The sequence below is a fragment of the Aphanothece microscopica RSMan92 genome (assembly GCF_046613545.2).
In the GTDB taxonomy this organism is placed as follows: Bacteria; Cyanobacteriota; Cyanobacteriia; order PCC-6307; family Cyanobiaceae; genus NIES-981.
In genome coordinates this window covers 1-56,131 of record NZ_JBKKKY020000001.1, presented here as the reverse complement: position 1 = coordinate 56,131, position 56,131 = coordinate 1, and the positions used below count along the sequence as shown (strand labels likewise).

Annotated in this window: 54 protein-coding genes, 1 pseudogene and 1 riboswitch; of the genes and pseudogenes, 37 read left to right on the top strand and 18 right to left on the bottom strand. The window is 69.7% G+C overall.

Annotation, left to right across the window (positions count from 1 at the left end):
• Positions 1-108 precede the first annotated feature (108 nt).
• Complete coding sequence (locus ACLD7X_RS00275; RefSeq protein WP_425625015.1) at positions 109-597, top strand: nitrate reductase associated protein; 489 nt, start codon at positions 109-111, stop codon at positions 595-597.
• A gap of 151 nt (positions 598-748) precedes the next feature.
• Here the strand turns inward: ACLD7X_RS00275 and ACLD7X_RS00270 are convergent, their stop codons facing one another.
• From ACLD7X_RS00270 to ACLD7X_RS00255, 4 genes are all read right to left on the bottom strand, one after another.
• Positions 749-3,025 (bottom strand): FdhF/YdeP family oxidoreductase, encoded by a 2,277-nt coding sequence (locus ACLD7X_RS00270; protein WP_411421436.1) that lies wholly within the window; start codon positions 3,023-3,025, stop codon positions 749-751.
• A 314-nt stretch (positions 3,026-3,339) separates the two neighbouring features.
• Positions 3,340-3,534, bottom strand: coding sequence for a hypothetical protein (locus tag ACLD7X_RS00265; protein WP_411421435.1), 195 nt, complete (start codon positions 3,532-3,534; stop codon positions 3,340-3,342).
• Positions 3,531-4,076, bottom strand: coding sequence for a hypothetical protein (locus ACLD7X_RS00260; RefSeq protein ID WP_411421434.1), 546 nt, complete (start codon positions 4,074-4,076; stop codon positions 3,531-3,533). The genes ACLD7X_RS00265 and ACLD7X_RS00260 overlap by 4 nt, the downstream gene beginning before the upstream one ends.
• A 549-nt stretch (positions 4,077-4,625) precedes the next feature.
• On the bottom strand, positions 4,626-6,026 hold the full coding sequence (locus tag ACLD7X_RS00255) for a PhoH family protein (protein ID WP_411421433.1): 1,401 nt from the start codon (positions 6,024-6,026) through the stop codon (positions 4,626-4,628).
• Between the two features lie 79 nt (positions 6,027-6,105).
• Between ACLD7X_RS00255 and ACLD7X_RS00250 the strand changes: the two genes are divergently transcribed.
• From ACLD7X_RS00250 to fba, 15 genes and pseudogenes are all read left to right on the top strand, one after another.
• Positions 6,106-7,290 carry a hypothetical protein gene (locus ACLD7X_RS00250; protein ID WP_412007001.1) on the top strand — a complete coding sequence of 395 codons (1,185 nt, stop codon included), beginning with the start codon at positions 6,106-6,108 and terminating at the stop codon, positions 7,288-7,290.
• 125 nt (positions 7,291-7,415) lie between these two features.
• Positions 7,416-8,525 (top strand): hypothetical protein, encoded by a 1,110-nt coding sequence (locus tag ACLD7X_RS00245; RefSeq protein WP_412007000.1) that lies wholly within the window; start codon positions 7,416-7,418, stop codon positions 8,523-8,525.
• Between the two features lie 22 nt (positions 8,526-8,547).
• Positions 8,548-9,042 (top strand): Holliday junction resolvase RuvX, encoded by a 495-nt coding sequence (gene ruvX, locus ACLD7X_RS00240; RefSeq protein ID WP_411421430.1) that lies wholly within the window; start codon positions 8,548-8,550, stop codon positions 9,040-9,042.
• A gap of 40 nt (positions 9,043-9,082) precedes the next feature.
• Entirely contained in the window at positions 9,083-9,622 is a 540-nt protein-coding gene (locus ACLD7X_RS00235; protein ID WP_411421429.1) for a DUF3727 domain-containing protein, read from the top strand.
• Complete coding sequence (locus tag ACLD7X_RS00230) at positions 9,619-10,134, top strand: YqeG family HAD IIIA-type phosphatase (protein WP_411421428.1); 516 nt, start codon at positions 9,619-9,621, stop codon at positions 10,132-10,134. The genes ACLD7X_RS00235 and ACLD7X_RS00230 overlap by 4 nt, the downstream gene beginning before the upstream one ends.
• A 16-nt stretch (positions 10,135-10,150) precedes the next feature.
• On the top strand, positions 10,151-11,266 hold the full coding sequence (gene proB / locus ACLD7X_RS00225) for a glutamate 5-kinase (protein WP_411421427.1): 1,116 nt from the start codon (positions 10,151-10,153) through the stop codon (positions 11,264-11,266).
• 48 nt (positions 11,267-11,314) lie between these two features.
• Positions 11,315-12,394: a UDP-3-O-(3-hydroxymyristoyl)glucosamine N-acyltransferase gene (gene lpxD / locus ACLD7X_RS00220; protein WP_411421492.1), complete on the top strand. Its 1,080-nt coding sequence runs from the start codon at positions 11,315-11,317 to the stop codon at positions 12,392-12,394.
• An 80-nt stretch (positions 12,395-12,474) separates the two neighbouring features.
• A complete protein-coding gene (gene leuB, locus ACLD7X_RS00215; protein ID WP_411421426.1) occupies positions 12,475-13,560 on the top strand; it encodes a 3-isopropylmalate dehydrogenase in 1,086 nt (361 codons plus the stop codon).
• Positions 13,561-13,633: 73 nt separating this feature from the next.
• Complete coding sequence (locus ACLD7X_RS00210) at positions 13,634-14,536, top strand: phosphoribulokinase (protein ID WP_411421425.1); 903 nt, start codon at positions 13,634-13,636, stop codon at positions 14,534-14,536.
• Between the two features lie 205 nt (positions 14,537-14,741).
• Positions 14,742-14,921, top strand: a complete 180-nt coding sequence (locus tag ACLD7X_RS00205; RefSeq protein WP_411421424.1) for a hypothetical protein — start codon at positions 14,742-14,744, stop codon at positions 14,919-14,921.
• A gap of 76 nt (positions 14,922-14,997) precedes the next feature.
• Positions 14,998-15,852 carry a prepilin peptidase gene (locus ACLD7X_RS00200; protein ID WP_411421423.1) on the top strand — a complete coding sequence of 285 codons (855 nt, stop codon included), beginning with the start codon at positions 14,998-15,000 and terminating at the stop codon, positions 15,850-15,852.
• Positions 15,853-15,949: 97 nt separating this feature from the next.
• A pseudogene (gene accD / locus ACLD7X_RS00195) lies at positions 15,950-16,798 on the top strand (acetyl-CoA carboxylase, carboxyltransferase subunit beta); the annotation flags it as partial.
• A 35-nt stretch (positions 16,799-16,833) separates the two neighbouring features.
• A complete protein-coding gene (locus ACLD7X_RS00190; protein WP_412006999.1) occupies positions 16,834-17,241 on the top strand; it encodes a hypothetical protein in 408 nt (135 codons plus the stop codon).
• A 17-nt stretch (positions 17,242-17,258) separates the two neighbouring features.
• A complete protein-coding gene (locus ACLD7X_RS00185) occupies positions 17,259-18,341 on the top strand; it encodes a Gfo/Idh/MocA family protein (protein ID WP_411421421.1) in 1,083 nt (360 codons plus the stop codon).
• A 118-nt stretch (positions 18,342-18,459) separates the two neighbouring features.
• Positions 18,460-18,540: riboswitch (Glutamine riboswitch) on the top strand.
• 290 nt (positions 18,541-18,830) lie between these two features.
• Positions 18,831-19,904: a class II fructose-bisphosphate aldolase gene (gene fba, locus ACLD7X_RS00180; protein ID WP_411421420.1), complete on the top strand. Its 1,074-nt coding sequence runs from the start codon at positions 18,831-18,833 to the stop codon at positions 19,902-19,904.
• A 115-nt stretch (positions 19,905-20,019) separates the two neighbouring features.
• On the opposite strand, the gene ACLD7X_RS00175 is transcribed toward fba, so the two are convergent.
• Positions 20,020-22,845 (bottom strand): UPF0182 family protein, encoded by a 2,826-nt coding sequence (locus ACLD7X_RS00175; RefSeq protein WP_411421419.1) that lies wholly within the window; start codon positions 22,843-22,845, stop codon positions 20,020-20,022.
• A gap of 155 nt (positions 22,846-23,000) precedes the next feature.
• On the opposite strand from ACLD7X_RS00175, the gene thrC reads away from it, so the two are divergent.
• The 3 genes from thrC (at position 23,001) to ACLD7X_RS00160 (ending at position 25,654) form a co-directional block, all read left to right on the top strand.
• Complete coding sequence (thrC, locus tag ACLD7X_RS00170; protein ID WP_411421418.1) at positions 23,001-24,266, top strand: threonine synthase; 1,266 nt, start codon at positions 23,001-23,003, stop codon at positions 24,264-24,266.
• A 70-nt stretch (positions 24,267-24,336) separates the two neighbouring features.
• Positions 24,337-24,612, top strand: coding sequence for a MoaD/ThiS family protein (locus ACLD7X_RS00165; protein WP_411421417.1), 276 nt, complete (start codon positions 24,337-24,339; stop codon positions 24,610-24,612).
• Positions 24,613-24,694: 82 nt separating this feature from the next.
• Entirely contained in the window at positions 24,695-25,654 is a 960-nt protein-coding gene (locus ACLD7X_RS00160; protein ID WP_411421416.1) for a cupin domain-containing protein, read from the top strand.
• Here ACLD7X_RS00160 and ftsH read toward each other — a convergent pair.
• On the bottom strand, positions 25,598-27,613 hold the full coding sequence (gene ftsH / locus ACLD7X_RS00155) for an ATP-dependent zinc metalloprotease FtsH (protein WP_411421415.1): 2,016 nt from the start codon (positions 27,611-27,613) through the stop codon (positions 25,598-25,600). The two genes, ACLD7X_RS00160 and ftsH, sit on opposite strands and share 57 nt — an antisense overlap.
• An 87-nt stretch (positions 27,614-27,700) precedes the next feature.
• Between ftsH and rpmF the strand changes: the two genes are divergently transcribed.
• Positions 27,701-27,880: a 50S ribosomal protein L32 gene (rpmF, locus tag ACLD7X_RS00150; RefSeq protein WP_411421414.1), complete on the top strand. Its 180-nt coding sequence runs from the start codon at positions 27,701-27,703 to the stop codon at positions 27,878-27,880.
• Here the strand turns inward: rpmF and ACLD7X_RS00145 are convergent.
• From ACLD7X_RS00145 to ACLD7X_RS00135, 3 genes are read right to left on the bottom strand one after another with little or no spacing between them, the layout of a single operon-like run.
• Positions 27,841-28,875: a hypothetical protein gene (locus tag ACLD7X_RS00145; RefSeq protein WP_411421413.1), complete on the bottom strand. Its 1,035-nt coding sequence runs from the start codon at positions 28,873-28,875 to the stop codon at positions 27,841-27,843. The genes rpmF and ACLD7X_RS00145 overlap by 40 nt on opposite strands.
• Positions 28,875-29,207, bottom strand: coding sequence for a DUF565 domain-containing protein (locus ACLD7X_RS00140; RefSeq protein WP_412007070.1), 333 nt, complete (start codon positions 29,205-29,207; stop codon positions 28,875-28,877). The genes ACLD7X_RS00145 and ACLD7X_RS00140 overlap by 1 nt, the downstream gene beginning before the upstream one ends.
• An 11-nt stretch (positions 29,208-29,218) precedes the next feature.
• Entirely contained in the window at positions 29,219-29,956 is a 738-nt protein-coding gene (locus tag ACLD7X_RS00135) for an HAD-IA family hydrolase (protein ID WP_411421411.1), read from the bottom strand.
• A 106-nt stretch (positions 29,957-30,062) separates the two neighbouring features.
• Between ACLD7X_RS00135 and recJ the strand changes: the two genes are divergently transcribed.
• Both recJ and ACLD7X_RS00125 read left to right on the top strand, forming a co-directional pair.
• Positions 30,063-31,967 (top strand): single-stranded-DNA-specific exonuclease RecJ, encoded by a 1,905-nt coding sequence (gene recJ / locus ACLD7X_RS00130; protein ID WP_412007071.1) that lies wholly within the window; start codon positions 30,063-30,065, stop codon positions 31,965-31,967.
• Positions 31,967-33,445: a chloride channel protein gene (locus ACLD7X_RS00125; RefSeq protein WP_411421409.1), complete on the top strand. Its 1,479-nt coding sequence runs from the start codon at positions 31,967-31,969 to the stop codon at positions 33,443-33,445. Before recJ ends, ACLD7X_RS00125 begins: the two co-directional genes overlap by 1 nt.
• A 60-nt stretch (positions 33,446-33,505) precedes the next feature.
• Here the strand turns inward: ACLD7X_RS00125 and psb30 are convergent, their stop codons facing one another.
• Entirely contained in the window at positions 33,506-33,649 is a 144-nt protein-coding gene (gene psb30, locus ACLD7X_RS00120) for a photosystem II reaction center protein Ycf12/Psb30 (RefSeq protein ID WP_412007072.1), read from the bottom strand.
• Between the two features lie 243 nt (positions 33,650-33,892).
• On the opposite strand from psb30, the gene ACLD7X_RS00115 reads away from it, so the two are divergent.
• From ACLD7X_RS00115 to ACLD7X_RS00060, 12 genes are all read left to right on the top strand, one after another.
• Entirely contained in the window at positions 33,893-34,315 is a 423-nt protein-coding gene (locus tag ACLD7X_RS00115) for a YkgJ family cysteine cluster protein (protein ID WP_411421407.1), read from the top strand.
• Positions 34,312-34,698 carry a TMEM165/GDT1 family protein gene (locus ACLD7X_RS00110; protein ID WP_411421406.1) on the top strand — a complete coding sequence of 129 codons (387 nt, stop codon included), beginning with the start codon at positions 34,312-34,314 and terminating at the stop codon, positions 34,696-34,698. Before ACLD7X_RS00115 ends, ACLD7X_RS00110 begins: the two co-directional genes overlap by 4 nt.
• 19 nt (positions 34,699-34,717) lie before the next feature.
• The gene (locus tag ACLD7X_RS00105) at positions 34,718-35,032 is read left to right on the top strand and encodes a TMEM165/GDT1 family protein (RefSeq protein WP_411421405.1); all 315 of its coding nucleotides are present in this window, start codon (positions 34,718-34,720) and stop codon (positions 35,030-35,032) included.
• Between the two features lie 152 nt (positions 35,033-35,184).
• Entirely contained in the window at positions 35,185-37,509 is a 2,325-nt protein-coding gene (locus ACLD7X_RS00100) for an RNB domain-containing ribonuclease (protein WP_411421403.1), read from the top strand.
• Between the two features lie 3 nt (positions 37,510-37,512).
• Positions 37,513-38,181 (top strand): flavin prenyltransferase UbiX, encoded by a 669-nt coding sequence (locus ACLD7X_RS00095; protein ID WP_411421402.1) that lies wholly within the window; start codon positions 37,513-37,515, stop codon positions 38,179-38,181.
• A gap of 3 nt (positions 38,182-38,184) precedes the next feature.
• The gene (locus ACLD7X_RS00090) at positions 38,185-38,709 is read left to right on the top strand and encodes a hypothetical protein (protein ID WP_411421401.1); all 525 of its coding nucleotides are present in this window, start codon (positions 38,185-38,187) and stop codon (positions 38,707-38,709) included.
• A 203-nt stretch (positions 38,710-38,912) separates the two neighbouring features.
• A complete protein-coding gene (locus ACLD7X_RS00085) occupies positions 38,913-39,350 on the top strand; it encodes a DUF2996 domain-containing protein (RefSeq protein ID WP_411421400.1) in 438 nt (145 codons plus the stop codon).
• An 80-nt stretch (positions 39,351-39,430) separates the two neighbouring features.
• A complete protein-coding gene (gene acsF / locus ACLD7X_RS00080) occupies positions 39,431-40,552 on the top strand; it encodes a magnesium-protoporphyrin IX monomethyl ester (oxidative) cyclase (RefSeq protein ID WP_411421399.1) in 1,122 nt (373 codons plus the stop codon).
• 186 nt (positions 40,553-40,738) lie between these two features.
• Complete coding sequence (locus tag ACLD7X_RS00075) at positions 40,739-42,178, top strand: TldD/PmbA family protein (RefSeq protein ID WP_411421491.1); 1,440 nt, start codon at positions 40,739-40,741, stop codon at positions 42,176-42,178.
• A gap of 2 nt (positions 42,179-42,180) precedes the next feature.
• The gene (locus ACLD7X_RS00070; RefSeq protein WP_411421398.1) at positions 42,181-43,578 is read left to right on the top strand and encodes a TldD/PmbA family protein; all 1,398 of its coding nucleotides are present in this window, start codon (positions 42,181-42,183) and stop codon (positions 43,576-43,578) included.
• Between the two features lie 19 nt (positions 43,579-43,597).
• A complete protein-coding gene (gene fmt / locus ACLD7X_RS00065; protein WP_411421397.1) occupies positions 43,598-44,647 on the top strand; it encodes a methionyl-tRNA formyltransferase in 1,050 nt (349 codons plus the stop codon).
• Between the two features lie 102 nt (positions 44,648-44,749).
• On the top strand, positions 44,750-45,058 hold the full coding sequence (locus tag ACLD7X_RS00060; protein ID WP_411421396.1) for a hypothetical protein: 309 nt from the start codon (positions 44,750-44,752) through the stop codon (positions 45,056-45,058).
• A gap of 12 nt (positions 45,059-45,070) precedes the next feature.
• On the opposite strand, the gene ACLD7X_RS00055 is transcribed toward ACLD7X_RS00060, so the two are convergent.
• The 4 genes from ACLD7X_RS00055 to ACLD7X_RS00040 form a co-directional block, all read right to left on the bottom strand.
• A complete protein-coding gene (locus ACLD7X_RS00055; RefSeq protein WP_411421395.1) occupies positions 45,071-45,250 on the bottom strand; it encodes a hypothetical protein in 180 nt (59 codons plus the stop codon).
• Between the two features lie 19 nt (positions 45,251-45,269).
• The gene (locus ACLD7X_RS00050; RefSeq protein WP_411421394.1) at positions 45,270-46,544 is read right to left on the bottom strand and encodes a DEAD/DEAH box helicase; all 1,275 of its coding nucleotides are present in this window, start codon (positions 46,542-46,544) and stop codon (positions 45,270-45,272) included.
• A gap of 336 nt (positions 46,545-46,880) precedes the next feature.
• Entirely contained in the window at positions 46,881-47,234 is a 354-nt protein-coding gene (locus tag ACLD7X_RS00045; protein ID WP_411421393.1) for a DUF6464 family protein, read from the bottom strand.
• 14 nt (positions 47,235-47,248) lie between these two features.
• Positions 47,249-48,049, bottom strand: coding sequence for a TerC family protein (locus ACLD7X_RS00040; RefSeq protein WP_425625006.1), 801 nt, complete (start codon positions 48,047-48,049; stop codon positions 47,249-47,251).
• A gap of 54 nt (positions 48,050-48,103) precedes the next feature.
• Between ACLD7X_RS00040 and ACLD7X_RS00035 the strand changes: the two genes are divergently transcribed.
• Complete coding sequence (locus ACLD7X_RS00035) at positions 48,104-48,922, top strand: hypothetical protein (protein ID WP_411421391.1); 819 nt, start codon at positions 48,104-48,106, stop codon at positions 48,920-48,922.
• A gap of 33 nt (positions 48,923-48,955) precedes the next feature.
• Here ACLD7X_RS00035 and ACLD7X_RS00030 read toward each other — a convergent pair whose 3' ends face one another.
• Complete coding sequence (locus tag ACLD7X_RS00030; protein ID WP_411421390.1) at positions 48,956-49,912, bottom strand: hypothetical protein; 957 nt, start codon at positions 49,910-49,912, stop codon at positions 48,956-48,958.
• On the opposite strand from ACLD7X_RS00030, the gene mfd reads away from it, so the two are divergent.
• Both mfd and ACLD7X_RS00020 read left to right on the top strand, forming a co-directional pair.
• Positions 49,911-53,501: a transcription-repair coupling factor gene (gene mfd / locus ACLD7X_RS00025; RefSeq protein ID WP_411421389.1), complete on the top strand. Its 3,591-nt coding sequence runs from the start codon at positions 49,911-49,913 to the stop codon at positions 53,499-53,501. The two genes, ACLD7X_RS00030 and mfd, sit on opposite strands and share 2 nt — an antisense overlap.
• Positions 53,502-53,570: 69 nt before the next feature.
• The gene (locus ACLD7X_RS00020; RefSeq protein ID WP_411421388.1) at positions 53,571-53,741 is read left to right on the top strand and encodes a hypothetical protein; all 171 of its coding nucleotides are present in this window, start codon (positions 53,571-53,573) and stop codon (positions 53,739-53,741) included.
• A gap of 56 nt (positions 53,742-53,797) precedes the next feature.
• On the opposite strand, the gene ACLD7X_RS00015 is transcribed toward ACLD7X_RS00020, so the two are convergent.
• The 3 genes from ACLD7X_RS00015 to ACLD7X_RS00005 form a co-directional block, all read right to left on the bottom strand.
• Positions 53,798-54,055 carry a DUF6737 family protein gene (locus ACLD7X_RS00015; protein WP_411421387.1) on the bottom strand — a complete coding sequence of 86 codons (258 nt, stop codon included), beginning with the start codon at positions 54,053-54,055 and terminating at the stop codon, positions 53,798-53,800.
• A 19-nt stretch (positions 54,056-54,074) separates the two neighbouring features.
• Positions 54,075-55,421, bottom strand: a complete 1,347-nt coding sequence (locus ACLD7X_RS00010; protein WP_411421386.1) for a S41 family peptidase — start codon at positions 55,419-55,421, stop codon at positions 54,075-54,077.
• A 92-nt stretch (positions 55,422-55,513) separates the two neighbouring features.
• A partial coding sequence (locus tag ACLD7X_RS00005; protein ID WP_411421385.1) for a flavodoxin-dependent (E)-4-hydroxy-3-methylbut-2-enyl-diphosphate synthase occupies positions 55,514-56,131 on the bottom strand: 618 nt, incomplete at its 5' end.

The following is a 56,131-nucleotide window of genomic DNA, read 5'->3' as shown; positions in this document are numbered from 1 at the left end:
CGCCCTGCGCTGCCTGGGATTCGCCAAGTCCGCCTGCCCTAAACCAGTGGTGATGACTCCCGATCTCAGGCCCGTCTATGGGGCCACCCGCCGCCAGACTGGGGGCAGATCCCTGCAGTCGCTCCTCTGAGCCCCTCACACGCCAGCACCTGCTTCGGCTTCGAGGCCGACTTCACGGCCGAGCTGCGCTGCATTCCCATGGCCGTACGGCGCAAGCTGGATCTGGCTGGCGTGAAGCTCAAGCTGCAGCACTGGAGCGAGCTCAACGCCACCGAACGGGCCGAGCTGCTGGCCTGGTCCGACGACCCCACAGCGATCGAAGCGCTGCGGCGGTACCTGCTCAGCCGCACGGAAACTCTGAGCGCAGGCCGGGCCCGAGAGCTGCCGCGCCCCACAGCCGAACCCTGGCAGCAGGGCGAGCGGCTGCCGGAACCCCTGGCCGCCTCCTGCACCCAGCTGGGCCTGGCCATGCGCCCCGGAAGCTGGGCTGGGCTCAACGAGCTGCAGCGCTTTGCGCTGATGAAGCTGAGCCATCCCGGCCACGAACACCGCAACCTGCCGCGGGCCCTGGCCGAGTTCGGTCTGCTGGAGCGGTGACTGCAAGGAAAGATGACGCCGGCCGCAGCTGGCCGGGCCGCCAGAACTGCCAGCGGCCCTGGGCCGCGACCACCAGATTGAGCAGCAGCGCCAACGGCTTGATCTGCGCCGCCGGCAGGGGCAGCAGCAGCCGGGGGTTGCCCCCAGAGCATCACCCCGCCCGCAGCAGCACCGGCACCCGCTTGAAGGCGGGCGTGCCACTGTCGGGATCCTTGAGCGGCCGCATCAGCACGTTGGCCTCGGGATAGAACATCAGCGCCGCGCCGCGGCGGATCGAGCCGGGGATCAGCTCGATGTCCGCCAGAGCTCCCGCCTCACCCTGCACCGTGACACACTCGTGGGCCCGCAGCCCGCTGGCGGTCAGATCCTCGGGATTGATCAGCAGGGTGCGGCGGTGCAGCATGCCGCGGACCTGATCGCCCTGCTTGTACACCACGGTGTTGTGCTGGCCGTAGCTGCGGGCGGTGATCAGGCTGAGCACCAGGCCCCGCTCGCCGGCCGCCAGGCCGCCGAAGTGCTCCGGGCCCGGCAGGGTGAGATCGGGCAGGGGCGTGACGGCGAGCCGGGCGCGGCCACTGGGGGTGGGGAAGCGCGGTTCGTGGAACACCCGGCCGGCCACCTCGAACTCGCGCCGGCTGGCATCGATGCCGGCGATGGCCCCATAGCCGGGCACGGTGCGGGCGATCAGTTCGCGCACATAGACGGGATCCTGCAGGCGGCGCCAGTCGATCGGATCGCTGCCATGCAGGCGGTGGGCCAGCTCCGCCAGAAACTCCACCTCGCTGATCAGCTGAGCGCTGCGCAGGTGGGTGGTGCCGGGTTCGTTGAGCCGCACCCAGTTGTTGCCCGATTCCACCGTGGTGCGGTGGGGTGTTTCGAAGCGGTTGAACACCGGCAGCAGCAGGGTCTGGCGAGCGGCGAGGCCATGGACGTGACCGGTGTTGGGCTTGGTGGCCAGGTAGGCGATCGTGTCGATGCGGCCGAGGGCACGGCGGGCCTGGGCGCTGTGGGGATTGGCGCCGAACAGGTTGCCGCCCAGGCAGAGCAGCGTGTCCACCTCACCGCCCTCGGCCGCTTCGATCAGGGCGCGGGTGTCGTAGCCGGGGGTGCGGCTGAGCGGCCGGCCGAGCAGCTGCTCGAGGGCCAGCCGCATCGGCTCGCGCAGGTGCACCGTCACCCCCATCGAGCCGAAGCCCTGCACGTTGGAGTGGCCCCTGATCGGCATCGTGCCCGCCCCCGGGCGGGCCACGTTGCCGCTGAGCACGGCGGTGTTGGCGATCGCCTGCACGTTGGTGGTGCCGTTGGCGTGGTGGGTGATGCCCATCGCCCAGGCGAACACCAAGGCGCGGCAGGCGGCAAGGCGGGCGGCGGTGTGCTCGAGCTCCTCGCGGCTGAGGCCGCAGCAGGCGGTGATCGCCTCCCAGGAGGTGGCTTCGATCTGGGCGATCAGCTCCTGCCAGCCCTCGCTGTGGGCCTTCACGAACTCCCAGGCGATGGCACCCCGCTCCAGCAGGGCCTTCTGGAGGCCCAGGAACACCGCAGTGTCGGAGCCGGGAACCGGCTGCAGGAACAGCGAGGCGATCGCGCTGCCGCCGCCGAGCATGGAGCGGATCGGGAAGGCGGGCGAACCGAACTTCAGCAGCCCACCTTCCAGCACCGGGTTGATCACGATCACCGTCCCGCCGCGCTCGCGCAGGCGGATCAGCTCGTTCATCAGGCGCGGGTGGTTGGCCGGCGCGTTGGAGCCCACCAGCACCACGCCATCGGCGTGCTGGAGGCTCTCGAGGTTCACCATCGAGGTGCCGCTGCCGAACACGCGGGTGAGGCCGAGGGTGGAGGGGGCGTGGCAGAGATCGGAGCAGTCGGCCAGGTTGTTGGAACCCAGGGCCCGCAGCAGCAGCTGCAGCAGGTAGGCGGCCTCGTTGGAGGAGCGGCCGGAGCTGTAGGAGGCCACCCGCTCGGGCGGCGGCCGGCGGAAGGCCTCGGCGGTGAGGGCCTGCACCTCCTCCCAGCCGATCGGCTCGTAGTGATCGCTGCCGGCACGATGGATCAGGGGCCGATCGAGCCGGCCCAGCCGATCGCATTCGGCGGAACTGAGCTGCTGCAGCTCGGCGAGCGTGCGGCCGGCGAACACCTCGCGGGGCACGGCCGGCTGCAGCTCGGCGCCGATCGCCTCCACACTCTTGAGGCAGCGCTGCAGGGGCTCCCCCAGCTCATCGCGGAAGCCGCCGTTCTGGCCGCCGGTGCCCCAGGCGCACGACAGGCAGGCGCTCCTGTGGGTGAGGGTCTGCCAGAGCCGGAGGCCGGTGGGGGAGAGGGTGGCGCGGGCCCAGCCGTCGATCAGGGGCCAGCCGCCACCGCTAGCGGTGTCCTCAGGGGCGGCGGGCTGGGCGGCGGTCGGCGACGGATCGGGATCGGCTGTCGCCATAGCAGGAGCTGCCGGGATGGCATCCAGTTAAGGAGGGCCAGCGCTACAGAGAGATGCCTGGGGTTGGCCCGGTTCCGGGGACAGCTCGCTCGAAATGCGTAAGCCCCTAGGGCCTACCGGAACGACGCACGCCTGAACTGGATCACGACCAGCGGCCATGAACAGTTTATGGCTCAGCCTTGAAGGAGAAAAGGCGAGGAGAACAACTGGCAACTACTGGCAGCTATCAGTCCTTCCATGAACACCAGGACGGGGGCGCTGCGAGGGAATGATGCGAGCTGGAGTCGGAGAGCGAAATGAAGTCACGAACCATGTTATTCCCTGTGTCCGCAGTGCACAAGCCGCCCTCCTAAAGAGAACAGCAGGAGGAAGCCGGTGAGCAAGCAGATTCCAAAATAGGCGACTGGGAAACCGTAGCCGAATGCCAGACTGGCATCGCTGCGCAAGCCAGCCAAACCAGCGGCGATCATGATCGATAGCGCCTGAAGAATCGGCAAATCAAGGCTCATCTCCTGTCAAATCTCTTGGCGAGCCAGCGAAAAACAAAGGCAAGGAGAACTCCTGGAGCACTCACCATCACCGTCAGAATCACGCTCAAGCCGAAACCTGTTTCGAGTATCGCCGAAGGCTTGAAAAATTCCACTGCAAAAACATAAGAGATGCATGTGGCCAAGAAGAGCGTTGCAAAAAAGCAATAGCGGAAGAACCGCGCCATTCCGGAATGCATTCTATACAGCAGCAAGAATCTGAAAAGATAGTTCTCGGACTTTTCAGCCGCCTGCTGCAGGGATTGCAGCCTGCAATCCAGCACTTTCTTGATGTCACGGAGCTCCTGAGCCGCCGCTTTCCTGATGCCCTCCAATTCATCCTGGCTGCTGACAACCTGGCATTGAGAACTTACATAGACATTGACAAACTCGATGCGCTGTCTCGCACTTTCGATCATACTGCTGCGCTTAGCCTGGTAGTTCCGATTGCCCAACCAGGCAAAGAATGTGGTGATCAGAAGCGGGATCAGGCTGGCAATCAAAGCCGAGGCTATGTCTTTCATCGCTCATGCATAGACGGCGAACATGAATGGCCACCACACTCTGCAGGCGGCGGCGGAGACACCACGTCCTGCCGTGCCCTGTGTCCCTGGCAACCCATGGCTCCCGTTCTCACAGGTTGATCTTCCAGTCACACAGCCTGCTCTTTTGGTCGCTTTGGACACACTTCTGACGATTGAAGAAAAACTGCATTCAAAACTGCATTCGATCGCCCTTGCGCAGCCTGTCTCGGCTGTGCTCAGCGGGGGAGGCAGACCATGACGGAGGATTCTGATCAGCCTCGCTCCCAATGCTCAATGGAGTTGGCACCAAGAATCCCTGAAGTGGGATCGTTCGGACAGGAACGATTGCCTGGCTTTCTCTGATGAAGATCACGCCGCTTTGATGCACGCTGAGGTCATCCACCCATGCCGCAAGGCCGGGGTCTGGTTGTCAGCCCCTGCCAGGTTTGCCAGAAAGCGTGGTCCTGATGATCACCAGCTCGGAGATGCCGGGAGGTCCGCCGGCGCAGGCGCCCAGCCGCTGCGATTCACCGGGCCCGCTGATCAGGGTCAGAGCAGGTTGGCGGCCAGCTCGGCCAGGGGCGAGCGCTCTCCACGCATCAAGGTCACATGGCCGGCCAGCGCCTGGCCCTTGAAGCGCTCCACCAGCCAGGTGAGGCCGTTGCTGTCGGCATCCACGTAGGGGTTATCGATCTGGTAAGGGTCCCCGGTAAGCACGATCTTGGTGCCCTCGCCCACCCGGGTCACGATCGTCTTCACCTCATGGGGGGTGAGGTTCTGGGCCTCGTCCACCACCATGTACTGGCGGGGGATCGAGCGGCCGCGGATGTAGCTGATCGCCTCCACTTCCAGCAGCCCCATGCCCTTGAGATCCGACCAGTTGCTGCGCTGGGTGCGGTGGGAGCCGGCACGACCGGCCGAACCGCTCGAGCCGCCGCTGCCCCGGGATGGTTCGTCCCCCCCACCCAGGAGGAAGTCGAGGTTGTCGATGATGGGCTGCATCCAGGGCCCCATCTTCTCCTCGATGTCCCCGGGCAGGAAGCCGAGCTCCTTGCCCAGGGAGATCACCGGGCGCGTCACCAGCAGCCGCTCGTAGAGCCGCTCATCGGCCACCTGATGCAGACCCGCCGCCAGGGCGAGCAGGGTCTTGCCCGTGCCGGCCTTGCCCACCAGGGTGACCAGCTGGATCTCGGGGTCCAGCAGCAGGTCGAGGGCGAAGGTCTGCTCACGGTTACGGGGGTGGATGCGACCCAGCTTGGCCTTCGGTGCCCGCTGCAGCGGCTGCAGGGTTCCGCTGGCTGCCGTGTAGCGCGTCAGCAGGGTGTGGGCCGGCTGGGTCCGATCCCGCAGCATGACCCCCTCATTGGCCTGCAACAGCTCGGGCAGGTCGAGCCCTTCCACCGCCAGCCCCGGGGCGGACTTCACCGCGTCCATCTCGGCGGCGTCAGCCCAGACTTCGCAGACCCCTGGGTAGAGATCACCGATCGCCACCTTGTCGGTGGTGTAGTCCTGGGCGATCAGACCCACCGCATCGGCCTTGATGCGCAGATTGGTGTCCTTGGTGACGAGCACCACGGGAGGCTGGCCACCCATCACCGCTTCGAGCCGCTGCTGCTCGAGGGCCACCGCCAGGATGTTGTTGTCGCCGTTGCCGGCCTTGAGCTCGGGGGGCAGCTCCCGCAGCGTCTCGGCACGGCAGAACACCACCTTGAGGGTGCCGCCTTCGTCGCCGTTCAGCACCCCGTCGGCCAGGTTTCCCTTGGCCCGCAGATCATCCAGCAGCCGGGAGACCTGGCGGGCGTTGCGCCCCTTCTCGGCCGGGTCCCGCTTGAAGCGATCGATCTCCTCGACCACCTCGATCGGGATCACGATGTGGTTGTCCTCGAACCGGGTGATGGCTGCCGGATCGTGCAGCAGCACGTTGGTGTCGAGCACAAAGGTCTTGCGCATGCTGCGGCGACTCAGCCAGCTGGGCGGACCCTAGGGCGCTGGGGCCACTTACGCTCCGGCGGTTCGCGCACCGTCGTCCTTGCTGCTGGTCGTTCTCCTGAAGGTCGTTGTGGCGGCCGCACTGCTGCTCGCGATCACCCTGGTGTGGCTGGAACTGCGCCATCGCCTGCGACCCGCCTCGCCCCTGCGCCTCTCGGCCGGTTCCTTCACGGTGGAGGGCCATCCGGACTGGATCCGGGTGAGCGGGGACGTCACGATCCGCAACCCCCACCGGCGCATGGAGGTGTTCGTCCCGGAACTCGATCTCCATCCCACCCTGCTCGGCCGCGGGGATCTCGGCGGCGTTCGACTGCGCACCCACGTGGAGGCGCTCCACCCGGACGAGGAGACCCGCCCGGACGGCTACTGGGCCGCCTACATCGTGAAGAGCCGCAAGTCGACCCGGGCACGGCTGAGCCTGGAGGCCAGCGCCGAGCCGGGCACCGACCTCCAGGCCCTGCTGGACACCCTCTGGCTCGAGGTGCGCTGGGTGAACTACGGGCCGTTCGGGCGGATCTGGCGCCGTGACGGCATCCTGATCCCCCTGCGGCGGCCGACTCCGCTGGAGGGGGCGAGCGCGCCCTGGCGGGCCGGCGATCGCTGCCAGGTACTGCCGGTGCGCACCCATCTCCTCGGCACCCTCGACGATCCCGAGACGGTGCTGCGCCACTACGCCGGTGGCCTGGTGCAACCGGGGGATGTGCTCACCATCGGCGAGACGCCCCTGGCGGTGATGCAGGGCCGGTACCACCATCCCGAAACGGTGACCCCCTCCGGCCTGGCCCGCCTCCTCTGCCGGGTCTTCCACCCCACCAGCTCCCTGGCGACCGCCTGTGGCATGCAGTCCCTGATCGACCTGGTGGGCCCGGCCCGGGTGCTCGGGGCCTGGCTGATCGGGACCGCCCTGAAGCTGATCGGCTTCAAGGGCTGGTTCTACCGCCTGGCCGGGGACCAGGCCCGGCTGATCGACGACGTGACCGGCACAACCCCGCCCTACGACCAGACCATCGTGCTCGGCCCGGATCAGCCGGAGGACTTCTGCGCACGGATGGCGGAGGCCCTCGGCATCGCTGTGGCCGTGGTGGATGTCAACGACCTCGGACGGGTCAAGGTGCTGGCGGCCAGCCGGGGCTGCGACGAGGCGCTGCTGCAGCGGGCGCTGCGGCCCAACCCCGCCGGGAATGCCAACGAGCGAACCCCGCTCGTGGTCGTGCGCCCGGCCTGAACAGGCGAGAGCCCGAGCAGCCGTGGTGACGCGCCGATAGAGTGGGTCAAGCAGCGGAGAAGGCTCGGGCCACCCTGCGCCAGCCGCCTGCGACCTTCCAGGCCAACCCTGAGGCAATTTGCGGGATGTCGGTGCAGCCCCCCTCCCCTTCCCTGAGCCTCCCCCCGACGGGGACAGGGGCCTCCCGGCGGGGTGAACAGCCACCGGGCTCGCCCTGCGACCCAAGCACCCCACCCTCCTGGCGGCTCGAGCCCCTCGCGGGCTGGCATCTGCCCCTGCTCGGCCATCCGGCCTTCGTGCCGCTGCAGCCCCTGCTGCAGCGGGCCGTCCTGCTCAACCTGCCCGAGCAGGTGCTGCAGTGGCTTCGCCAGGGCCGCTCCCTCGCCCCCCAGGTCCTGGTGGCCTTCGCGGGCCAGGAGCCCCAGGGACTGATCGTCACCCGCCGACTCAACCGCAGCAGCAGCTGCTGGCAGGTGCAGCACCTCCGCCTCTCGGCCGCGGACCACCGCCGCGACCTGGCCGGCACCCTGCTGCGCGAGGCGATCCAGCGCGGACGAGGGGCCAGCAGCTGGATCGCCACGGCCTCCAGCCTCGACGGCGATCGGCTGGCGGTGCTGCGCGAGCAGGGTTTCCAGCCCCTGCGGACCGACAGGCTGTGGCGCTGGCCTGCCGGGACCGGCAACGGCAGCGAACCCGCCGGACTGCAGCTGCGCAGTCTGAACCGGCGCACCGCCCCCGCCCTCTGGCACCTGGAGCAGGCGGCCTGTCCCGCCCAGCTCCGCCAGCTGCTGGATCGGCGCGTGGAGGATCTGCTCGACCAGAGCCATCGCCGCGGCTGGCTGCTGGTGGACCCGGCCCGGAACCAGGCGGTGGCCGCCGTGCGCTGGATCAGTGACCATGCCGGTGGGGGCCACGACATGGAGCTCACCATCCATCCCGGCTGGCAGCATCTGATCGGCGCTCCGACAGGCCTGCTGCTCCGCCACGCCCAGCAGGCCCTCGGCGGCAACGCCCCCCTGTGGCTCCGCTGTGATGTGAACCATGAGGCCTGTCAGCAGTGGCTGCGCCGCAGCGGAGCCGAGGAGTGCGGCGAGCGGGTGCTGATGGCGCGCAGCGTCTGGCGGCGGCACGAACTGCAGGCACCCGCCCAGGTGGCGGCCCGCCGGCTCGAGGCGATGCTGGAGCAGTGGCAACCCCGCCGCAGACCCATGCCCACGCCCGTCGTCCCCCGCTAGCCCCGGGCACCGGGCCCTCGCCATGGCCATCCGCAGCCCCAGGCCCCAGCCCCGGTCCGTTCTGGCCCTCGACGTCGGCCGGCGGCGGATCGGCCTGGCCGGCTGCGACCCCCTCGGCCTGACGGTGCGTCCCCTGCCGGCCCTGGCGCGCGGGCGGTTTCCGGCGGATCTGCCCGCACTGGAGCAGCTGATCCGCGAACGGCGGGTCGAGGCCCTCGTGGTGGGTCTTCCCCTGGACAGCCGCGGCCAGCCCACGGCCCAGGAACGCCACTGCCGCCGCTACGGCGAACGTCTGGCCCAGGCGACCGGCCTGCCCCTGGCCTGGGTGAACGAACATGCCAGCAGCTGGGCTGCCGGGGAACGGCATCGCCTCCATGGCGACCGCAGCGGTGCCCTGGACAGCGCCGCCGCGGCGCTGCTGCTCGAACAATGGCTGCTCGAGGGGCCGGAACCGAGCCTGCCGGTAGTGCCGGCGACCATCGATCGCGGCGCGACGCACTCCGTTGCTCCATCCTGAGGGGACAGCTCAACCGTTTTCGAGCTCCACAGGTTCTTGCATGACTGCCTCCGGCGAGACGCCCAACGATGTGCCGACCGTGCTCGTCCGTGATCAGCGGGGGCGCCAGCTGCTGTGTTTCCTCGAGCAGCTGATCCCCCTCGACGGCCACGACTACGTGCTGCTGACCCCGATCGACACCCCCGTGTGCCTGTTCCGGCTCGAGGACGACGGCGAGCCGGAGCTGATCGACACGGTCGATGCGACCGAACCGATCCTCTCCGTCGCCGATGTGGTGCTCCAGGAGCACGACCTCACCCTGGTGCGCTCGGCCGTCACCCTCACGGTGAGCGGAGAGCTCGACGAACCGGATCCCGACGAACTGGAGGGGGATGAGGCGGATGACGACTCCGAGACCTATGAATTGCTGGTGAGCTTCCTGGCCGACAACCAGGAGTACGGGCTCTACATTCCCCTCGATCCCTTCTTCGTCGTGGCCCGGATGGACGGCAAGGCCGCCGTGCTGGTCGAAGGGGAGGAGTTCGATCGGGTGCAGCCCCGGATCGAGGCCGAGCTGGAGGAGCGGGAGGGCCTGGCGTGAGCCTGCGTCAGCTGCTGCGTCCGAACTGGTTGCTGGATCGGACACTGGCGGAACTGCCGCTGCAGGACCTGCTCGATCAGGACATCCGGGCCCTCGTGCTCGATGTGGACCGCACCCTGCTGCCCCGCGGCGGGGGCTCGACCCTGCCCCAGAGCGCCGGACGATGGCTGCACGCGGCCCGCCAGCAGCTGCCGATCCACCTGCTCAGCAACAACCCCTCGAGGCAGCGGATCGGCGCCGTGGCCCAGGCGCTCGACCTGCCCTTCACCACGTCGGCCGGCAAGCCCCGGCGCAGCGCCCTGCGGCGGGTGCTGAGCCAGTTCGATCTGCCCCACCATCAGGTGGCGCTGATCGGCGATCGGCTGTTCACCGACGTGATCGCCGGCAACCGCCTCGGCCTGTTCACCGTGCTGGTGAAGCCGATCGACCCCGAGGGGCGCCCCTGCCAGCGCGACCGGCTCCAGAAGCTCGAGCTGCGCATGGCCCACTGGCTGGGGGCGGGCCTGGGCTGATGGACCTCCTGTCCCGATGACCAGGCTCGCCATGCGTCGCGTCGTGAAGGTGGGCACGAGCCTCTTGCGCGGCACCGCCGCGCGGCCCACCACGGCGGTGATCGCGGATCTGGCGGCCAGCCTCAACCGCGCGCACCGGCGGGGGGAGGCCATCGCCCTGGTGACCAGCGGAGCCGTGGGACTCGGCTGTGCCGCCCTTGAGATGGGCGGGCGCCCCACCGAGGTGGAAGCGCTGCAGGCCGCCGCTGCCGTGGGCCAGGGCCGGCTGATGGCGCTGTACCAGGACGCCTTTGCCGTGCGGGGCCTGAAGGTGGCCCAGGTGCTGGTCACCCGGGGCGACCTCGCCTCCAGGCGCCGCTATCAGAACGCCTGCCGCACCCTGGAGCAGCTGCTGGCCTGGGGCGTGGTGCCGGTCGTCAACGAGAACGACACCCTGGCCACCGACGAACTCCGCTTCGGCGACAACGACACCCTCTCGGCCCTGGTGGCCGTCGCCGTCGGCGCCGATGAGCTGATCCTGCTCACCGACGTGGATCGCCTCTACTCGGGAGATCCGAGACGCGACGCGGGCGCCGAACCGATCGAGGAGGTGCGCGATCTGCAGGAGCTGGAGCGCCTCAGCCACGTGGCCAGGGGCGGGGGCCAGTGGGGCACCGGTGGCATGACCACCAAGCTGGCGGCCGCACGGATCGCCACCTCCAGCGGCATCCGGGTGCGCCTCGCCGATGGGCGTGATCCCGCGGTGCTGGATGCCCTGCTCGCCGGGGAGCGGGTCGGCACGGTCTTCCAGCCCTCCACGACTCCCCTGCCCGACCGCAAGCGCTGGCTGGCCCACGCCCTGCTGCCCCGCGGCAGCGTGCGGCTCGATCCCGGCGCTGAACGCGCTCTGGTGCGGCATGGGGCCTCGCTGCTGGCGGTGGGGGTCCAGGCGGTGGATGGGGACTTCGGCCCCCGCGAAGCCGTGCGGCTGCTCGCCAGTGACGGCCGGGAACTCGGCCGCGGCCTGGCCACCCTCGGCAGCGCGGAGCTGCGGCAGTTGATGGGTCAGGCCGGAGTGGAGGTGGTGCACCGCGACCAGATGGCCCTCACCCTGACCCCTGAGGCCTCCGACGACTCCCTGGCGGGCCACTGAGCCCCGCAGCGACCGCCCTACGATCCCGGCCAGCCTGTTCCCGTGGCCATGCGCTTCAGCGACCTGCTCAGCCTGCTGAGCGAAGTCCGGGCCGCAGGTGGACCCGAGGGCGTGGCCCACGATCTGGGCGACGCCACCCCCCTGCGGGGTGCCGCAGCCCTCGATCAGGCGGGCCCCGGCGAGCTGAGTTTCCTGGAGTCCGGCCATGCCCTCGGGGCGGCCCTGGCCGCCAGCGGTGCCAGCGCCGTGCTGCTGCCCGCCCATGGCGAGGGGGCCGAGCAGCTGCAACACCAGGCCCGTGCCCGGGGCATGGCCTGGGTGGCCCTGAAGGATCCCCGCCTGGCCTTTGCCGAGGCCCTGGAATCCCTCTACCCCCCCCGGCCCCTGGCGGCGGGGGTGCATCCCAGCGCCGTGGTCGATCCCTCCGCCGTGGTGGGAATGGGCAGCCACATCGGCGCCCGCGTGGTGGTGGGAGCCGAGGTGACGATTGGACCGGGCTGCACCCTCCATCCGGGCGTGGTGCTCTACGAAGACGTGCATCTCGAGGAAGGCTGCACCCTGCATGCCGGAGCGGTGCTCCACCCCGGCACCCGTCTGGGCAAGGGCTGTGTGGTGCACTCCAACGCCGTGATCGGCAGTGAGGGGTTCGGCTTCGTGCCCACGGCCGGGGGCTGGCGGAAGATGCCCCAGACCGGCAGGGTGCGGCTGGAGGAGGCGGTGGAGGTCGGCTGCGGCAGCACCATCGACCGCCCGGCCGTCGGGGAGACCCGGATCGGCGCCGGCACCAAGATCGACAACCTGGTGCACATCGGCCATGGCGTGACCATCGGTCGGGGCTGCGCCCTGGCCGCCCAGGTGGGCATCGCCGGCGGCGCCCGGCTGGGGGATGGGGTGATCCTGGCGGGCCAGGTGGGCCTGGCCAACCGGGCCGTGATGGGCGATCGCTCGATCGCCTCCTCCAAGTCCGGCATCCACGGCGAAGTGGCCCCCGGCGAGGTGGTGAGCGGGTATCCCGCCATCCCCAACCGCCTCTGGCTGCGCTGCTCCGCGGCCTTCAGCAGGCTGCCGGAGATGGCCCGGCAGCTGCGCCAGCTCGACAGGCGTCCGGGCGATCAGCCGCCAGGCTGATCGGGGCCGGCGCAGGGCTGCGACCTAACCTCGCGCCACTCTCCTGAGGGGCTGCCTTCGGCAGCGCCACCCCCGCCACCATGACCTCCAGCCACCGGATCACCCTCCTCGCCGGCGACGGCATCGGTCCGGAGATCATGGCCGTGGCACGCCAGCTGCTGGATGCGGTGAGCCGGCGCCACGGCTTTGCGCTGGCTTACGACGAGCAGCCGATGGGCGGCGCCGCCATCGACGCCACCGGGATGCCCCTGCCGGACACCACCCTGGCCGCCTGCAGGGCCGCCGATGCGGTGCTGCTGGCGGCCATCGGCTCCCCCCGCTTCGACAGCCTTCCCCGGGAGCGGAGACCGGAGTCGGGGCTGCTTGCCCTGCGGGCCGGCCTGGGCCTCTTCGCCAACCTCCGTCCGGTGAAGATCATCCCCGCCCTGATCGGGGCCAGCACCCTGCGCCCTGAGGTGATCGAGGGGGTCGATCTGATGGTGGTGCGGGAGCTCACCGGCGGGGTGTACTTCGGGACCCCCAAGGGCCGGGTCGAGGCGGATGGCCAGATCCGGGCCTTCAACACCATGGCCTACAGCGACTTCGAGATCGACCGGATCGCCAGGGTGGGCTTCGATCTGGCCCGCCAGCGCCGCGGCCGTCTCTGCAGCGTCGACAAGGCCAACGTGCTGGATGTGAGCCAGCTGTGGCGTGACCGGGTGGAGAGCCTGCACGGCGACAGCTACGCCGATGTGGCCCTGAGCCACATGTACGTGGACAACGCCGCCATGCAACTGGTGCGGGATCCCCGCCAGTTCGACGTGCTGCTCACCAGCAACCTGTTCGGTGACATCCTGAGCGACGAGGCCGCCATGCTGAGCGGCTCGATCGGCATGCTGCCCTCCGCCTCCCTGGGCAGCACGGGGCCGGGATTGTTCGAGCCGATCCACGGCTCGGCCCCCGACATCGCCGGCCAGGACAAGGCCAATCCGATGGCGATGGTGCTCAGTGCCGCGATGATGCTGCGGGTCGGCCTGCAGCAGGACGCCGCCGCCGCCGACCTCGAGGCCGCCGTCGACAGGGTGCTGACGACCGGCTACCGCACCGGCGACCTGATGGGCGACGGCTGCACCCAGCTGGGCTGCCAGGCGATGGGGGAGCAACTGCTGGCGGCGCTGGACGGCTGAGCCACCCCGCCGGAGCAGCTGGAGGGGGTCCGGCGACCTGCCAAACTCGCCGGAGTTTCCCTGATCCCTGCGCATGTCGAAGCGTCATCCGGTCGTGGCCGTCACCGGTTCCTCAGGCGCCGGGACCAGCACGGTCAAACGGGCCTTCGAGTACATCTTCACGCGGGAGGGCATTACGCCGGCCGTGGTGGAGGGCGACAGCTACCACCGCTACGAGCGGGGCCCGATGAAGGAAGCCATGGCCGCGGCGGTGGCCAAAGGCGAGAACTTCTCCCACTTCGGCCCCGAGGCCAACCTCTTCGACAAGCTTCAGGAGCTGTTCCACACCTACGGCGAGACCGGTGGCGGCCAGAAGCGGTACTACCTCCATTCGGTCGAGGAAGCCGCCGAGCACAACAGCCGGCTGGGCACCAGCCTCGAGCCCGGTCAGTTCACCCCCTGGGAACCAATCCCCGGCGCCACCGATCTGCTGTTCTACGAAGGGCTGCACGGCGGCGTGGTCGGCGAGGGCTACGACGTGGCCTCCCTGGCCGACCTGCTGGTGGGCGTGGTGCCGATCACCAACCTGGAGTGGATCCAGAAGATCTCCCGCGACAATGCCGAACGGGGCTATTCCGCCGAAGCCACCGTGGACACCATCCTCCGGCGCATGCCGGATTACATCAACCACATCTGCCCGCAGTTCAGCCGCACGGACATCAACTTCCAGCGGGTGCCGACCGTGGACACCTCGAACCCCTTCATGATCCGGAACATCCCCACGCCGGATGAGAGCTTCGTGATCATCCACTTCCGCAAGGGTGCACGGGAGAAGTGGGGCATCGACTTCACCTACCTGCTCGACATGATTCATGACTCCTTCATGTCAAGCCCCACCTCGATCGTGGTGAACGGCGGCAAGATGGGCTTCGCCATGGAGCTGATCCTGACCCCGATCATCCATCGCATGATCGAAGACAAGCGGAAACTGGGATGACGGAGGGGCGCGAACCCGCTCTCTGCGTTTAGTCTGGGCCGATGAAGTCGGAGGCGGTGAGGCCATTTCCAACGCCACACCCAGCCCATCCTGCCCTTCTTTCCTGATCACGGGAGCAGCCGCTTCGGCTGCTCCCAACCTTCGTCTGGACCGGATCAACAGCCAGCTGGTCCTCCAGCTGGCCCGTCGCGCGATGTTCCACTACATGGAGCGTTGTCCCGGAGGAGCGGAACCCTGCGGGGTGGTCCTTCAGGGCGATCGGGGCCGGGTGGTCTTCGAACAGCCGGTGCTCCTGCCGGAGGAGCAGTTCATTCCGATCGACCTGATCCGCGGCCGCAACCCGCGGGGAGGCGGCAGCCGGGTCCGCTGGACACGTCCGTTCTGAATACGTCCGTTCTGAATCCGCCGGACCCGTTCCGTTGACGCCCCTTCACCGCTGACGCCACTTCCCTCCTGACGCCATGGCGCCCGATCCGCTGTTGCTGATGGTCCCGAGGCCATCCCCCTTCTGGCTCTGGCTGGCCTGCCTCCTGGGTGCCTGCATCGGCAGCCTCCTCAACGTCGTGGCGTGGCGCCTGCCCCGCGAGGAATCCCTCGTGCGCCCGCCCAGCCATTGCCCCCACTGCGGCACCCGCCTGCGCTGGCACGACAACATTCCCGTGCTGGGCTGGCTGCTGCTGCGGGGGCGCTGCCGCCACTGCGGGGCGGCGATCAGCTGGCGCTATCCCCTGGTGGAGCTGCTCACCGCGGGGCTCTGGGTGGCGGCCCTGCTCGCCACCCCCAGTGCCATGGGCCCCGATCCGCTGCCCTGGACCCTGGTGGCCGCCGGCTGGTTGCTGCTGAGCTGGTTGATCCCGCTCACCCTGATCGACCTGGACCGCCTCTGGCTGCCTGAGCCCCTCTGCCGCAACGGCCTGCTGCTGGGCCTGGGCTGCACCGCGCTGATCGGTTTCGCCCAGGGTGAAGGGGTCGGCAGAGACCTCCTGTTCCACCATCTCGCCGCCGCTGGGGTGGGCCTGCTGGGCTTCGAGAGCGTCAGTGCCATCGCCGAAAAGCTGGCCGGCCGACCGGCTCTCGGCCTCGGGGATGCCAAGCTCGCAGCCCTGCTGGGGGCTTGGCTCGGTCTGACGGGGCTTGGCCTGACCGTGGCCCTGGCGGTGCTCGGGGGGGCGGCCGTGGGCATCGTCGGTCGACTCAGCGGACGGCTTGGCCCCCTGCAGCCCCTGCCCTTCGGCCCCTTCCTCACCGCCGGCGGCGCTGCGGTGTGGCTGCTGGGCCACGACTTCTGGCTCCACCAGCTCGGCCTGGCCTTCTGAGCCCACCCCCTACGGATCGCTCGGAGCCCAACAGGAGCCGCAAACGTCTGCCGCCTTAAATGGTCGGAATGCCCGTGCATCCCCTGCCGACCCGCTGATGTCGCTGTTCGATTGGTTCGCTGATCGCCGCAAGGTGCCGCCGGTGGTGCGCGCCGCCCAGGAGGTGGAGGAAGGGGATGGTCTGTGGAGCAAATGCCCTGATTGCGGCCTCGTGGTCTACCGCAAGGATCTGATCGCCAATGCCAGTGTCTGCAAGGGCTGCGGCCACCACCACCGGATCGACAGCGAGGAGCGCATCCGTCTGATCGCCGATCCCGGCAGTTTCGAGCCCCTGGACAGTGACCTGGCTCCCACCGATCCGCTCGAGTTCAAGGATCGGCGCAGCTACGCCGACAGGATCCGGGACAGCCAGCAGAGCACGGGGCTCAACGATGCGGTGATCACCGGTCTCTGCCGCACCAGTGGGATGCCCCTGGCCCTCGGGGTGATGGACTTCCGCTTCATGGGCGGCTCGATGGGATCGGTGGTCGGCGAGAAGCTGACCCGTCTGATCGAAGCGGCCACCCAGCGGCGCCTGCCGCTGCTGATCGTCTGCGCCTCCGGCGGTGCCCGCATGCAGGAGGGCATGCTGAGCCTGATGCAGATGGCCAAGATCTCCGGTGCGCTGCAGCGCCACCGCGACGCCGAGCTGCTCTACATCCCCCTGCTCACCCACCCCACCACAGGGGGGGTCACCGCCAGCTTCGCCATGCTGGGGGACCTCATCCTGGCCGAACCCAAGGCCCTGATCGGTTTTGCCGGCCGGCGGGTGATCGAGCAGACCCTGCGCGAGAAGCTGCCGGAGGGCTTTCAGACCGCCGAGTACCTGCAGGACCACGGCTTCGTGGACGCGATCGTCACCCGGCCCGATTTCCGCGCCACCCTGGCCAACCTGCTGCGGCTGCATGGCTGTCGCGAGGCCGTCGGGATGGAAGGAGCGGCATGACGGTGCTCCGCTCCGGTCTTGCCCTGCTGCTGTGCCTCCTGGTGCACCTGCCCCTGGCCGGGATGGCCACGCCGCGTGCCCTGGCCGCCTCGGTGGATTGGCGGGAGGTGCCGGCCAACGCCGACGGGCGGCAGTGGTGGGACGCCGGCAGCCTGCGGCTGAGCCGCGCCGGCAATCTCTCGGTGCTGAGCCGGTTCCAGCCGGCCAGCGAGGCCGACCGGCCCCGCCTCGGGGATCTCTACGTGATGGAAATCGACTGCGGCCAGAAGCTGTACCGCGACACCTCGGTCAACGGTGTGCCCCGCTTCGGTGCCGAATGGCAGCCCGCCAGCGGTGATGACCTGATCAGCGCGGTGATCGACGCCAGCTGCGCGGCAGGGGCCTCGCTGTTCCAGGCTGCCTGAAGCGACGCTCCTGAACCATGACCCTCCCCGCCGCCGCCGCCCGGCCCCTCGGGGTGGCGATCGCCGGCCTCGGCTTCGGTGAGAAGGTGCATCTGCCGGCCCTGCAGGCCTGTGCCACCACCGAGCCCGTCGCCCTCTGGCATCCCCGTGCCGATCGGCTGGAGTCCGCCTGCCGGGCGGCCGGGCTGCCCGGGCAGACGGACTTCGGCGCGCTCCTGGCCGACCCCGCGGTGGAAGCGGTGGTGATCGCCACCCCGCCGGAGCCCCGCTTCGAGCTGGCCAGGCAGGCCCTGCTCGCCGGCAAGCACCTCATGCTCGAAAAGCCGGTGGCCCTCTCGGCCACCGAGGCCGAGGAGCTGCAGCGGCTGGCGCTCGCCCAGCGGCTGACCGTGGCCGTGGATTTCGAGTACCGGGCCGTGCCGTTGTTCCAGCAGCTGGCGGACCTGCTGCGCAGCGGTGTCCTCGGCGAGCTGGTGCTGGTCAAGCTCGACTGGCTGATGGGCAGCCGGGCCGATGCCACCCGCCCCTGGAGCTGGTATTCCCAGGCCACCGCGGGGGGAGGGGTTCTCGGCGCCCTCGGCACCCACGCCTTTGACCTGCTCCACTGGCTGGTGGGACCCACCCGGAACCTGCGGGCTCAGCTGAGCACGGCGATTGCCGAACGACCCCTGCCGGATGGGGAGGGGCGGATGGGCACGGTTGACGCCGAGGACATCGCCCTGGTGCAGCTGGAGCTGCAGGGCGCGGACGGGCGGATGGTGCCGGCCCAGCTGAGCCTGGCGTCGGTGACCCGCCAGGGGCGGGGTTGCTGGCTGGAGCTCTATGGACGGGAGGCCACCGCGGTGCTGGGGTCGGACAACCAGGCCGACTACGTGCACGGCTTCAACCTCTGGCTGGCCCGGGGCGGCGAGCCCCTGCGCCGCCTGGAACCCGACCCGGACCTGGCCTTCCGGCGAACCTGGGAGGACGGCCGGATCGCCCCGGTGGCCCGGCTCCATGGCTGGTGGAGCGATGCCGTGCGGGAGAGACGTCCGATGGTGCCCGGCCTGGCGGAAGGGGTGGTGAGCCAGCGCTGCTGTGACCGGGCCCGCCAGGACTGAGGCGGCGGCTCGCAAGGGCTGAGGCGGCGGCCTGCCAGGGCGGCAATCCGCATCCGGACTCGCCCGGGCGCCACCGGCCAACACCTCCGCAAATCGGTAGCAACCGCTACAGTTCAACCACGTTGACCGGGGGCCCCATGGCCCCTCTGGCGGAAGTAGGGATCCACCGGGAAGTCCCGTTCACCCGAAGCAACGCGCCATCCAACCCGAGCCCGCTCTCACCGGAGGCACGTCCATGTCCATCACCACAGCCAGACAGCTGGCCCGCCAGGCCGAAGAGGCCCGCCGCGCCGCCAAGCAGCACGGATTCACGCTCCAGTCCCTGCGCAAGCAGCGGCTGATCGACTGATCCTTCGTCCCCTGCCTCCCCCGGCCGCCGATGACGGCCGGGGGTTTTCTGTCGCCTGCCGCCGCGGCGACGGCGACTGAGACCCGTGAGGCATCACCTAGACTCCCCCGCAGTTCCCACTTCCGACTGCGAGGTTTCCCATGGCGCTCGTTCCGCTTCGGCTGCTGCTCGACCATGCCGCTGAAAACGGCTACGGCATCCCTGCCTTCAACGTGAACAACCTCGAGCAGGTGCAGTCGATCATGGAGGCGGCCTACGAGACCGACAGTCCGGTCATCCTGCAGGCCTCCCGCGGCGCCCGCCAGTACGCCGGTGAGAGCTTCCTGCGTCACCTGATCCTGGCCGCCGTGGAAACCTATCCGGACATCCCGGTGGTGATGCACCAGGACCACGGCAACAGCCCCGCCACCTGCTACGGCGCCGCCGCCAACGGCTTCACCTCGGTGATGATGGACGGCTCGCTGATGGCCGACGCCAAGACCCCCGCCAGCTACGAGTACAACGTGGCCGTCACCAAGGAAGTGGTGGACGTGGCCCACGCCATCGGCGTGAGCGTGGAGGGCGAGCTGGGCTGCCTGGGCTCCCTCGAGACCGGCATGGGTGAGGCGGAGGACGGCCATGGTTTCGAAGGGAAGCTCGACCACAGCCAACTGCTCACCGACCCCGCCGAAGCCGCCGACTTCGTCGCCAAGACCAAAGTCGACGCCCTGGCGATCGCCATCGGCACCAGCCACGGCGCCTACAAGTTCACCCGCAAGCCCACCGGTGAAGTGCTGGCGATCAGCCGCATCGCCGAGATCCACAAGGCCATCCCCAACACCCACCTGGTGATGCACGGCTCCTCCTCGGTGCCCCAGGAGTGGCTGGACATGATCAACCAGTACGGCGGTGCCATCCCCGAGACCTACGGCGTGCCCGTGGAGGAGATCCAGGAAGGCATCCGCAACGGCGTTCGCAAGGTGAACATCGACACCGACAACCGCCTCGCCTTCACCGCTGCCATCCGTGAAGCCGCCGCCAAGGATCCCGCCAACTTCGATCCCCGCCACTTCAACAAGCCCGCCCGGGCCTACATGAAGCAGGTGTGCCTGGATCGCTACCAGCAGTTCTGGTGCGCCGGCAACGCCAGCAAGATCAAGCAGCGCGACATCAACTACTACGCCGGTCTGTACGCCAAGGGCGAACTCGATCCCAAGGTGGCCGTCGCCGCCTGAGGCGATTGATCCGCCACGGATCCAGCCTGGGTCCGGCATGCCTCCAAGGGTCCTGCGGGGCCCTTTTTTGATGCGTCCCGATGGCCTGACTGGTTCCCGCAGGTCGTGATGGCGGTCAGACCGGTGGAACGATCGGCGAGGCCTCGCTGGAGCGGCCCGGATCCAGCAGGGCCTCGATCGCCTCATCGAGGGTCGCCTCCATGGCGATGCGGGAGCTGTCACTCACCACCACCCGGGTCAGGGTGGGCAAGCCACCCGCCCGGGCCCGCAGATACACCGGCTCGACATAGAGCAGCGCATCGCCGATCGGCACCACCAGCAGATTGCCCTGGATCACCTCCGATCCGGCGCGGTTCCACAGTCCGAACTGCTGACTGATCCGCGGGTTCTGGTTGATCAGCGCCTGCACTTGCTCCGGCCCATAGATCGGCAGCTGGCTGGGGAACCGCAGCAGGGTCAGTTCGCCGTAGTGGGGGGCGTCGCTGCGGGCCGCCAGCCACCCCACCAGGTTCGGGCGGGACAGCGGCGTCAGGGGCTGCAGCAGCAGGAACTCGGGCTCGGTCTGCCCCGGGAGCTGGGCACTGATGTGATACGGCTCCACCGGGACCTGCTCCTCCCCGTAGAGCTCCTTGGGAACCTGCCAGACATCGTCACCGCTGTAGAAGATGCGCGGGTCGGTGACGTGGTAGCGAAGCAGCTGGGTCGTCTGGAGCTGAAACTGCCAGCGTGGGTACATGATGTGGGCCCGGATGGCCGCCGGCATGGCCTCCAGGGGCCGGAACAGCTCGGGGAACAGCCGCTGCCAGCTGCGGATCAGCGGATCCTCCGGTTCGGCCACATAGAGCACCATCTGGCCGGTGAAGGCATCCACCACCACCTTCACCGCATTGCGCACGTAGCGGATGCTGGGCTCCCCTGGCACCGGCGCGCTGTAGGGGTAGTAAGGACTGGTGGTGAAGCCGTCGACGATCCAGTACTGGTGATGCTCGGAGCGGAGCGGGGGGGAGTCCTCGATCCGGACCGACACCAGGTAGGGCTCGGCCTCCCAGCGCACGAAGGGAGCCAGGGTTCGAACCCGGTCCCGCACCTCCCGGTGGAGGAGAAGACGGGTCGCGGCATTGAGCTCCCCCCGCACCAGCAGCTTGGGCTCCCCGAGGTAGATCGCGGCCGCCACCCGCTGCCAGAAGCGGCCCATCGGCACCCCGGCCCCACCGCTGTAGTGGATGTAGAAATTGTCGTCTCCCTGGGGATAGTTGAACTCCTCCACCGCAGTCGGAGCGAGGGCATAGGGGGAGGGCAGGGAGCCGAAGTAGAGGAAGGGATCCTCGATCGGGACCACGGCCTTCACCTCCTCCCGGCTGATCCCGAGAGCCTGGTTGCCTTCGATGCGGGTCGAGGGACCCAGGTCGGAGATGAAGAAGTCGGGCAAGCCCGCCGGTCCGCTGGTGTTCACCGGCGAGAGGGTGAAGCCGTTGCCGTGGGTGAACACCAGATGGCGGTTGAGCCAGGTGCGGGCCTGGCGAGGCAGGGCCGCCTGATCCAGCTCCCGGGCGGCCATGATCACCTGCTGGCGTCCCAGGCCGGACCTGGGCTGCAGCGGATAGCGGTCCACCGCGGGCTCGGAGAAGCGGTAGTACACCCGCAGCTGCTGCAGCTGGCGGTTGGTGGCCAGCAGGGGGGCACTGTCCCAGAGACGGACGTTGCGCAGGGTGGCCTGGCCTTCCACCAGATCCTGTCGGGTCAGGCGGCCCTTGGGAACGCGGTCGAAGACATCCATGCCATCGACCTGAAGGGCACGCCGGGTGGCATCGATCGAGCGGGCGAGATAGGGCTGTTCCCGTTCCAGCTCCTGGGGGTTCACCAGCAGGTTCTGCACCAGGGGCTTCAAGCCCAGCTCCACCAGCGGCAGGAGGACCAGCAGCAGCGCCAGCAGGCTCACCAGCGGAGCCCGGCGGCCCTGCCGCGCCAGGGGGCTCACCAGCAGCACCGCCATGGCCAGGGCGATCACGGCCGATCCGGTGCGGACCGGAAGAGCCAGATGCACATCCAGCCAGCCCGCACCGGGCACGCTGCCCGAGGTGCTGAGCAGCAGCTGATGCCGCCCCAGCCAGAAGGCCATGGCCACCAGCAAGGCCGCCAGAGCCATGGGCCAGCGCAGGGCCAGCAGCTGCTCTGGGCTGAAGCCCGCGAACCGCCCGTCACTGAGCTGGGGAGCCCGCGCCATCACCCCCCAGAGGGCCAGCGACAGGGTCGTGGCCATCAGGGCCAGGGCCAGGGTGAGGGCCAGCGCCAGCGCCGGGAAGCGCATCAGCACAAAGCTCACATCGGCCCCCAGCAGAGGCTCGCGGATCCCCGCGGCCTGGGCTGCGGCCGCCAGACTCCACAGACCCCAGCCCCGGGCCAGCAGGACGGCGACCACCATCCCGCCGGCGAGCTGCACCCCCCTGGCCGCCGCCTGGGGACGGGCCAGCAACAGCACGACGGCCAGAGCCAGGGCCAGGACGAGCGGCCCCGGCGGCACCGCCGCCAGACCAACCAGGCCATGCAGCCGATCGGGATCGAACGGCTGGAAGGCCAGACGCTGAAGCAGACCCCACAGCAGGGCCAGGGGGAGCAGGCCGCCGGCCAGCAGTCCGAGCAGAACCCCGCCATAGGGAACGGGCTCCAGACGCAGCCGCCCGCTCGACGCGGCGGGCAGGGCCCAGAACCAGAGCAGCCACCGTTGCAGCCCCGCCGTCAGGGCCAGCCCCAGCACCAGCCCCAGAAGCTGCAGTGCCCAGCGGCGCAGCAACACGGTCTGGAGCGCGAACTGACTGAACCAGCTCCATTCCACCCAGAGGCGGGCTGCGGTCAGCAGGGCTGCGGCCGCGAGAGAGAGCCCCAGCAGCAGCAGCCACCAGGACCGCCGGCGGCTGGGTGAAGGGGAGCGGAGAGCGCGCATCACCGCTCGAGGCTAGACAGCCTTGCTGCGGCGACAAGGGGGCCGTGGCGACAGGGGCACCCCAACGCCGCCGACATAACCCGATCCACCGGGTCGGGTATTCATTCCGGGGCTGGATCGCGCTGTTAGGGTTCCGGGCAGCATCGGGCGACACCGTGACGGCCACCCTCTCCCGCTCCACCTTCACGGGCCTGCGCTGCAAGGAATGCGGCCACGCCTACGAGGCCGGTGCCCGCCACGTCTGCGAAGACGTCTGCTTCGGCCCGCTGGAGGTCGTCTACGACTACGACGCCATCCGCAACCGGGTGAGCCGGGCCACCATCGAAGCGGGTCCCTCCTCCATCTGGCGATACCGCGATTTCCTGCCGATCGAGGGCGATCCGATCGACGTCGGCACGGGCTTCACCCCCCTGCTCAAGGCCGACAACCTGGCACGCCGCCTGGGCCTCAACAGCCTCTACATCAAGAACGACGGCGTCAACATGCCCACCCTCTCCTTCAAGGATCGGGTGGTGTCGGTGGCCCTCACCCGGGCCCGGGAGCTGGGGTTCACAACGGTCAGCTGCGCCTCCACGGGCAACCTGGCGAACTCCACCGCCGCCATCGCCGCCCATGCCGGGCTCGAATGCTGCGTCTTCATCCCCAGTGATCTGGAACTCGGCAAGGTGCTGGGCACCCTGATCTACAACCCCACCCTGATGGCGGTGCACGGCAACTACGACCAGGTGAATCGCCTCTGCTCGGAAGTCGCCAACACCTTCGGCTGGGGCTTCGTGAACATCAACCTGCGGCCCTACTACTCGGAGGGCTCCAAGACCCTCGGCTATGAGGTGATCGAGCAGCTGGGCTGGGAACTGCCTGACCACATCGTCGCTCCCCTGGCCTCCGGATCCCTGTTCACCAAGATCCGCAAGGGCTTCGACGAGTTCATCCAGTGCGGCCTGGTGGAGGAGAAGTCCGTGCGCTTCAGCGGCGCCCAGGCCGAGGGCTGCAGCCCGATCGCCCAGGCCTTCGCCGAAGGCCGGGACTTCATCACCCCGGTGAAGCCCCACACGATCGCCAAATCGATCGCGATCGGCAACCCGGCCGACGGCCCCTATGCCATCGACATCGCCAACCGCACCGGCGGCAGCATCGCCGCGGTGAGCGACGCGGAGATCGTCGACGGGATCAAGCTGCTGGCGGAGACGGAGGGGATCTTCACCGAGACCGCCGGTGGCACCACGATCGCGGTGCTCCGCAAGCTCGTGGAGCAGGGCAGGATCAATCCCGAGGAGCGCACCGTGGCCTACATCACCGGCAACGGCCTCAAGACCACCGAGGCCGTGGTCGATGCCATCGGAGCGCCCTACACGATCGAAGCCCAGCTGGAGAGCTTCAAGGCCGCCTGGCAGCAGGCCCAGGCCGACCACCGGGGCTGACCCTCCTGCAGCCCATGGGCTGCCTGCTGTTCCACTTCTCCCTTTCCCTTTCCCAACGTCGCGCCGATCCATGGGCATTCAGGTTCTGATCCCCACTCCCCTTCAGAAGTTCACCAATGACCAGGCCAGCGTGGAGCTCGAGGCCGCCAGCATCGACACCCTGATCGACGCCCTCGACGGCCAGTTCCCCGGGCTGAAGGCCCGCCTCTGCGATGAGAACGGCAAGCTGCGCCGCTTCCTCAACATCTACGTGAACAGCGAGGACATCCGTTTTCTGGAAAACCAGGCCACCGGTCTCAAGGACGGCGATGAGGTGTCGATCGTGCCCGCGGTGGCCGGGGGCTGAGGCCCCGTCCTGTGCCCGCGAGCACCCCAGCCCCGGCCCGGGCTGCATAGGCTCGGCCACCGATCGTCCTGTGGCTTGAGCCATGACCCTTACGCCCGAGGCCCCAGCCGCGGCCAGCAGCAAGGCCCAGCTGTTCGATTACCGCCAGGCTGCCAATCCGGTGCGCCGCGGTCTCACCGAGCCGATCCCGGAGGGACGCTGGGGACCTGAGCTGCATGCCCGGGGACCCAGCGCCATCCTTCCCCTCGATCTCAGCCGCGAGCTGGGCTGCCAGGGGCCGGCCACCAGCCCGGCCCTCAGCGCCAACTTCGTGCGGATTCTCGCGGGCGAGTCGATCAGCGCCGGTGCCAACGCCACCAGCTCCCTCTTCTATGTGTGGAGGGGAACCGGCCATTGCCGTCAACCGGCCTCGCCAGGGGGCCACGACTTCAGCCAGGACTGGCGCCAGGGCGATCTGTTCGTGCTGCCCGCCGGCGAGGCCGCCCAGCTGGAAGCCGTCGAGGAGAGCGTTCTCTACTGGGTTCACGATGCTCCCCTGCTCAGCCACCTGGGGGTGAGCGCCGATCGCCCCCGCTTCGAGGCCACCCACTACCCCGGCGCGTGGCTGCGGCAGGAACTGGCGGCCCTGTCGGACGACCCCAGCAGTGCCCGCAGCAACCGGCTCAGCCTGCTGCTGGCCAACAGCGATCTGCCGGCCAGCCGCACCGTGACCCACACCCTCTGGGCGATGTACGGCCTGGTGCCGGCCGGAGCCGTGCAACCGCCCCACCGGCACCAGTCGGTGGCCCTGGATCTGGTGATCGACTGTGCCCCCGGCTGCGCCACGCTCTCGGGGCCCGAGCTGAACCCGGACGGCACGATCCGCAACCCGGTGCGGATGGAGTGGGAACCCGGCGCCGCCTTCGTGACGCCACCGGGCCACTGGCACAGCCATGTGAACGACAGTGGCCGGGAGGCCCTGCTGCTGCCGATTCAGGACGCCGGCCTACACACCTACCTGCGCAGCCTCGACATCCGCTTCAGCAGCGGGCTGGCCGCCTGATGAACCCGGAGGGGCCGGGGCCCCGGCGCCCCGGTCATGCGCTTCGACCAGACGGCGGAACACCTCCCCCTCGATGGTTTCCTCGGCGATCAGCCGGTCCACCAGGAGATCCATCAGGTCCCGACGGGGCCTGAGCATGTCCACGGCCCGGTCGAGAGCCGCCTGGGCCAGGGAACGCACCTGCGCATCGATCCGGTTGCCCGTCCCCTGGGAATAGGCGGGCTGGGATCGCAGCCAGTCGCGGCCGAGGAAGACCTCGACACCCTCCCCCTCGAGGGCCTGGGGACCAAGCGAGGAGAAGCCGTAGCGGGTGACCATCTCACGGCAGATCCGGGACACCATCTCCAGGTCACCGGCGGCTCCCTGGGTCACTTCACTGGGCCCGAACACCACCAGCTCGGCAGCCCGGCCGCCCATGGCCACCACGAGCCTGGCCTGCAGGTAGGCCTTGCTGATCAGGCCGGAATCCAGCAGCTCCTCGTCCGGCATGGTGCGGGCAAAACCGCCGACCCCGCCCGCCCTGGGCAGCAGGGTCACCTTGTCCAGCCGATCGGCATGGGGCACCAGGGTGGTGAGCAGGGCATGACCCACTTCGTGGTAAGCGATCAGGCGCTTCTTGGCCGAGTCCTGCAGGGGGGCCACCGCCAGGCCCATGGTGATCCGCTCGAGGGCATCGCTGAGGGCCGCCTCATCGATGGCGCTCTGTTGGCGGCGGGCGGTGAGGATCGCCGCCTCATTGAGCAGGTTGGCCAGATCCGCACCGGAGAACCCGGGGGTGCGGCTGGCCCAGTCGGCCAGGGAAACCGCCTCGTCCAGCGGGCGGGTGCGGGCATGGACGGCCAGGATCTCCTCCCGCCCACGGCGGTCGGGCAGATCGACGGTGATGCGACGGTCGAATCGGCCAGGCCGCATCAGGGCGGCATCGAGCACATCCGGTCGGTTCGTTGCCGCCACCAGGATCACGCCGGAGTTCTCCTCGAAGCCATCCATCTCGGTCAGCAGCTGGTTGAGGGTCTGCTCCCTCTCATCGTTGCCGCCGCCGATCCCGGCACCGCGCTGGCGCCCGACCGCATCGATCTCGTCGATGAAGATGATGCACGGGGCCTTGGCCTTGGCCTTGCGGAAGAGATCCCGCACCCGGCTCGCCCCCACGCCCACGAACATCTCGACGAATTCCGAGGCGGCCATCGAGAAGAAGGGCACCCCGGCCTCCCCGGCGATGGCACGGGCCAGCAGGGTCTTGCCGGTGCCCGGGGGACCGACGAGCAGCACGCCCTTGGGGATGCGGGCACCGATGGCCGTGTAGCGCTCCGGGGACTGCAGGAAGGTCACCACCTCCTGGAGCTCCTCCTTGGCCTCGGCGATGCCGGCCACGTCCTCGAAGCGGACCGTGACCGTGTTCTCCGGCTGCAGCCGGGGCTTGCTGCTGCCGAAGCCCATGGCCCGGCTGGCCACCTGGGTTGAACGCTTCAGCAGCAGCCCCAGCCCGATCAGCAGCAGCAGCACCAGCAGACCGTTGGAGACGAGCGAGGCGGTGGCCGCCTCGCTGCGGTCGTCCCGGACCGTGAGCGGGACCCGGGCCTGCTCCGCCGTCCGCAGCAGCAGCTGGTCGTTGTTGAAGACCGGGACCCGCGCCACCCGGCCGTCCGCGAAGCGCGCCTCCACTTCCCGACGGGCGATGGACAGCTGCAATTCCTTGACCTTTCCACCCTTCAGGTCGGCCAACAGCTGGCTGTAGGAGGGCGTGGGGACACGCCCTCCACCGAGACGATCGGCCAGCGACTCGACCACGGGCCGGGCAGGGGTCGCCGGCTCGGTGGCGCTGGGCTTCGCAGTCGCCGCGTCGTTGGCCGGCCCTGGCTTGTCCGCCTGGGCGGACCCTGCTGCAGTCGCCTGAACGGACCCTGCCGCAGCCGTCTCAGCGGCGCTTGCAGCAGCCGGTGGAAGGCTCTTGCTCACGGGGTTGCGGCTTTCGCAGGAGCTTAGCGATTTGACGAAAGGCAAGCCCGCAGCGGAGGATCCTCGTTTGGCTGTGAGTGAACGGGGATGGCTGTTCCCAAGAAGAAGACCTCGAAAGGGAAGCGCAACCAGCGCCATGCCCACTGGAAGGCCAAGGCCGCCACGGCCGCCCAGAAGGCTCTCTCGATCGGCAAGGCCGTGCTGAGCGGCCGGGCCCAGGGCTTCGTCTATCCGATCAAGGACGAGGAGGAGGCCTCAGAGGCCTGATCCCGGCCCAGGAGAGGAGCCCGGCAGGCCACGCAGCGGCGGCGGCTGTCCAGCCAAGCCACGGCTCTGGTGGGCACCGGCAGGCTCTGCTCGAGCAGGGGGTCCTGGTAGAGGGCTGGCGGCAGACTCGCCAGGCTGGAGCGCACCAGCGCCTCCAGGGCCCGAGGCTCGAGCCACGCGCCGCCGCCGCCCATGGCTGACTGTTGCGCACCGGCATCCAGCCGGCCCCGCCGCTGGCCAGCCGTCAGGGCCCGCCGCTGCCGGGCCTCGGCCTGAAAGCGCCAGCGGCGCGGCAGCGACCAGTCCGTCGGACGGAGCACCCAGAGTTCCCCGAACGCGCTCCAGGCCCCCTGGTAGCCCTCAAGCTGGCGATCCCAGTGCGGCAGCCAGGCCAGCTCCGCCGGCGCGAGGCCAGGGGCCAGGCGCTCGGCCTGCACCACCGCAGTGTCGGCCTCCAGGCCGAGCGGACGACAGCCCATCAACCAGCCCTCGACCACAACCGCGTCACAGGCGATCCGATCGACCCCGGCGCGGTCGCCCTGGCCGCCCCGCAGACTTTTATCGAAGCGGGGGCGCACCCATGCCCCTCCCCCCCGCCAGCGCCGCAGACTCTCCTCGAGCAGGCCGATGTCATGGCTGCCCGGTGGCACCCGGCTCACACCGAACGGGTTGCCGGCCAGCGCATCGAGCCGCGCCTGCCAGGGCAGATAGAAATCATCGATCGAGGCGACCCCCAGGCGCAGACCCAGCCGGGCCGCCAGCACCTGCAGCACCCGGGCCAGACTGCTCTTGCCGACCCCCACCGGACCGTTGATCGCCACGGCCGGACGCCCGCCGGATTCGACACCGTGCAGGAGTCTCGCCAGCAGGGGCAGCGCAAAGCCCTCCACAAGGCTCGGGTGGATGGGGGTCTCCAGCGGAGACCCTGCCCCACAGACCAGTCGCCACTGCAGGGGGTCCTCGATGCCGCAATGCCGCTGCAGGTCGGGGTCCATCAGGTGCCGAGCTTGAACGCCTCCAACACCACCGCATAGACCAGGCCAATGCGCAGGTTGTCGGCGATCACCCAGCCCAGCCCGGGCCGCTCCCGCACCAGGCGGCTGCGCAGCCTCACCACCAGTTCCAGCCCCAGCACAAGCCCCAGCACCGCCATCGGGCGGCCGCCCGGAAAGACCAGCATCACGTAGGTGGTGAGATTGCCACCCGCGTAGAACCCGCCCAGGAGGGACAGCAGCACCACGCTGCGGTAGCGCCAGCTGCCCCGCAGGTTGCCCAGCACGGCGGCGGCGGCGGCCTCGCTGAGCTGATTGAAGCGGGTGGGCTGCAAGGGAGGCGGAGTCAGAGCAGGTCCTCGAGGTACGACAGCGTGACCCGGCCGCTCTGGCAAGCCGGCCCGTTCAGCACCTGGCAGCCCTCTCCGAGCTCGCTCACCACGGCCCGGGCCTGCTGATAGTGCTCGGCAGGCATCTGGGCTCCGTAGTGGCTCAGGGTGACCAGACAGGGCAGCTCCGCCCCCACGGCGGCAGCCAGGCCCTGGGGCGAATCCTCGATCGCCACCACCTGCCGGGCGGGCAGGCCCAGATGGGCCAGAGCCAGGCGGTACGCCTCCGCATCGGGTTTCTTGCGGCGCACATCCTCCCCACAGATCCGGAAGCTGAAGGCCTGGGCCAGATCGCCGAGCAGGCGATGCTCCAGCTCCTGCACAGCCCCCCGGGCGCTGGTGGTGACGAGGCCCTGGGACAGCCCAGCCGCGGCCGCCTCGGTGATCAGGGCCGCGACCCCGAGGCGCAGGCGAAGCAGGCCATCGCGCACCAGGGCGCCGTAGTGGCGCTGCTTGCAGGCCTGAAGGGCCGCCACCCGGGCCGGTTCGGGATCCTGGCCCTCCAGCTCGGCCAGACAGGCCCGGATGCGCTCGGCGCCACCGGAGATGCGAAGCCAGTGGCGATAGCCGTCTGGGTCCCAGTGAACGCCGACACCGCGCTCGGCGAAGGCGCGGTTGAAGGCGACGCGATGGCCGTCGCGCTCGGTCTCGGCGAGGGTGCCATCCACATCCCAGAGCAGGGCGCGCAGGGACATCGACCCGGAGCTGCGGACGGCCGAGGTTAGGCCGCCCTCCACGCTGCCCGGCCCGGGAGCGGCTGGAAGCCCCCCCAGAATGGGCTGTCCTGCGTTGATCGGCCCGTTGCTCCCCGCCCTCTCCGAGCAACGCTGGCAGCTCCCGGCGCCCCTCGGTGCGCTGGCCGATCCTGAACACCTCGGGCGTCTGAACCCTGACGGGGTGGAGCCACTGCCGCTGCCGCTGCTGGCGGTGCTGGCCCGCCGCGGCCGGCGCACGGCCGCGGCGATCGCCCAGCTGCTGGAGCCCGAGGCGGCACCGGCCCCGAATGCCCATTTCCCGGATCTGACCAAGGCCGTCGAACGGTTGGACCGGGCCTGCATCCAGGCGGAACCGGTGGCGATCTGCGGGGACTACGACGCCGACGGCATGACCAGCACCGCCCTGCTGGTGGGCGTGCTGGGACGGCTGGGGGCCCAGCCCCTGGCGGCGATCCCCAGCCGGCTCGACGAGGGCTACGGCCTCAATCCCGCCATGGTCGAGCGGCTGGCCGCCGAGGGTGTGCGGCTGCTGGTGACGGTCGACAACGGCATTGCCGCCGAAGCGGCGCTGGACCGGGCCGAGGCGCTGGGGGTGGAGGTGATCCTCACGGACCACCACACCATTCCGGAACGGATTCCCCCGCACCTGGCGCTGCTGCACCCGGCGCGCACGCCACCGGGATCACCCTTCCGGGGACTGGCGGGGGTGGGCCTGGCCTATGTGCTGGCCGCCGGCCTCTGCCGCCATCGCCGGCGGGAGGACGGACTGGCCATGGCGCGGGATCTCTTCTGCATCGGCACCATCGCCGACATGGCCCCGCTCGAGGGGGTCAACCGTCGCTGGCTGATGGATGGGCTGCCCCGCCTCGGTGGATCCTCCCTGCCGGGTCTGAAGGCCCTGCAACGGCTGGCGGGGACGGAGGACACCCCACTCGATGCCCAGGTGGTGGGGTTTCAGATCGCGCCGCGGATCAATGCGGTCGGGCGGCTGGGTGATCCCCAGCTGGTCGTGGAGCTGCTCACCACCCCGGACTGGGAGAGGGCCCTGGAGCTGGCGCAGGCCTGCGAGGGCCTCAACCGGCAACGCCGGGAGCTCTGCGAGGCGATCGAGGCGGAAGCCCTGGCCCTGCTGGAAGCGGATGGCCCGGCGCGTTCCAACTTCGTGCTCCTGGCCCAGAGCCACTGGCACCACGGCGTGATCGGCATCGTGGCGGCCCGTCTGGTCGAGAGGCTGGGCCTGCCCGCCGCCCTGCTGGCCGCAGAGGGCGGCGGGCTGCTCCGCGCCTCGGTGCGGGCACCGCGGGGCTTTGCCGTCGATGCGGCGCTCAGCCGCTGTGCCGATCTGCTGGAGCGCCATGGCGGCCATCCCGCCGCGGGAGGCTTCACGGTGCGCGCCGAAAACGTGGCATCGCTGCAGCAACGGCTCGAAGCCCTGGCCACCGAATGGCGGGAGAGCCATGGGGGCGGGCATCCGGTCGAACCCGAGGCCCTGCTGCACTTCGAGGTGATCGATCGGCAGTTCCTCGCCCATCAGCGGCGCCTGGAGCCGTTCGGCATCGCCCATCCCCAGCCGGTGTTCTGGAGCGCCGCCTGCCGTGTCGAGGGTCAGAAGCTGCTGCGGGGCGGCCATCTGCAGCTGGAGCTGGCCCAGGGAGAGCGCCGGCTGCGGGCGATGGGATGGCGTTGGCAAGGGGGGGCCGACCTGCCCGAGTGGCTGGATGTGGCCTACCGGCTCACGCTGAACCGCTGGCAGGGGCAGGAGCGCATCCAGCTCGATCTGGTGGGTGTCCGCCGGGGTGCCGCACCCGAGACCGACTGGGAGGTGCAGCTGCAGCGCAACGCCCGCACCTACTGGTGCCGCCGGCTGGGGGACGGACTGGTGGTGCGCAATGCCCAGGGCGAAGAACTGCACAGCAGCAGCGATCCCCAGCACCCCTACCTGCGGGCCCTTCTGGAGGATGCTGCGATGGCTCTCGGTCTTGTCGCCTGATGCCCGGATCGCTCCAGAGCCCCTCCCCCCAGCGGGCGTCGCCCTTCGGTCCATCCCCCCTGCATCGACGCGACGTCAGCACCGTGCTGCAGCTGGCCGTGGTGGGAGCGCTGGTGGGGCTGGCCTGCTGGCCCCTGAACCTCGTGGACGGCTGGCAGGACCAGCTGCAGCTCCAGCTGCCGAGCTTCAGCGGCGGGGGCTGGAGCCCGGTGGCCCTGGCCATCGCCCTGGCGCCCCTGGTGATGATGCCGCTGTTGCTGTGGCTCCAGGCCCACCCGCTGGCCAACGGCTCGGGCTCGGGAATCCCGCAGACGATCAGAAGCCTCCAGGAACCGGAGGCCGCCGAGGCGTTGCTGGCTCCCCGGCCGTTGCTGGCACGGCTCAGCCTCTGGTCGGCCGCCAGCCTGGCCCTGATGCCCCTGGGCCGGGAAGGTCCCGTGGTTCACCTCGGGGCGTCGGTCGCCCAGGCCCTGCGCCGGCGATTTCCGGGGCTCCTGCGGAGCGTGGAGCCGCAGGACCTGCTGGCGATCAGCTCCGGCGCGGGCCTGGCCGGGGGATTCAACAGCCCGTTGATGGGCGCGATCTTCGTGATGGAGGAGCTGACCGGGCGCTACAGCAGCACGGTGCTGTGGCCGGCCCTGATCGTGTGTTCCGCCGCCGCCCTCACCAGCAACCTCGAGGGCAGCCCGCTGTTCACGCTCGGCCTGGTGAGCACGGACGACCCGGAGTGGCAACAGCTGCTGCTGTCCCTGCCGATCGGTGTCGGGGCCGGACTGCTCGGCGGCCTGTTCGCGCGATGGTTGCTGCAGGCCAGCCGCTGGCTGAGGCCGGAGGTGCTTCAGCATCCCTGGCGCTGGGGGCTGATCCTGGGCGCCGCCCTGGGGCTGATGGCGGTGCTCAGCGGCGGCTGGAGCGGCGGCGACGGGGAAGCGGTCATGGAGCAGCTGCTGGAGGGCCGTGGCTGCCTGCCGGTCCCGGGCGCTCCGCTGGGGATCCTGGGCTGGGGGCTGGTGCTCGCCGCGCGGCTGGTCGCTCCGGTGCTCGCGCTCGCCTCAGGGATTCCCGGCGGCCTGATTGATCCGGCCTTCAGCATCGGTGCCGTGTTCGGCGGCGGGCTGCTGGCCATCCTCGGAGCGAACGTGCAGCTCGGCGTGGCGCTGGGCATGGCCGGGGGCCTGGCCGGTGCGACCCAGCTTCCGTTGATGACGGTGCTGTTCTCGCTGCGGATGGCCGGAGACCAGCAATGGCTCTTCGGCCTTCTGCTCAGCGCCGTCGTGGGCGCCTATGCGGGCCGCAGACTCCAGAGCGAGCCGATCTATCACGCCCTGGCCAAGGTCCACCATGAGGCCCACGCCCGCCACAGGGAACGCCGACAGGGAAGTCAGAACAGAGCGCAGATCAAGCTGGAGCCCACGCCGCCGGAGCTGGCCGCTGAAGAAGGGCTGGAAAACTCTGAGCCTGAGGGGGATGGGGGCTGAGGGATCCACGTCCCGACCGTTCAGCCGCCGGCTGATCGATTCAGAGGGCGCCTGGGAGGCTCAGAGGGCGCCGCGCCGGTAGAAGAGGATGAAGATCACGGCAGGGCCGGCCAGGGTGATCAGGGCCAGTGCGGCGAAGTTCGCAATCAGGTGAAAGTCGATGCCCATGGTGGCCAGCTCGGGAGCCCAGGTCGCTGCCGGCAAACTTAGGCGCTGATCTGCAGGCTCCAGGGCCCTGGGCACCCACTGTGACGGCTTGTCACAGCCCCCCGGCCTCAGATCCCCTTCAGATCCACGCCAGAGGCGCAGCCTCCCGGAGCGGCGCCGGCAGGGCGGCGAAGCGGGAACCGCCAGAGCGGTGGAGCGGGAACCGCCAGGCGGGCTGGTCGGGAGCCGAATCGCTGCCGGACGTCGAGATTGGGCGCTTGCTCGGACTGACCGGAAGCTGTGACTGAATGGTTCCAGGCAGCGCACCCCGAGGAAGCGGCACAGGTGGCCTCACGACAACACACCCAGTGGCGATGCATCAGCGGCTGTGGCGCCTGCTGCCGTCTGGATCCCGCCCAGCGCCACGAGGCCCTCGAGGCGCTGGATCCCCAGCAGCGCGCCACCTACCTGGCCATGGTGGGTCCCGACGGATGGTGCATCCACTTCGACACCGGCGGGCGCCGCTGCCGGATCTACGAGAGCCGGCCCGACTTCTGCCGGGTCAGCAACCTGCTCGGTCTGTTCGGCGACGGGCCGGGTGATCCGCCGGCGTCCTTTGATCAGCTGGCGATCGGCTGCTGCACCCAGCAGATCCGCTGTGAGCATGGGGGACGTGGCAAGGTGATGCGTCGATTTCTGCGGGCGATCCGCGGCCGGGCATGAGCAGCCATCCCGAAGACGATCAAGCCGGTGCTGAGGCCGGTGCGGCGGGAGCCCCTTCTCCGCGGGGCAGCAGCTGGGGCGTGGCCTTCATCACGACCTTCACCACGGTGTTCCTCGCCGAACTGGGCGACAAGACCCAGCTGGCGGCGCTGCTGCTCTCGGCCCAGTCGGGCCAGCCCGTGCTGGTGTTCGTGGGGGCCTCCCTGGCGCTGATCTGCTCGAGCCTGGTCGGGGTGCTGCTGGGACGCTGGCTGGCCGGGGTGATGCCCGCCCAGCAGCTGGAACGGCTGGCCGGCATCCTGATGGTGGCCCTGGGGCTCTGGCTGGGGCGCCAGGCGGTGGTCAACCTGGCCCCCTCGCCCGCCGATCTGCCCCTGAGCTGAGGCCCTGCCTCCCGTTCCGATGGACCTCCCCCTCCTCGCCTCGACCTTCGCCACGGTGTTCCTCGCCGAACTGGGCGACAAGACCCAGCTGGCCATCGTGACCATCAGCGGCACCTCACCACGCCCGGGCGCGGTGTTCGCGGGGAGCTCGACCGCCCTGGTGCTGGCCAGCCTGCTGGGGGCGGGGGCGGGGGGATCCCTCTCCGCCGTGATCCCCACCAATGCCCTCCAACTGGCCGCTTCGGCGGGCTTCCTGGTGCTGGGGATCCGGCTGATCCTCAAGGCGACCGCCGAGGCGGAAGCCGAGGCAAGCGAGGATTCCGGCCAGGCCTAGGCCCCTGGCCACTCGCCTGCCTAAAGTCAGCCGATCAGGGAGCAGGGGCTTCGTGGGCATCGCTCCGAGTCCGGAGGGCCCGCTCCCCATGCACCCCTCCGCCGGCCCCCTGGGCTCCCCCCGGCGGACCACGCCAACCAGCCGCTGATTCGATGAAGTTCACGGTCGCCGACCTGCTCGACCAGCTTCCCGCCGGGGAGCCCCTGCCCATCGTCAAGCTGGAGAAGGCCCTGGGCCTCAGCGGTGACCAGGACAAGCGTCAGCTGCAGATCGGACTCGACGCGCTCATCAGGCTCGGCCTCCTCGCCCAGGAGGATTCAGGCCTGCGGCGCCAGGAGAACCCCGAGCTCATCCCGGCCCGGTTGCGCTGCTCCAGCAAGGGCTTCTGCTTCGCCCTGCGTGAAGACGGCGGAGAGGACATCTACATCCGCGACCATCAGCTCAACCACGCCTGGAACGGCGATCGCGTCCTGGTGAAGGTCACCCGCGAGGGGGGACGCCGGCGCTCCCCCGAGGGCGGTGTGCAGTGCATCCTGGAGCGGCAGACCCCATCCCTGCTGGCCCAGGTCGAACAGCAGCAGGATCAGCTGGTGGCCACCCCCCTCGACGACCGGTTGCTGACCAGCGTGCGCCTCCCCGAGGCTGACGCGGCCTATCTCGATCCCGACCACGCCTCGGTGGTGGAGGTGCAGATCGACCGGTACCCCGTGGCCCAGTTCGCTCCCCAGGGCCATGTGGCCCGGCGGCTGCCCGTGAACGGCGGTGAAGCGGCGGATCGGGATCTGCTGCTGACCAAGCACCGCCTCCACGCGCGACCCGCCGCCCCCCGGGCCACCCTCAAGCTGCCGGCGCCGAAGGAGCGCACCGATCTCACCGCCCAGAACAGCCTGCTGCTGAGTGACTGGCAGGGCAAGGAGGCCCCCGACCTGCCGGCCCTCGCCCTGGAGCAGCGCGAGGGTGGCTGCACCCTCTGGATCCACACCCCCGCCGTGGCCGAGCGGCTGGGCTTCGGCAGCAGCCTCGACCACTGGCTGCGGGACCAGGCGGATGCCCTCTGCCTCGGCCGTCAGTGGCTGCCGCTGCTGAGCCCCGCCCTGACCAAGGCCGCGGCCTTCAGGGTCGGCGAGGCGCAGGCGGCCGTCTCGGTCGGACTGGACCTCTCCAGCGAGGGGGTCCTGGAGCACTACCGGTTCTGCCTCAGCCAGATCAAGCCTGCCGCCGTCGTCGGGGCCAGCGCCCTGACGGCCCTGGCGGAGCGCAAGCCCAAGAGCCGCACCACCCCCGCGGCCCTCAAACCGCTCAAGGACCAGATCGAGCAGCTCGAGCAGCTGATCGCCCTGGGCGAGCTGCTCCGCCAGCGACGCCTGGATCAGGGGTCCATCGACCTCGACCTGCCCATGCCCCCGATCGAGAGTCTCGGCGACCTGGCGATTCCGGGACCCGACGCCGCCACCCGGGGATGGATGGTGCAGCTGCCGCCCCATCACCCGATGGCGATCCTGCGGGAGGCCCTGCTGCTGGCGGACCGGGCCCTGGGGCAGCACCTCCGGGCGCTCGAACTGCCGGCCATCTATGCCGTCAATCCTCCGGCGGAGGCCAGTGACCTCAACGATGTGGCCAAGGCCGCCCTGGCCCTCGACATTCCCCTGGAGCTGGGTGAGGAAGGCAACGCCAGCGGGGCGGAGCTGGCCGCCGCCTTCGCCGCCACCGACCGCAGCCGATCCCTGCAGCAGCAGATGAAGGCGATCCTCAGGCCGATCTCCCTGGCCAGCGAACCCGGGGACCATGCCCTGGCCGGCCTGCACGGCGACGAGGCCGCCCTGGCGCCCTGGAGCTGCCCCACCCTCCACTACGCCGACCTCTGGAACCAGTCGCTGCTGGTGCTTCTGCTCACCGAAGGGAAGGACCGCCCCAGCGTGCGTCACAAGATCGGCGTGGATCTGGCCTCAGACTCCTGCCACGGCGCCATCGACTGGCCCCTGCTGCCCAACAGTGCCCTGCAGCCGTTCCTCCAGGCCCATACCCACGGACTTCTGCAGCGCCTCAACGGCAAGCGGCGGTTCCTGGCGGAGCTCGAAGCCGACCTCCTGGCCATGGCCCAGGCCCGTCAGGCGGAACCGCTGGTGGGCCAGGTGCTGCCGGGTGTGATCAGCGGGGTTCAGAGCTACGGCTTCTTCGTCGAGGTGCCCCCTTCGAATGTCGAGGGCCTGGTGCACGTCAGTTCGCTCAAGGACGACTGGTACGAGTACCGCTCCCGCCAGAACCGGCTGGTGGGTCGCAAGAACCGCCGCACCTACATGCTCGGGGATCAGGTGGACGTGGAGATCCAGAAGGTCGACGCGCTGCGGCACCAGATCGACCTGGGGGTTCTCTTGCCCGAGGGCTACGAGGACGACGGCGACGATGGCGGCGACAACGACGATGACGACACCACCTCCACGGCCTTCGAGACCATCCCGGTCCTGAGCGAGGCCTGAGCCATGGACCCCGTCGTGCTGGCCGTCTCGGGCGCTTCGGCGCAGCCCCTGGCGCGGCGGGCCCTGCAGCTGCTGCTGGAGGCCGGCCAGGCCGTCGAGATGGTCACCAGCCGGGGAGCCATCGGGGTGTGGCAGGCGGAACTGGGGCTGCGCGTCCCCAGTGAACCTGAGGCCCAGGAACGGTTCTGGCGCCAGGAAACGGGCTGTCGCACCGGCCGGTTGCGCTGCCACCGCTGGAATGACCAGGCCGCGGCGATCGCCAGCGGCAGCTACCGCACCCGGGGCATGGTGATCCTGCCGGCTTCGATGGGCACCGTCGGCCGGATCGCCTCCGGCGTGGCGCTGGACCTGGTGGAGCGGGCCGCCGACGTGCATCTCAAGGAAGCGCGCCCGCTGGTGATCTGCCCGCGGGAAACGCCCTGGAATCTGGTGCACCTGCGCAACCTCACCGCGCTGGCGGAGGCCGGAGCACGGATCGCGCCACCGGTACCGGCCTGGTACCACCAGCCGCGCACGATCGAGGACATGGTGGATTTTCTGGTGATCCGCACCTTCGACCTGCTCGGCTTCGAGCTGGGCCAGCTGCAGCGTTGGCAGGGCCCTGGAAGGGGAGCAGACTCGGCGAACGCGTCCACCCAGGAGTCTCCAGGCTCCCTGCTCCCGCTGCCCTGAGTCTTGGCCCTGGTGCGACAGCTGCTGCTGCTTCCCCTGCTGGCCCCTCTGCTGGCGGTGCTTCTGGTCGGGGCCTTCAACCCCAGGCCCCCCGTCGCCCTGCGGCTGCTCACCTGGACGTCCCCGGCCCTGCCGATCGGGGTCTGGCTGATGGTGGCCGCGGCCGGTGGTGCCGGTCTGAGTGCCCTGGGCACCGGCCTTGCCCTGCGCACCGCCCCAGGACGGCTGCAACGCCAGGTGCGCCGGCCGTTGAGCACGCCCGAAACCGCCAGCGATCGCGACATCCCCCGCAGGCGCGCTCCCGAACCAGCCCAGCCCGCCCCCTGGCCCGGGGCGACGGCAGGACCGACCCGGGCCGCCGGGGAGGCGAGTCCCACCGTGGCCGTGCCCTACCGGGTGATCCGACGGGGGCAGGACCAGGCCCCCGTGGCCGGAGCCAGCAGCAGCAGCCCCAGCGGCCCGGTCCCTGGGGGGTGGGATCGGAGCGCCGATGATGGCTGGGATCAGGCGCCGAGCGACGCCTGGTAGGGATCCCGCGACCGGGTGGGCACGAGACGTGGCCGCCAGGGGCGGGAGACGTGGCCGCCGGGTGCAGCCAGGGATCCGGGCCAGTGATCGGAAGCAGCGATCCGAGCCCACGGATCAGAACAACCTCATCGGATCCACCTCATCACTACCACCGAATCGAAGCCACCTAAAGTCTGCCGAGACGACGATCGAGGCCAGGTCCGGTGAGTGAATCCACCAAGTCTCCGGAGACCGCTGGCGCGGCCGCCAAAGCCGCGGCCAAGCCGGCCGCCAAGCCTCCTGCCCCTGAAGACACCCCCTTCAACACGTTCATCCCCTCGCTGCTGATCCCGGCCCTGGTCAAGGAGATCCAGAGCTATGGCGGTGCTGAACCCAGCCTCAGTTTCCGTGAGGGGCCGATGCCGGTGATCGGCAGCCCCTGCTCGATGGTGGTCGGCGTTCTTCCGGGGGAACGGCGTTTCTGGCTCTGCTTCACCAGCCCCAGCCTCAACGCGCCGAAGACCGTGCTGGTGGCTGAGGCGGGAGCCGAGCCCAGCCTGGTGGAGTCCTTCCTGATCGACGAGAAGAAGATCACCCTGGCGCTGCTGGTCTCGCGCCTGGTGCAGCGGCTCAACGGCCAGAAGTGGCTGGGGGCCAACTGAGCGGGCGCCGGCGTTACATCCGCGCCCCGCTCGGACTCGCGCCACCTACGATGCAGGCACGCCCTGTGCCGCTCCACCTGATGGTGCCACCCACCGCTGTAGCCAATTCCGTCGCCGCACCTGCGTCCGGCCAGAGCTCCGGCCAGCCGGTCGGCACCCCGGATTCCCCGGCGATCAAGGACCCGGTGAAGGACACCATCCTGACGCCCCGGTTCTACACAACCGACTTCGACGCGATGGCCGCGATGGACCTGCGGCCGAACGAGGTCGAACTGGAAGCCATCTGCGAAGAGTTCCGCAAGGACTACAACCGCCACCACTTCGTCCGCAACGAGGAGTTCGAGGGCGCCGCCGACAAACTCGATCCCGAAACCCGCAAGGTCTTCGTCGAGTTCCTGGAGCAGAGCTGCACCTCCGAGTTCTCCGGATTTCTGCTCTACAAGGAGCTGAGCCGGCGCATCAAGGACAAGAATCCTCTGCTGGCCGAGTGCTTCGCCCACATGGCCCGCGACGAAGCCCGCCATGCCGGGTTCCTCAACAAGTCGATGAGCGACTTCGGCCTCCAGCTTGACCTGGGCTTCCTGACGGCCAACAAGGCCTACACCTTCTTCAAGCCCAAATTCATCTTCTACGCCACCTACCTGAGCGAAAAGATCGGCTACTGGCGCTACATCGCCATCTACAGGCACCTGGAGAAGAACCCGGAGAGCAAGATCTTCCCGATCTTCAATTTCTTCGAAAACTGGTGCCAGGACGAGAACCGCCATGGCGACTTCTTCGATGCCCTGATGAAGGCCCAGCCCGACACCGTCCGGGGATTGCGGGCAAGGCTCTGGTGCCGCTTTTTCCTGCTCGCCGTGTTCGCCACCATGTATGTGCGCGACGTGGCCCGCAAGGAGTTCTACGAAGCCCTCGGTCTCGATGCCCGCGCGTACGACAAGTACGTGATCGACAAGACCAACGAGACCTCCGCCAGGGTCTTCCCCGTGGTTCTCGACGTCCGCAACCCCAGATTCTGGGACCGACTGGAGCGGCTGGTGGAGAACAACGCCAAGCTCAGCAGCGCCGACGCCAGCAGAGCACCGGCCCCGCTCAAGGCGATCCGCAAACTCCCCTACTGGATCGCCAATGCTGCCGAGATGGCCGCACTCTTCCTGATGAAACCCATCCGCAGCGAGGAGTTCCAGCCCGCCGTCCGCTGATCGGCAGGCCCCTTCCCCTGACATCCACCGCCTGCAGCGGTCACTCCCCAGGGCCCCGGTCACCGCAACCGGGGCCTTTTGGCTAGGACCCCTCCGGACGGACCTCAGCCCGGCTCTCCCCGCCCCCCGATCAGCGACCGGGTCACCGCCCTCAACGCCACCCTGAACACTGCCCTCAACACCGCCTTGAACACCGTGGTCGTGTCGACAGCTCCGCCCAGCCTGCAGCGCCTGGACCAGTCCTGGATGGCGCGGCTGGAGCCCCTCCTGGCTGCCGGCCGAGCCGCCGGTGCCGACCTGGTGGAAGTCTTTCTGGAGCGCACCGACCACCTGGGCCTGCTGGCCGAACAGGACAGCATCACCAGCGTCAGCCCATCCTTCGGCATGGGCGCGGGCATCCGGGTCTTCCTCGGCCACCGTGACGGCTTCGTGAGCACCAACGACCTCAGTGAGCGGGGCCTCCTGACCGCGCTGGATCAGGCTCTCGGCATGCTGGGGCTGCAGCGCCTCCAGCACGGCCGTGCAGGCTTCGACGGCCTGCCCGCCCTGCGGGACTTCGGGACCACCAAGGCCGACTGGCTCGAGCGCTGCCCTGCCCTGGCGGAGGCGGGACGCAAACTGCTGGAGGGCACGGCGCGCCTGGAGCAGCACGGCCGCCATCTGCAGGTCCGCCGCGGCAGCTACGCCCGCGACTGGCAGGAGATTCTCGTCGCCGCCAGCGATGGCACCTTTGCGCGGGATATCCGGCTGCATCAATCCCTGGGCCTCAACGTGCTCGTGGCCGACGGTGACCACCGGGCGGGGCTGGGACGTCGCTACGGCACCTCCGGCCGTCCCGATGATCTGCGCCACTGGGATGCCGACGCCAGTGCCCAGGAGGTCTGCGCCAGTGCCGCCACCATGCTCTACGCCGACTATGTGGAGGCCGGCCAGATGCCGGCGGTGCTGGCCAACCGCTTCGGGGGGGTGATCTTCCATGAGGCCTGCGGCCATCTGCTGGAGACCACCCAGGTGGAACGGGGCACCACCCCGTTTGCCGACAAGGTGGGCGAACCGATTGCCCACAGCGCCGTCACCGCGATTGATGAGGGGCTGAGCGATGGGGCCTTCGGCTCCCTCTCGATCGACGACGAGGGCATGGAGGCCCAGCGCACGGTGCTGATCGAGAACGGGGTGCTGCAGCGCTTCATCAGCGACCGCGCCGGGGAACTGCGCACCGGCCACGCCCGCACCGGCAGTGGCCGCCGCCAGAGCCACACCTTTGCGGCCGCCAGTCGCATGCGCAACACCTACATCGCCGCCGGTCCCCACACGCCGGAGCAGCTCATCGCCTCGGTGGACCAAGGGTTGTACTGCAAGTCGATGGGAGGCGGCAGCGTCGGTCCCACCGGACAGTTCAACTTCGCAGTCGAGGAGGGTTACCTGATCGAGAACGGCCAGCTGACCAAACCGGTCAAGGGGGCCACCCTGATCGGCGAAGCCCGAGAGGTGATGCCTCGCATCTCGATGTGCGCCAACGACCTCGACCTCGCGGCCGGCTTCTGCGGCTCCGTGAGTGGCAGCATCTTCGTGACCGTGGGCCAGCCCCACATCAAGGTCGATTCGATCACCGTGGGGGGACGCTGACCATGGCCACCGCAACGGCCGGCACCATGCCGGATCAGGCCCCCGGGCTCGATGGCCCCCAGCTGCGGGAGCGGCTGGAGACCCTGGCCCGGCAGCACGGGGTCGGCCAATGGGACCTGGGCGCCTCCTGCAGCACCGACACCTCGGTCCAGGTGGACCGCGGCGAGGCCAAGCAGATGAAGGGGGCCCAGCGCAGCGCGATCACGATCCGCGTCTGGAACGGCGACGGACTGGTGGGCATCACCAGCACCTCCGATCTCTCCGAGGAAGGCCTGGCCAAGGCCCTGGCCGGAGCCCATGGGGCCAGCGCCTTCGGCAATCCCGCCGAGACTCCGGCCTTCTCCCCCCTGGCCACGGCTCCGCTGGAGCCCCTGGACCAGCCCCGCCATGCCCCGCAGCCGATCCTCCAGCTGCTGGACACGCTGAAGCAGGCGGAAGCCTCCCTGCTCGGCCGGCACAGCGCCTTCGCCACCGTGCCCTACAACGGGCTGGCCCAGCGCAGCAGTGAACGCCTCTATCTGAACAGCGCCGGGGCCTGCCGCCATCAGCAGCTCACCACAGCCAGCCTCTACCTCTACGCCCGGGCCGAGGAAACCGGGCGCAAGCCCCGCAGTGCCGGAGCCGTCCGCCTGGCCCATGGCGCCTCCCAGCTGGACATCCAGGGCTGCATCGACGAGGCCGCGGAACGCACGATCAGCCACCTGGACTACGCCCCGATCGCGACCGGCCGCTACACCTGTGTGTTCAGCCCGGAGGCCTTCCTCGATCTGGTCGGCGCCTTCAGCAGTGTGTTCAATGCCCGGGCGGTGCTGGATGGGGTGAGCCTGAGCCACCGCGACTCCCTGGGCGAGCAGCTGGCGGCGCCGTTTCTCTCGATCCACGACAACGGCCGGCATCCCGGCAACATCGGGGCCTCCGCCTTCGATGGCGAGGGGACCCCCACCCGGCGGCTCACCCTGGTGGAGGGCGGGGTGCTGACGAGCTTCCTCCACTCCGAGGCCACGGCGCGGGCCTTCGGTGTCGCCCCCACAGGTCACGCCGGGCTCGGCGCCAAGGTGTCCGTGGGACCGGACTGGTTCGAGATCGGCCCAACCCCGGGCAGTGGCGGCGGCCAGCAGGGACTGGATCGGTTCCGCGCCGACCAACCCCTGGTGTGGATTGATTCGCTCTCCGCTCTCCATGCCGGCGTGAAGGCCAGCCAGGGGGCCTTCTCCCTTCCCTTCGACGGCTGGCTCATCCAGAACGGCGAGGCGCGATCAATCGAGGCTGCCACCGTGGCCGGCGACATCCGGCAGGTGCTGCAGGGCATCATCGGCTTCGAGGGCGAAGCCAAGCTGACGCCGGATGGCCTCTGCCCGCTGGTGTGGGTGGAAGGTCTCTCTGTCACCGGCGAAGCCTGAGGGGGGCCGGGACGGGGCGATGCGGATCCTGTTCTGGGGCACCCCCGCCTACGCGGTCCCGAGCCTGGATGCCCTGGTGGCGGCGGGCCACACCCTGGTGGGGGTGGTGACCCAACCGGATCGACGCCGCGGGCGAGGCAACCAGCTCGTGCCCTCACCGGTCAAGCAACGGGCCGTGGAGCTGCAGCTGCCCGTGTTCACCCCGGAGCGCATCCGCCGCGAACCCGAGTGCCAGGCCGCCCTCGCCCGGCTGGGAGCGGATGTCTACGTGGTGGTGGCGTTCGGCCAGATCCTTCCCCCGGATGTGCTGGCCCAGCCACCCCTCGGCTGCTGGAACGGCCACGGCTCCCTCCTGCCGCGCTGGCGCGGGGCCGGGCCGATCCAATGGAGCCTGCTGGAAGGCGACCGAGAAACCGGCGTCGGGATCATGGCCATGGAGGCCGGCCTGGACACCGGTCCGGTGCTGCTGGAGCGACGCATCCCGATCGGTCTGCTGGAGAACGCCCACCAGCTCGCCCGCCGCCTCTCCCACCTGACGGGCGAACTGCTGGTGGAAGCGATGGCGGCGATCGCCGCCGTGGGGCCGGGGCCCGAAGCCGAACGCCTGCAGCGGCTGGGTGTGCGCACCCAGAGCCAGGAGGGCATGACCTACGCGCGTCAGCTGGACAAGGCGGACTACCTGATCGACTGGAACCGGCCGGCCCTGGCCATCCACCGCCAGGTGATGGGGCTCTATCCGGCTGCGCACTCCCTCTGGCGGGGTCGTCGACTCAAGCTGCTGGCCACCGAACCGCTCGTGGCCCGTCTGGGTGAGCAGCTCTCGGCGGAAGGCGCTGAACTGTGCGGTCGCTGGCCCAGCGGCAGCGGCGCAGCGGGGACCGTGCTGGCCCTGGACAGCCGCAGCGGTCTGGTGGTGGCCAGCAGTGGCTGCCCGCTGCTGATCCGCGAAGCCCAGCTGGAGGGCAAACGGGCCTGCAGCGGCCAGGGGCTGATCCAGCAGCTCGACGCACGTCCAGGGGATCAGCTCGGTCAGGGGGCAGGGAATCTCTCCGAGCTGGCGGGGGCCTGAAGCGGCGGGAACCCATCGATAAGTTGTGTGTGGTCAGGGTCCCCTGACATGAGCGCCACCTGATCGCGGGGTCAGATTGGAGCAAGTGCTGGGAGTGGACCCATGGCCATCGGTTCCTTCAACTGGTACTTCAAGGCCGCCTCAACAGGTTCCGCGGCCCGGAAGAAACCGGAGTCCAGGGGTCCGGGGGAGCGGGCCCCATCGCCGGAGGGCTGGGTCACCGAACTGTCCTACGTGGCCGATGGCGGCGAAGGCTGCCGGATCTTCCGCCAGACCTCCGGCCACTACGTGGTGCGGCATGAACAGTTCCCGGAGGTGCCGAGACAGGCACCCACCCTCGCCTGCGCCTACGGCCTGTGCAAGGAGCTGGAGCTTCTCGCCAGCTCGGACAGCGCCACCCGCACGGCCTAGGAGCCGGTTCGGCTAGGGGCTGGACCGCCGGTACAGCGCGTGCAGGCCCTCCAGCTGGTTGTGGACGGATCTGAGCTGGTCACGGATGTGGGCACTGTTCTCGATGCGATCCAGGGCCAGCAGCATCGACTCGATCTGGCTCTTGCAGTCGATCAGCACGCGGCATTCAGGGGATCCGGGCTCGTAGGGCATGGGGAAAGTCGTTGCGGCCCTATCCGAGCCGAGGCCCGCGTCCCCGGTTGTGTCGTTTGCTGCCATTTGCGGACACAGCGGGAGCAGCGCCGGCCCGCCGTCCACCCGCCCCCTGCCGCCCGGCGTCGCGACCGCCACTCCGGCGGGCGTCCCCCGGTCGCCGCCCGCCGCGACCGCCGCTGAGATCCAGGGGGGGAGCGCGCAGCACGGTGGGTTCGAAGCCCGGCACCTCCTCACTGGGAAGACGGGTGCCGATCAGCTGTTCGATGGCGCGCAGCAGCTCGCATTCCTCCGCCGCCACCAGGGAGATGGCATGGCCGGGGTGGCCGGCGCGGCCGGTGCGGCCGATCCGGTGGACGTAGTCCTCGGCCTGGTTCGGCAGATCGAGGTTGATCACGTGGGGCAGCTGGTGGATGTCGATGCCCCGCGCCGCCAGGTCCGTGGCCACCAGGACCCGCACCTCACCGCTCTTGAACCCTGCCAGGGCCCGCGTGCGGGCGCCCTGGCTCTTGTTGCCGTGGATGGCCGCGGCCACCATGCCCTCCTGGCAGAGCCGCTCGGCCATGCGGTTCGCCCCATGCTTGGTGCGGGCGAACACCAGCACCTGCTGCCAGTCGTTGCCGGCGATCAGGTGGGAGAGCAACTCCGGCTTGCGGGCCATGTCGCAGGGGTGGAGCAGGTGCTCCACGGTGGCAGCCGTGCGGTTCTCCGGTGTGGCCTGCAGCTGCACGGGCTGATGCAGCAGCCCGTGGGCCAGCTTGCGGATCGACGGACTGAAGGTGGCCGAGAAGAGCAGGTTCTGGCGCTTCGGAGGCATCAGGGCGATCAACTTCTGGATGTCGCGGATGAAGCCCATGTCGAGCATCCGATCGGCTTCATCGAGCACGAGGATCTCGACGCGATCGAGTCGGAGGGCCCCCTGCTGCTGCAGATCGAGCAGCCGCCCCGGCGTGGCCACGAGGATGTCGGCTCCGGCCCTCAGCCGGTGGATCTGGGGGTTGACCTTCACGCCGCCGAACACCACGTCGCTGCGGAGGTCGAGGTAACGCCCATAGGCCGCCACGTTGTCGGCCACCTGGGCGGCCAGCTCCCGTGTCGGGGTGAGCACAAGGGCGCGCACCACCCCTCCCCGGGCATGGGGTCCGTGGCGCAACCGCTCCAGCATCGGCAAGGTGAACCCGGCGGTCTTGCCGGTGCCTGTCTGGGCCGCCGCCATCACGTCATGGCCGGCCAGCACGGTGGGAATGCATTGCTGCTGGATCGGCGAGGGGGTCGTGTAGCCCTTCTCGCTCACGGCCTTGAGGATGGGCAGCCCCAGACCCAGATCGGCGAACCCGGGGCCGCCCTCTCCGCCGGAGGCGGGCGCCGCGAGGGGGAGGGCCTCAGCGCTGGATTGACTGGCGGCTGGGGAGGCGGCGGAACGGGAGGAAGGAGCGATGGGGGAAAGAGGGGCGCGATCGTGCCTTCACCCTACGGGCGGCCCTGCCAGCCCGCCGGCTCGCCTGGGCCGCCGTTGGAGCCACCGTGCCATCGCCGGCACGTCCAGACGTTCAGCCTCGGCGCTGGCGGGATCGGCAGGGGGAGCGAGGCGATCGTCCGTCGCCCCCGGCTCGGAGCGTCGGGGGCGGGATCAGCCGATGCCGGGGGAGAAGTGGGCGCACTGCTCGCAGGGACCATCCGGGAGCACGGCGCAGCGCAGCAGGGGACTGCGGGCATTGAAGCGGCAGCGGGGATCACCGATCACCCAGCCATGACCCCAGCGCCGCGCATCGACGGGCCTGGCCTCCACCTTCACCTGCAGGGCCACCGCCACCAGCTCGTAGCGGCCGCGCCGCAGCTGATAGCGGTGGCGGCGCTGCAGCACGAGAAAACTGCGGCTGCCCAGTTCCAGCCAGCGACCCGGCTGGGGCACCTCGGCCAGGGCCTCCACCTCGAGGGTCTCGAGCAGCCGGTCATTGCCGATCTGGCGCAGTTCCACCCGCATCCCCGCCTCTCCCCTCAGTCGGCCGGGGCCAGGGGATCGCGGGGAGCGTTCCGCACCGAAAATCCCCATAGGAAGAGGCATGCCACCACCAGCAGCAGGGCCCATTCGGGGGGCACCAGCTCAGGCAGTGCCAAGCGAAACAGCAGCCGCACGCCCACCAGACCCACGGCCAGATAGCCGGCGGTTTCGAGATGGCGGAAGATCTCCAGCCAGCGGATGAACAACTCGGCCGTCAATCTCAGGGCAATCACGCCGATCACCCCTCCAGCCATCACCAGAGCCAGACGATCACTCACCGCCACCGCCGTGGCGACGCTGTCGATCGAGAACGCCAGATCCGTCACGGCGAGGGTGGCCACAACGCTCCCCAGGCTGGCGGTGGCGTGGTGGTGGTGATGGTGGTGCGTCTCGTGACCATCCGCCACAGCCGCTCCGGCCGCCAGGGTGCTCGCCATGTCGGCCCCATCGTCCTCGACGTCTTCGCCCTCCTGGAACACGGTGACCAGATGGCGCCCGCACAGCCAGAGCAGATAGCCCGCCGCCAGCAATTCCAGGGGCCAGAAATCCAGCACCCACTCGGCGGCCAGGATCAGGCCGAGGCGAAACACCAGGGCCAGCAGCAGGCCGAGGTTGAGAGCCGTCTCCTGGCGAGCCCGGTCATGCAGGCGCCTGGAAATGGCCGCCAGGGCAATGGCGTTGTCAGCGGATAAAACGGCCTCGAGAGCCACCAGCAGGGGCAGCAGCAGCAGCAGCTCATGCCACTGGTCGACCTCGCGCAACAGCGGGGTCAGGCTCTGAATCGACTCGGCTTCCATCGGGGCCAGCGGAGGCTGCACTGTAGGAAGTGCCAACCCAGCCTCGAGTGCCCCATGCAGCTGCAGGCCCGCCTGGTGCACGCCGAATCCGGATCCCGCGTGGTGGAGGTGTCAGCGCACCAGGCCGGAGCGCTGCTGGGGAGCGCCCTCGGCGAAGCCGCCACGGCGGAGGAGGCGGAAGACCGGGCCCTCGAACGGCTGCAGCGGCGGCTGGGCCATCCGCCGCAGCGTCCCCCGGCCCCACCACCGGCACCCCTGCCCCCGGCCGCCTCTCCATCGGCACCGGCCCCCTCCCCATCGGCCCCATCGGCCCCATCGGCCACTGCGGCCCCTCCATCGGCACCGGCCGAATCCCCTGCCACCAGTCCGGCACGGGCGATGCCGGCGGCCGAGCGCGGACTGGAGCCGCCGGCCGATCCCGAGGACTGGAGCAGTGAGCTGGCCGAGATCGACCTGCTGCTGCGGGGCCTGGGTTGGCAACGGGAGCAGGAGGGGGCCTACCTCGAGCGGGCCTTCGGCCATCCGAGCCGCCACAGACTCACGACCTACGCCGACCTGCAGGCCTACCTGCAGGCCCTCCGGGCCCTGCCGCCGGACAGTCACCCGGAGAGTGCCCCTGTGCCCCTGCGACGCCGGGACCTGCTGGCCCAGTGCGACCAGCTGCTGGGTCAGCTCGGCTGGGATGCCGCCCGCGGCAGGCAGTGCCTGGAACAGCACTTTTCGCTCACCAGTCGTCAGCAGCTCAGCGACACCCAGCTGCTGCAGTTCAACATGCTCCTGGAAGAGGCCCTGATGAACGGCTCTGCCGACAAGGACGGCCCTGCCGGGATGGACGGGCCTGCCGCGATGCACGGGCCTGCCGCAGGGCCCTGATCACATCCCGGCGGGCCGGATTCCGGCCAGGCCTCAGGCCCCAGCTCCCCGCAAGCGGCAGTGCCGACCCACCAGGTCGGCGCCGAACCCGAGGCGGTGCTGGTTCGCATAGGCCTCCCGCTCCAGCAACTGCACCTGGGGCGAGGCCTGGCGGTACACCGACTCCCGCAGGACACCCGCCAGATGGACCGGAAGCTGCTGGGACAGTCCCAGCGGCCTGGGCATGGCGCGCAGATGCCCTCGGCTGCAGCTCTGGGCCACATGGATGGCCTCATGGTTCAGGACCCGGGCGAACTCGCGGCTGCCGCTGGCCACCACCCGCGGCTTGATGCGCAGGGTCCGCGAACCGGGGTCCCACTCGGCTGCGGCCCCCTGCTTGCGGGGCTGGACCAGCTGGATACGCACCCCGGCCCGGCCCAGAACCGCCAGAAGCTGGCTGATGGCAGCCTGTTCCAGTCGGAAGCTGGGGGGGTCGGCGATCCGCTGGCGGATCTCACTCAGGGAGAGGCGGGGCTCCCCCGCATGCCGTTGGTAGTGGTAGCGGGTGCGGCCATCCGGCAGCAGCTCGACGCGGGGGGTCCAGGCCGCATCGGCCACCTCGAGTTGCTGCAGCAGGTTGCCTTCGTCGATGCCCTCCAGCCCGCCGGGGGCCGAGAGGGCGGCGAGGGCCTCCGGCGGCGGCTGGAGCAGCTCCTGCAGGGCGGGGGCCGGCGGAAGGGGCAGGGAGCGCCGCCAGGGCAGAAAGGCCACCCCCAGGCCCAGGGCCACCAGCAGGCCGGCCAGGGCCGGCAGAGGGCGGACCGCCGGTAGCCGCTGCAGCGGATCGCCGCAGCGGGCGCAGATCCAGATCCCATCGGGCCGGCGCAGCATCGCCAGCGGCCGGGGACGGCAGTAGGGGCAGACGTAGCGCGCCACCTGCCCATTCTGACCAGGGACTGCATCGCGGTGGTGCCGGTTGGCAAGATCGGGGATCGCTGGAACCGTCGCCATGCCCCTCTCCGCCCTGGTGCGTCAGCTGCAGCAGGTGCCCCTGACCGGGGAGGTTCTCGAGCGGATCCGACGCCCGGAGCGGCTGAGGCTCAGCGGCGCGGGACGGGCGACCCGGGCCCTGATCAGCAGTGCCCTGGCTGGGGTGGCCGAGGCTCCGCTGCTGGTCGTGGTGCCCACCCTGGAGGAGGCCGGGCGCTGGGCTGCTCTGCTCGAGTTGATGGGCTGGAACAGCAGCCAGCTCTATCCCACCAGCGAGGGCAGCCCCTACGAGCCCTTCGACCCCACCAGTGAGATCACCTGGGGCCAGCTGCAGGTGCTCGGCGAGCTGCTGGACCCGGGCCCCGCACGCATGGCGATCGTGGCCACGGAACGGGCCCTGCAGCCCCATCTGCCTCCACCCGACACGCTCAGGGCCCGCTGCCTGAGCCTGCGCAAAGGCCAGCGCCTCGACCTCGACAGCCTCGGCGACACGCTCACCCGGCTGGGGTATCAGCGGGTGCCGACGATTGACCAGGAGGGCACCTGGAGCCGGCGGGGCGACATCGTCGATGTGTTCCCGGTGAGCGCCGAACTGCCGGTGCGGCTGGAGTTCTTCGGCGAGGACCTCGAGAAGCTGCGCGAATTCGATCCGACCAGCCAGCGTTCGCTCGACCCCACCGAGGTGGTGCGCCTGACGCCCACCGGGTACGGCCCGCTGATCGCCGCCGCCCTGCGGGAGGTGATCCCGGAGGGTCTCGAGCATCTGCTCAGCCCGGAGGCCACCGAGGAGCTGCTCGAAGGGGGAACGCCGGAGGGCATGCGCCGCCTGATGGGACTCGCCTGGTCCCGGCCGGCCTCCCTGCTGGATTACCTCCCCGAGAACACCCTCATCGCCATCGATGAACGGCGCCACTGTCTGGCCCATGGCCAGCAGTGGTTCGAGCATGCCAGCGAGCACCATGGCGATGTCTGCGCCGAGCTGGCCCGACGCCTCGGCCACGGCGATGCCACGGCGGCCGCCTCCCTGCTCCCCGGACAGCTGCACCGCTCCCCCGAGAGCGCTCTGGCCGATGCCACGGCCCTGGCGGGCTTCGATCTGGCCGAACTGCACGAGAGCGACAGCCATCCGAACAGCTTCGATCTGGCGTCCCGCTCGGTGCCGGCCCACCCGAACGCCTTCGGCAAGCTGGCCTCCCTGATCAAGGGGTTCCAGCAGGAGAAGGCGCGGGTGTGGCTGCTCTCCGCCCAGCCGTCCCGGGCGGTGGCCCTGCTCGAGGAGCACGACTGCATCACCCGCTTCGTGCCGAACCCGGCCGACACCCCGGCGATCGAGCGGCTGATCGAGCAGAACACCCCGGTGGCCCTGAAAACCCGGGGCACCGCCGAGCTGGAGGGCCTGCAGCTGCCGGCCTGGAAGCTGGTGCTGATCACCGATCGGGAGTTCTTCGGCCAGCACGCCCTGGCCGCCACCGGCTACGTGCGCCGCCGCCGCAAGGCCGCCAGCCGCACGGTGGATCCCAACAAGATGCAGCCGGGCGACTTCGTGGTGCACCGCAACCACGGCATCGGCCGCTTCCTCAAGCTCGAGAAGCTGGCCATCGGCGGCGAGGAGCGCGACTACCTGGTGGTCCAGTACGCCGATGGGCTGCTGCGGGTCGCCGCCGACCAGCTCGGCAGCCTGGGCCGCTACCGCGCCACCAGCGACAACCCGCCGGACCTCAACCGGATGGGCGGCACGGCCTGGAGCAAGGCCAAGGAGCGGGCCCGCAAGGCGGTGCGCAAGGTGGCGCTCGATCTGGTCAAGCTCTATGCGGAGCGTCACCAGGCTCCTGGCTTCCCGTTCCCCCCCGACGGCCCCTGGCAGAACGAGCTGGAGGACTCCTTCCCCTACGAGCCCACCCCGGATCAGGTGAAGGCGATCGCCGAGGTGAAGCGCGACATGGAGCGGCCCCAGCCGATGGACCGGCTGGTGTGCGGCGATGTGGGTTTCGGCAAGACCGAAGTGGCGATCCGCGCCATCTTCAAGGCCGTGACGGCGGGCAAACAGGTGGCGATGCTCGCCCCCACCACCGTGCTGGCCCAGCAGCACTGGCGCTCCCTCTCGGAGCGTTTCGCCCCCTATCCGGTGAAGGTGAACCTGCTGAACCGCTTCCGCACCGCCGGCGAACGCAAGGTGATCCAGGAGGGGTTGGCGGCGGGCACGGTGGATGTGGTGGTGGGCACCCACCAGCTGCTGGGCAAGAGCACCACGTTCAAGCAGCTGGGCCTGCTGGTGGTGGACGAGGAACAGCGCTTCGGCGTGAACCAGAAGGAGAAGATCAAGGCGCTCCGCAAGGACGTGGACGTGCTCACCCTCAGCGCCACGCCGATCCCCCGCACGCTGTACATGAGCCTCTCGGGCGTGCGCGAGATGAGCCTGATCACCACGCCGCCGCCGCTGCGCCGCCCGATCAAGACCCACCTGGCCGCCCTGGATGAGGAGGCGGTGCGCAGCGCCATCCGCCAGGAGCTCGACCGCGGCGGCCAGATCTTCTACGTGGTGCCGCGGGTGGAGGGCATCGAGGAGGTGGCCGAGGGACTGCGGCTGATGATCCCCGGCCTGCGGCTGCTGGTGGCCCACGGCCAGATGGCCGAGGGGGAGCTGGAGAGCGCCATGGTGGCCTTCAATGCCGGCGAAGCCGATCTGATGCTCTGCACCACGATCGTGGAGAGCGGCCTGGACATCCCGCGGGTCAACACGATCCTGATCGAGGACGCCCACAGGTTCGGCCTGGCCCAGCTCTACCAGCTGCGCGGCCGGGTGGGCCGCAGCGGCATCCAGGCCCATGCCTGGCTGTTCTATCCCGGTGATGCCTCCCTGAGCGAGGCGGCGCGGCAGCGGCTGCGGGCCATCCAGGAATTCGCCCAGCTGGGCAGCGGCTACCAGCTGGCCATGCGCGACATGGAGATCCGCGGCGTGGGCAACCTGCTGGGGGTGGAGCAGAGCGGCCAGATGGAGGCCATCGGCTTCGACCTCTACATGGAGATGCTGCAGGAATCGCTCGCCGAGATCCAGGGTCAGGACATCCCGGCGGTCGACGACACCCAGATCGACCTGCCGATCACGGCCTTCATCCCCGGCGACTGGATCACCGAAAACGACGAGAAGATGGCCGCCTACCGGGCAGCCGCCGACTGCGACAGCTCCGTGGCGCTGCTGGAGCTGGCCACCGGCTGGGTGGACCGCTACGGGGCCATCCCCGCACCGGTGATCTCCCTGCTGCAGCTGATGGAGCTGAAGCTGCTGGCCAGGCGCTGCGGCTTCTCGCGCATCAAGCCCGAGAAACCCAACATCGCCCTGGAGACGCCGATGGAGGAACCGGCCTTCCGGCTGCTGCGCCAGGGATTGCCCCAGCATCTGCACGGCAGGCTCGTGTACCAGGCCGGAGCGGGCAGCACCGCCAAGGTGCTGGCCCGGGGCCTGGCGGTGCTGCCGATGGAGAAGCAGGTGGAGGAGCTGATGACCTGGCTCAAGGCCATGGCCGAGCAGATCCCCGGCAGCGATGGCCTCACCGATGCCCAGCGGGCGGAGCAGGCCTCAGCCCAGAACGAGGCGGTGCTGACGGTCTGATGCCGCCGGAGCGCCCCCAAAGAGCGCAAACCTTCGTTACGATCCTGAGAGTTTTATGAACGGGCCGGCATGGGTGAGGTGATGACGACAGGAGCCGGCCTCTCTTCGGATATCGGCCTGATCGGCATGGTCCTGAGCTGCCTCGTCCTGGGTCTCTACGCCCTGCTCAGCACCCCCGGTGAAAACAACGACGACGACGACTCCCATCCGGGTGGCGGCCTGATGCAGCCCGTCGCCTGAGCCGACCGGATCAGCCGTTCCAGAGGCCGGGAACCCTTCCATCAGGCACCCGTGCATCAGGCCGGTGGACCTTCCTGTGGTTCGAGTTCGCCCCGCCGGTAGGCCGCCGGCACGACCAACAGAAACAGCCACCACCAGAGCAGCACGCCAACCGCCAGAGGCACGGTGATCCACCAGCGGTGCAGGGTCACCCAGCTCGCCGTGGGAACGGCCATGCCGGTGAGCACGATGCTCCAGGGCTGACACCACCAGGGCTTCGAGGCCCAGATCGAGGGGCCGGCCTGCGCAGGGGTCGTCTCCGATTTGGTCAGCACGTCAGAGGCGGCCGAGGCGTCAGTTGGACGGCCGGGCCGAGGCGCCCAGGGCGGCCGGCAGGTTCGTGCTGGCGGGGTTGTAGGAGCGACCCACGGTGTTGGTCGCCTGAAGACGCTTGCGCAGGGTCGATTCGGCCACGCGGTACTGGGTGTCCTTGGCCGTACCCAGGTCCTCCAGGCGCAGGCGCTGGGCCTCCTGCTCCGTCATCTTGGCGGGCACGTCGGGATCGATCCCGTGCTTGTGGATGTCCCGGCCCCGGGGGGTGAGGTACTTGGCGATGGTCACGGTCATGCCGGAACCATCCGAGAGGCCACGTACGGACTGCACGAGGCCCTTGCCGAAGGTCTTCTGACCGACCAGCACGGCGCGCTTGTTGTCCTGCAGGGCACCGGAGAGAATCTCACTGGCGCTGGCCGAGCCCTCGTTCACCAGCACCACCAGCGGTTTGTCCGTGAGGGCGCGGCCGGTGGCCCGCTTGACATCGGTGATGCCGTTGCGGGTCTTGGTGGACACGATCGTGCCCTCATTGAGCCACTGGCGGGCAATCTCCACACTGGCGCCCAGCAGGCCGCCGGGATTGCTGCGCAGGTCGAGCACATAGCCCTGGGCGCCCTTCTCCTCCAGATCCCTCACCGCCAGGCGCATGTCCTTGGTGGCGTTGGCGTTGAACTGCTTGAGACGGATGTAGCCCACCTTCACCCCATCAGGGGTGGCGTTGATCTGGTGGTCGACCGCATGGAGTTCAATCCGGTCTCGCACCAGCGGGAGTTCCAGGACCTGGGACTTGCGGCGCAGGGTGAGCGTCACCGTGGTGCCGGCCTGGCCGCGGATGAGCTTGACCGCATCCTCGGTGCTCATCCCCTTGGTGCTCTTCCCGTCGATGGCGGTGATCACATCCTTGGGCTGCACCCCGGCCCGGGAGGCCGGCGATCCCTCGATGGGGGCCACCACGACCAGGTCCTTGGTGTCCTTGTCGAGACTCAGCTGGATTCCCACCCCGGAGAGCTCCCCGGAGGTGTCGATCTGCATCTCCTTGAATTCGCGCGGATCCAGGAAACGGGTGTACGGGTCATCCAGGGTGCCGAGCATGCCGCGGATGGCCTCGTAGGCATCCTTGGGGGTGTCGTAACTCTTGGCGAGCACGTCTTTGCGCAACTTGCGCCACTGATCCGGGGTGTACTTGCCGTTGATGTCCAGATAGTCACGGAAGACGATCTGCCAGGTCTGGTCGATCACCTCCTTCGGACTGTCGGTGATGCGGCTGGTCCCCCCGGGGGGCGTGACCGCCTCGCGCGCCACGACCGCCGTGGCTGCGCAGGCACCAAGTCCGACCAGCACGATCAGGCTGGTGCGTGCGCTGCCCATCTCGTAGAGCCTTGCAGGCCCGGCTAACTGAGCTTCAAGCTAGCGCCCCCGAACGGCGAACCCACGGGCTGGATAACCGTCGTCAGGGCGGATCAGGGATCGACCCAGCGCCCGTCCTCCCGGATCAGGGCGATCAGGGCCTCCACCCCCTCGGCCTCGGGCACCCGCCGGATCTCCTCCCGGCCGCGGTAGAGGGAGATGGTGCCGGGGGTCTTGCCCACGTAGCCGTAGTCGGCATCGGCCATCTCGCCGGGGCCATTGACGATGCAGCCCATCACGGCGATGTCCAGACCCGTGAGGTGGGCGGTGGCGGAGCGCACCTTGTGCAGCACCTCCTCCAGGTTGAAGAGGGTGCGGCCGCAGCTGGGGCAAGCCACGTACTCCACCATCGTCTTGCGCAGCCCCAGCGCCTGCAGAATTGAGTAGCAGACGGGGATCTCCTTCTCCGGCGCCTCGGTGAGCGACACGCGGATGGTGTCCCCCAGGCCCTCGGCCAGCAGGGTGGCGATGCCGGCGGTGCTCTTGATGCGGCCGTAGTCGCCGTCGCCCGCCTCGGTGACCCCCAGGTGCAGCGGGTAAGGGAACCCCTCGGCATCCATGCGGTCGGCCATCATCCGGTAGGCGGCCAGCATCACCGGGGCACGGGAGGCCTTCATCGACACCACGATGTTGTGGAAATCGAGGCGGTCGCAGATGTGGATGAACTCCAT

Bases quoted from the DNA above. Each gene is read 5' to 3' on its own strand.
- ACLD7X_RS00270 (WP_411421436.1), bottom strand. From the start codon at position 3,025: ATGGCGACAGCCGATCCCGATCCGTCGCCGACCGCCGCCCAGCCCGCC.
- ACLD7X_RS00265 (WP_411421435.1), bottom strand. From the start codon at position 3,534: ATGAGCCTTGATTTGCCGATTCTTCAGGCGCTATCGATCATGATCGCC.
- ACLD7X_RS00260 (WP_411421434.1), bottom strand. From the start codon at position 4,076: ATGAAAGACATAGCCTCGGCTTTGATTGCCAGCCTGATCCCGCTTCTG.
- ACLD7X_RS00255 (WP_411421433.1), bottom strand. From the start codon at position 6,026: ATGCGCAAGACCTTTGTGCTCGACACCAACGTGCTGCTGCACGATCCG.
- ACLD7X_RS00245 (WP_412007000.1), top strand. From the start codon at position 7,416: ATGTCGGTGCAGCCCCCCTCCCCTTCCCTGAGCCTCCCCCCGACGGGG.
- ruvX (WP_411421430.1), top strand. From the start codon at position 8,548: ATGGCCATCCGCAGCCCCAGGCCCCAGCCCCGGTCCGTTCTGGCCCTC.
- ACLD7X_RS00235 (WP_411421429.1), top strand. From the start codon at position 9,083: ATGACTGCCTCCGGCGAGACGCCCAACGATGTGCCGACCGTGCTCGTC.
- proB (WP_411421427.1), top strand. From the start codon at position 10,151: ATGACCAGGCTCGCCATGCGTCGCGTCGTGAAGGTGGGCACGAGCCTC.
- lpxD (WP_411421492.1), top strand. From the start codon at position 11,315: ATGCGCTTCAGCGACCTGCTCAGCCTGCTGAGCGAAGTCCGGGCCGCA.
- leuB (WP_411421426.1), top strand. From the start codon at position 12,475: ATGACCTCCAGCCACCGGATCACCCTCCTCGCCGGCGACGGCATCGGT.
- ACLD7X_RS00210 (WP_411421425.1), top strand. From the start codon at position 13,634: ATGTCGAAGCGTCATCCGGTCGTGGCCGTCACCGGTTCCTCAGGCGCC.
- ACLD7X_RS00205 (WP_411421424.1), top strand. From the start codon at position 14,742: ATGGAGCGTTGTCCCGGAGGAGCGGAACCCTGCGGGGTGGTCCTTCAG.
- ACLD7X_RS00200 (WP_411421423.1), top strand. From the start codon at position 14,998: ATGGCGCCCGATCCGCTGTTGCTGATGGTCCCGAGGCCATCCCCCTTC.
- ACLD7X_RS00190 (WP_412006999.1), top strand. From the start codon at position 16,834: ATGACGGTGCTCCGCTCCGGTCTTGCCCTGCTGCTGTGCCTCCTGGTG.
- ACLD7X_RS00185 (WP_411421421.1), top strand. From the start codon at position 17,259: ATGACCCTCCCCGCCGCCGCCGCCCGGCCCCTCGGGGTGGCGATCGCC.
- fba (WP_411421420.1), top strand. From the start codon at position 18,831: ATGGCGCTCGTTCCGCTTCGGCTGCTGCTCGACCATGCCGCTGAAAAC.
- ACLD7X_RS00175 (WP_411421419.1), bottom strand. From the start codon at position 22,845: ATGCGCGCTCTCCGCTCCCCTTCACCCAGCCGCCGGCGGTCCTGGTGG.
- ACLD7X_RS00165 (WP_411421417.1), top strand. From the start codon at position 24,337: ATGGGCATTCAGGTTCTGATCCCCACTCCCCTTCAGAAGTTCACCAAT.
- ACLD7X_RS00160 (WP_411421416.1), top strand. From the start codon at position 24,695: ATGACCCTTACGCCCGAGGCCCCAGCCGCGGCCAGCAGCAAGGCCCAG.
- rpmF (WP_411421414.1), top strand. From the start codon at position 27,701: ATGGCTGTTCCCAAGAAGAAGACCTCGAAAGGGAAGCGCAACCAGCGC.
- ACLD7X_RS00145 (WP_411421413.1), bottom strand. From the start codon at position 28,875: ATGGACCCCGACCTGCAGCGGCATTGCGGCATCGAGGACCCCCTGCAG.
- ACLD7X_RS00135 (WP_411421411.1), bottom strand. From the start codon at position 29,956: ATGTCCCTGCGCGCCCTGCTCTGGGATGTGGATGGCACCCTCGCCGAG.
- ACLD7X_RS00125 (WP_411421409.1), top strand. From the start codon at position 31,967: ATGCCCGGATCGCTCCAGAGCCCCTCCCCCCAGCGGGCGTCGCCCTTC.
- ACLD7X_RS00110 (WP_411421406.1), top strand. From the start codon at position 34,312: ATGAGCAGCCATCCCGAAGACGATCAAGCCGGTGCTGAGGCCGGTGCG.
- ACLD7X_RS00105 (WP_411421405.1), top strand. From the start codon at position 34,718: ATGGACCTCCCCCTCCTCGCCTCGACCTTCGCCACGGTGTTCCTCGCC.
- ACLD7X_RS00100 (WP_411421403.1), top strand. From the start codon at position 35,185: ATGAAGTTCACGGTCGCCGACCTGCTCGACCAGCTTCCCGCCGGGGAG.
- ACLD7X_RS00095 (WP_411421402.1), top strand. From the start codon at position 37,513: ATGGACCCCGTCGTGCTGGCCGTCTCGGGCGCTTCGGCGCAGCCCCTG.
- acsF (WP_411421399.1), top strand. From the start codon at position 39,431: ATGGTGCCACCCACCGCTGTAGCCAATTCCGTCGCCGCACCTGCGTCC.
- ACLD7X_RS00070 (WP_411421398.1), top strand. From the start codon at position 42,181: ATGGCCACCGCAACGGCCGGCACCATGCCGGATCAGGCCCCCGGGCTC.
- fmt (WP_411421397.1), top strand. From the start codon at position 43,598: ATGCGGATCCTGTTCTGGGGCACCCCCGCCTACGCGGTCCCGAGCCTG.
- ACLD7X_RS00060 (WP_411421396.1), top strand. From the start codon at position 44,750: ATGGCCATCGGTTCCTTCAACTGGTACTTCAAGGCCGCCTCAACAGGT.
- ACLD7X_RS00055 (WP_411421395.1), bottom strand. From the start codon at position 45,250: ATGCCCTACGAGCCCGGATCCCCTGAATGCCGCGTGCTGATCGACTGC.
- ACLD7X_RS00045 (WP_411421393.1), bottom strand. From the start codon at position 47,234: ATGCGGGTGGAACTGCGCCAGATCGGCAATGACCGGCTGCTCGAGACC.
- ACLD7X_RS00040 (WP_425625006.1), bottom strand. From the start codon at position 48,049: ATGGAAGCCGAGTCGATTCAGAGCCTGACCCCGCTGTTGCGCGAGGTC.
- ACLD7X_RS00035 (WP_411421391.1), top strand. From the start codon at position 48,104: ATGCAGCTGCAGGCCCGCCTGGTGCACGCCGAATCCGGATCCCGCGTG.
- mfd (WP_411421389.1), top strand. From the start codon at position 49,911: ATGCCCCTCTCCGCCCTGGTGCGTCAGCTGCAGCAGGTGCCCCTGACC.
- ACLD7X_RS00030 (WP_411421390.1), bottom strand. From the start codon at position 49,912: ATGGCGACGGTTCCAGCGATCCCCGATCTTGCCAACCGGCACCACCGC.
- ACLD7X_RS00020 (WP_411421388.1), top strand. From the start codon at position 53,571: ATGGGTGAGGTGATGACGACAGGAGCCGGCCTCTCTTCGGATATCGGC.
- ACLD7X_RS00010 (WP_411421386.1), bottom strand. From the start codon at position 55,421: ATGGGCAGCGCACGCACCAGCCTGATCGTGCTGGTCGGACTTGGTGCC.